The organism is Chryseobacterium sp. (assembly GCF_019236175.1).
Taxonomy (GTDB): Bacteria; Bacteroidota; Bacteroidia; order Flavobacteriales; family Weeksellaceae; genus Chryseobacterium.
In genome coordinates this window covers 173,014-230,684 of the sequence record NZ_JAFAJM010000009.1, presented here as the reverse complement: position 1 = coordinate 230,684, position 57,671 = coordinate 173,014, and the positions used below count along the sequence as shown (strand labels likewise).

The 57,671-nt window shown below is 36.5% G+C and carries 55 protein-coding genes and 1 pseudogene (2 of these 56 only partly in view); 35 read left to right on the top strand and 21 right to left on the bottom strand.

Annotated elements, in window-relative coordinates:
* Positions 1-894 carry the 3' portion of a DUF6493 family protein gene (locus JO178_RS08565; protein WP_291934286.1) on the top strand. It extends 1,806 nt beyond the left edge of the window, so the window shows 894 of its 2,700 coding nt (coding positions 1,807-2,700); the start codon falls outside the window, past its left edge; the stop codon is at positions 892-894.
* Positions 895-897: 3 nt separating this feature from the next.
* Positions 898-2,241, top strand: a complete 1,344-nt coding sequence (locus tag JO178_RS08560; protein WP_291934283.1) for an SWIM zinc finger family protein — start codon at positions 898-900, stop codon at positions 2,239-2,241.
* Positions 2,242-2,287: 46 nt separating this feature from the next.
* Here the strand turns inward: JO178_RS08560 and JO178_RS08555 are convergent, their stop codons facing one another.
* The 3 genes from JO178_RS08555 to JO178_RS08545 form a co-directional block, all read right to left on the bottom strand.
* Positions 2,288-2,734: a VOC family protein gene (locus tag JO178_RS08555; RefSeq protein WP_291934281.1), complete on the bottom strand. Its 447-nt coding sequence runs from the start codon at positions 2,732-2,734 to the stop codon at positions 2,288-2,290.
* 799 nt (positions 2,735-3,533) lie between these two features.
* Positions 3,534-3,872 carry a helix-turn-helix domain-containing protein gene (locus tag JO178_RS08550; RefSeq protein ID WP_291934279.1) on the bottom strand — a complete coding sequence of 113 codons (339 nt, stop codon included), beginning with the start codon at positions 3,870-3,872 and terminating at the stop codon, positions 3,534-3,536.
* 11 nt (positions 3,873-3,883) lie between these two features.
* Entirely contained in the window at positions 3,884-4,312 is a 429-nt protein-coding gene (locus JO178_RS08545; protein WP_291934277.1) for a transposase, read from the bottom strand.
* A gap of 597 nt (positions 4,313-4,909) precedes the next feature.
* Here JO178_RS08545 and JO178_RS08540 point away from each other — a divergent pair.
* The 10 genes from JO178_RS08540 (at position 4,910) to JO178_RS08495 (ending at position 13,892) form a co-directional block, all read left to right on the top strand.
* Positions 4,910-6,448, top strand: a complete 1,539-nt coding sequence (locus JO178_RS08540) for a SulP family inorganic anion transporter (protein ID WP_291934275.1) — start codon at positions 4,910-4,912, stop codon at positions 6,446-6,448.
* Between the two features lie 292 nt (positions 6,449-6,740).
* Positions 6,741-7,409: an HAD family hydrolase gene (locus JO178_RS08535; protein ID WP_291934274.1), complete on the top strand. Its 669-nt coding sequence runs from the start codon at positions 6,741-6,743 to the stop codon at positions 7,407-7,409.
* Between the two features lie 7 nt (positions 7,410-7,416).
* Positions 7,417-8,241, top strand: a complete 825-nt coding sequence (locus tag JO178_RS08530) for a phosphoribosyltransferase family protein (protein WP_291934272.1) — start codon at positions 7,417-7,419, stop codon at positions 8,239-8,241.
* On the top strand, positions 8,231-8,788 hold the full coding sequence (locus JO178_RS08525; protein WP_291934270.1) for a TerD family protein: 558 nt from the start codon (positions 8,231-8,233) through the stop codon (positions 8,786-8,788). Before JO178_RS08530 ends, JO178_RS08525 begins: the two co-directional genes overlap by 11 nt.
* Before the next feature lie 2 nt (positions 8,789-8,790).
* The gene (locus JO178_RS08520) at positions 8,791-9,960 is read left to right on the top strand and encodes a toxic anion resistance protein (protein ID WP_291934269.1); all 1,170 of its coding nucleotides are present in this window, start codon (positions 8,791-8,793) and stop codon (positions 9,958-9,960) included.
* 15 nt (positions 9,961-9,975) lie between these two features.
* Positions 9,976-10,923, top strand: coding sequence for a hypothetical protein (locus tag JO178_RS08515; protein ID WP_291934266.1), 948 nt, complete (start codon positions 9,976-9,978; stop codon positions 10,921-10,923).
* 129 nt (positions 10,924-11,052) lie between these two features.
* Positions 11,053-11,661: a TerD family protein gene (locus JO178_RS08510; protein WP_291934263.1), complete on the top strand. Its 609-nt coding sequence runs from the start codon at positions 11,053-11,055 to the stop codon at positions 11,659-11,661.
* A 112-nt stretch (positions 11,662-11,773) separates the two neighbouring features.
* Positions 11,774-12,793 (top strand): TerC/Alx family metal homeostasis membrane protein, encoded by a 1,020-nt coding sequence (locus JO178_RS08505; RefSeq protein ID WP_291934611.1) that lies wholly within the window; start codon positions 11,774-11,776, stop codon positions 12,791-12,793.
* Positions 12,794-12,947: 154 nt separating this feature from the next.
* The gene (locus tag JO178_RS08500) at positions 12,948-13,475 is read left to right on the top strand and encodes a TetR/AcrR family transcriptional regulator (protein ID WP_291934261.1); all 528 of its coding nucleotides are present in this window, start codon (positions 12,948-12,950) and stop codon (positions 13,473-13,475) included.
* Positions 13,476-13,478: 3 nt separating this feature from the next.
* Positions 13,479-13,892, top strand: coding sequence for a nuclear transport factor 2 family protein (locus JO178_RS08495; protein ID WP_291934257.1), 414 nt, complete (start codon positions 13,479-13,481; stop codon positions 13,890-13,892).
* Positions 13,893-13,970: 78 nt separating this feature from the next.
* On the opposite strand, the gene JO178_RS08490 is transcribed toward JO178_RS08495, so the two are convergent.
* The gene (locus JO178_RS08490; RefSeq protein ID WP_291934255.1) at positions 13,971-14,978 is read right to left on the bottom strand and encodes a catalase; all 1,008 of its coding nucleotides are present in this window, start codon (positions 14,976-14,978) and stop codon (positions 13,971-13,973) included.
* Between the two features lie 263 nt (positions 14,979-15,241).
* Here JO178_RS08490 and JO178_RS08485 point away from each other — a divergent pair, with 263 nt between their 5' ends.
* From JO178_RS08485 to JO178_RS08465, 5 genes are all read left to right on the top strand, one after another.
* Positions 15,242-15,676: an FKBP-type peptidyl-prolyl cis-trans isomerase gene (locus JO178_RS08485; protein ID WP_291934252.1), complete on the top strand. Its 435-nt coding sequence runs from the start codon at positions 15,242-15,244 to the stop codon at positions 15,674-15,676.
* Between the two features lie 150 nt (positions 15,677-15,826).
* Positions 15,827-16,777, top strand: coding sequence for a hypothetical protein (locus JO178_RS08480; RefSeq protein WP_291934249.1), 951 nt, complete (start codon positions 15,827-15,829; stop codon positions 16,775-16,777).
* Positions 16,778-16,843: 66 nt separating this feature from the next.
* A complete protein-coding gene (locus tag JO178_RS08475; protein WP_291934248.1) occupies positions 16,844-17,254 on the top strand; it encodes an Rrf2 family transcriptional regulator in 411 nt (136 codons plus the stop codon).
* Between the two features lie 61 nt (positions 17,255-17,315).
* Positions 17,316-17,969, top strand: coding sequence for an NAD(P)H-binding protein (locus JO178_RS08470; RefSeq protein WP_291934244.1), 654 nt, complete (start codon positions 17,316-17,318; stop codon positions 17,967-17,969).
* Between the two features lie 15 nt (positions 17,970-17,984).
* Complete coding sequence (locus JO178_RS08465; RefSeq protein WP_291934242.1) at positions 17,985-19,160, top strand: MBL fold metallo-hydrolase; 1,176 nt, start codon at positions 17,985-17,987, stop codon at positions 19,158-19,160.
* 170 nt (positions 19,161-19,330) lie between these two features.
* Here the strand turns inward: JO178_RS08465 and JO178_RS08460 are convergent, their stop codons facing one another.
* On the bottom strand, positions 19,331-20,365 hold the full coding sequence (locus JO178_RS08460; protein WP_291934240.1) for a M23 family metallopeptidase: 1,035 nt from the start codon (positions 20,363-20,365) through the stop codon (positions 19,331-19,333).
* 225 nt (positions 20,366-20,590) lie between these two features.
* Here JO178_RS08460 and JO178_RS08455 point away from each other — a divergent pair, with 225 nt between their 5' ends.
* Positions 20,591-21,631, top strand: coding sequence for an NAD(P)H-dependent glycerol-3-phosphate dehydrogenase (locus JO178_RS08455; RefSeq protein WP_291934238.1), 1,041 nt, complete (start codon positions 20,591-20,593; stop codon positions 21,629-21,631).
* Between the two features lie 61 nt (positions 21,632-21,692).
* Here the strand turns inward: JO178_RS08455 and JO178_RS08450 are convergent, their stop codons facing one another.
* The 3 genes from JO178_RS08450 to JO178_RS08440 are packed head-to-tail and all read right to left on the bottom strand — an operon-like array spanning position 21,693 to position 24,419.
* A complete protein-coding gene (locus JO178_RS08450; protein ID WP_291934236.1) occupies positions 21,693-22,469 on the bottom strand; it encodes a hypothetical protein in 777 nt (258 codons plus the stop codon).
* Positions 22,470-22,480: 11 nt separating this feature from the next.
* Complete coding sequence (locus JO178_RS08445; protein WP_291934234.1) at positions 22,481-23,302, bottom strand: hypothetical protein; 822 nt, start codon at positions 23,300-23,302, stop codon at positions 22,481-22,483.
* Positions 23,303-23,312: 10 nt separating this feature from the next.
* Positions 23,313-24,419, bottom strand: coding sequence for a hypothetical protein (locus JO178_RS08440; RefSeq protein WP_291934229.1), 1,107 nt, complete (start codon positions 24,417-24,419; stop codon positions 23,313-23,315).
* 524 nt (positions 24,420-24,943) lie between these two features.
* On the opposite strand from JO178_RS08440, the gene mqo reads away from it, so the two are divergent.
* From mqo to JO178_RS08425, 3 genes are all read left to right on the top strand, one after another.
* Positions 24,944-26,449 carry a malate dehydrogenase (quinone) gene (mqo, locus tag JO178_RS08435; protein WP_291934227.1) on the top strand — a complete coding sequence of 502 codons (1,506 nt, stop codon included), beginning with the start codon at positions 24,944-24,946 and terminating at the stop codon, positions 26,447-26,449.
* Positions 26,450-26,526: 77 nt separating this feature from the next.
* The gene (locus JO178_RS08430; protein WP_291934224.1) at positions 26,527-26,928 is read left to right on the top strand and encodes a hypothetical protein; all 402 of its coding nucleotides are present in this window, start codon (positions 26,527-26,529) and stop codon (positions 26,926-26,928) included.
* Positions 26,929-26,936: 8 nt separating this feature from the next.
* Positions 26,937-27,803, top strand: coding sequence for an AadS family aminoglycoside 6-adenylyltransferase (locus tag JO178_RS08425; RefSeq protein ID WP_291934222.1), 867 nt, complete (start codon positions 26,937-26,939; stop codon positions 27,801-27,803).
* On the opposite strand, the gene JO178_RS08420 is transcribed toward JO178_RS08425, so the two are convergent.
* On the bottom strand, positions 27,800-29,380 hold the full coding sequence (locus tag JO178_RS08420) for a GMC family oxidoreductase N-terminal domain-containing protein (RefSeq protein ID WP_291934220.1): 1,581 nt from the start codon (positions 29,378-29,380) through the stop codon (positions 27,800-27,802). The genes JO178_RS08425 and JO178_RS08420 overlap by 4 nt on opposite strands.
* 133 nt (positions 29,381-29,513) lie before the next feature.
* On the opposite strand from JO178_RS08420, the gene JO178_RS08415 reads away from it, so the two are divergent.
* The 4 genes from JO178_RS08415 to JO178_RS08400 all read left to right on the top strand — a co-directional run bounded on the left by JO178_RS08415 (position 29,514) and on the right by JO178_RS08400 (position 34,244).
* On the top strand, positions 29,514-30,128 hold the full coding sequence (locus JO178_RS08415) for a DUF1684 domain-containing protein (protein WP_291934218.1): 615 nt from the start codon (positions 29,514-29,516) through the stop codon (positions 30,126-30,128).
* A gap of 5 nt (positions 30,129-30,133) precedes the next feature.
* Entirely contained in the window at positions 30,134-30,607 is a 474-nt protein-coding gene (locus JO178_RS08410; RefSeq protein WP_291934215.1) for a GNAT family N-acetyltransferase, read from the top strand.
* Positions 30,608-30,680: 73 nt separating this feature from the next.
* Positions 30,681-31,490, top strand: a complete 810-nt coding sequence (locus JO178_RS08405) for a glucose 1-dehydrogenase (RefSeq protein ID WP_291934212.1) — start codon at positions 30,681-30,683, stop codon at positions 31,488-31,490.
* Between the two features lie 96 nt (positions 31,491-31,586).
* Positions 31,587-34,244, top strand: a complete 2,658-nt coding sequence (locus JO178_RS08400; protein ID WP_291934210.1) for a glucosidase — start codon at positions 31,587-31,589, stop codon at positions 34,242-34,244.
* A 71-nt stretch (positions 34,245-34,315) separates the two neighbouring features.
* Here the strand turns inward: JO178_RS08400 and recO are convergent, their stop codons facing one another.
* Genes recO through JO178_RS08380 form a run of 4 tightly spaced genes read right to left on the bottom strand, consistent with a single transcriptional unit; the run spans position 34,316 to position 38,967 of the window.
* Positions 34,316-35,002 carry a DNA repair protein RecO gene (gene recO / locus JO178_RS08395; RefSeq protein WP_291934209.1) on the bottom strand — a complete coding sequence of 229 codons (687 nt, stop codon included), beginning with the start codon at positions 35,000-35,002 and terminating at the stop codon, positions 34,316-34,318.
* Positions 35,002-37,257, bottom strand: coding sequence for a hypothetical protein (locus JO178_RS08390; RefSeq protein WP_291934206.1), 2,256 nt, complete (start codon positions 37,255-37,257; stop codon positions 35,002-35,004). The genes recO and JO178_RS08390 overlap by 1 nt, the downstream gene beginning before the upstream one ends.
* Position 37,258: 1 nt before the next feature.
* The gene (locus JO178_RS08385) at positions 37,259-38,209 is read right to left on the bottom strand and encodes a metallophosphatase (RefSeq protein ID WP_291934204.1); all 951 of its coding nucleotides are present in this window, start codon (positions 38,207-38,209) and stop codon (positions 37,259-37,261) included.
* Positions 38,209-38,967 (bottom strand): 5'-nucleotidase, encoded by a 759-nt coding sequence (locus tag JO178_RS08380; protein ID WP_291934202.1) that lies wholly within the window; start codon positions 38,965-38,967, stop codon positions 38,209-38,211. The genes JO178_RS08385 and JO178_RS08380 overlap by 1 nt, the downstream gene beginning before the upstream one ends.
* Positions 38,968-39,074: 107 nt before the next feature.
* Between JO178_RS08380 and dapA the strand changes: the two genes are divergently transcribed.
* From dapA to JO178_RS08360, 4 genes are all read left to right on the top strand, one after another.
* Positions 39,075-39,947, top strand: coding sequence for a 4-hydroxy-tetrahydrodipicolinate synthase (gene dapA / locus JO178_RS08375; protein WP_291934200.1), 873 nt, complete (start codon positions 39,075-39,077; stop codon positions 39,945-39,947).
* A gap of 93 nt (positions 39,948-40,040) precedes the next feature.
* A complete protein-coding gene (locus JO178_RS08370) occupies positions 40,041-40,544 on the top strand; it encodes a GNAT family N-acetyltransferase (RefSeq protein WP_291934198.1) in 504 nt (167 codons plus the stop codon).
* Positions 40,545-40,838: 294 nt separating this feature from the next.
* Positions 40,839-41,420, top strand: coding sequence for an AraC family transcriptional regulator (locus JO178_RS08365; protein WP_291934195.1), 582 nt, complete (start codon positions 40,839-40,841; stop codon positions 41,418-41,420).
* Positions 41,413-41,859, top strand: coding sequence for a response regulator (locus JO178_RS08360; RefSeq protein ID WP_291934193.1), 447 nt, complete (start codon positions 41,413-41,415; stop codon positions 41,857-41,859). Before JO178_RS08365 ends, JO178_RS08360 begins: the two co-directional genes overlap by 8 nt.
* Before the next feature lie 596 nt (positions 41,860-42,455).
* Here JO178_RS08360 and recG read toward each other — a convergent pair.
* The 6 genes from recG to JO178_RS08330 all read right to left on the bottom strand — a co-directional run bounded on the left by recG (position 42,456) and on the right by JO178_RS08330 (position 50,594).
* On the bottom strand, positions 42,456-44,540 hold the full coding sequence (gene recG, locus JO178_RS08355) for an ATP-dependent DNA helicase RecG (RefSeq protein WP_291934191.1): 2,085 nt from the start codon (positions 44,538-44,540) through the stop codon (positions 42,456-42,458).
* Positions 44,541-44,655: 115 nt separating this feature from the next.
* Positions 44,656-45,189, bottom strand: coding sequence for a thioredoxin fold domain-containing protein (locus JO178_RS08350; RefSeq protein WP_291934189.1), 534 nt, complete (start codon positions 45,187-45,189; stop codon positions 44,656-44,658).
* A 41-nt stretch (positions 45,190-45,230) separates the two neighbouring features.
* Positions 45,231-46,742 carry a peptide MFS transporter gene (locus JO178_RS08345; RefSeq protein ID WP_291934187.1) on the bottom strand — a complete coding sequence of 504 codons (1,512 nt, stop codon included), beginning with the start codon at positions 46,740-46,742 and terminating at the stop codon, positions 45,231-45,233.
* A gap of 23 nt (positions 46,743-46,765) precedes the next feature.
* Positions 46,766-46,900: a hypothetical protein gene (locus JO178_RS08340; protein WP_291934184.1), complete on the bottom strand. Its 135-nt coding sequence runs from the start codon at positions 46,898-46,900 to the stop codon at positions 46,766-46,768.
* A gap of 194 nt (positions 46,901-47,094) precedes the next feature.
* Entirely contained in the window at positions 47,095-48,807 is a 1,713-nt protein-coding gene (locus JO178_RS08335) for a peptide MFS transporter (RefSeq protein WP_291934181.1), read from the bottom strand.
* A gap of 131 nt (positions 48,808-48,938) precedes the next feature.
* Complete coding sequence (locus JO178_RS08330; protein WP_291934178.1) at positions 48,939-50,594, bottom strand: peptide MFS transporter; 1,656 nt, start codon at positions 50,592-50,594, stop codon at positions 48,939-48,941.
* A 185-nt stretch (positions 50,595-50,779) separates the two neighbouring features.
* Between JO178_RS08330 and JO178_RS08325 the strand changes: the two genes are divergently transcribed.
* Together JO178_RS08325 and JO178_RS08320 are read left to right on the top strand one after the other, a co-directional pair.
* Positions 50,780-51,028 (top strand): hypothetical protein, encoded by a 249-nt coding sequence (locus JO178_RS08325; protein ID WP_291934175.1) that lies wholly within the window; start codon positions 50,780-50,782, stop codon positions 51,026-51,028.
* Between the two features lie 10 nt (positions 51,029-51,038).
* A pseudogene (locus tag JO178_RS08320) lies at positions 51,039-51,533 on the top strand (GLPGLI family protein); the annotation flags it as partial.
* A 43-nt stretch (positions 51,534-51,576) separates the two neighbouring features.
* On the opposite strand, the gene JO178_RS08315 reads toward JO178_RS08320, so the two are convergent.
* Entirely contained in the window at positions 51,577-53,706 is a 2,130-nt protein-coding gene (locus JO178_RS08315; RefSeq protein ID WP_291934173.1) for a S9 family peptidase, read from the bottom strand.
* Between the two features lie 121 nt (positions 53,707-53,827).
* Between JO178_RS08315 and JO178_RS08310 the strand changes: the two genes are divergently transcribed.
* On the top strand, positions 53,828-54,301 hold the full coding sequence (locus JO178_RS08310; protein ID WP_291934170.1) for a hypothetical protein: 474 nt from the start codon (positions 53,828-53,830) through the stop codon (positions 54,299-54,301).
* A gap of 10 nt (positions 54,302-54,311) precedes the next feature.
* Positions 54,312-54,497, top strand: coding sequence for a DUF6496 domain-containing protein (locus JO178_RS08305; RefSeq protein ID WP_291934168.1), 186 nt, complete (start codon positions 54,312-54,314; stop codon positions 54,495-54,497).
* 61 nt (positions 54,498-54,558) lie between these two features.
* Here the strand turns inward: JO178_RS08305 and glgP are convergent, their stop codons facing one another.
* On the bottom strand, positions 54,559-56,226 hold the full coding sequence (gene glgP / locus JO178_RS08300; RefSeq protein ID WP_291934166.1) for an alpha-glucan family phosphorylase: 1,668 nt from the start codon (positions 56,224-56,226) through the stop codon (positions 54,559-54,561).
* 203 nt (positions 56,227-56,429) lie between these two features.
* Here glgP and JO178_RS08295 point away from each other — a divergent pair, with 203 nt between their 5' ends.
* The gene (locus JO178_RS08295) at positions 56,430-57,227 is read left to right on the top strand and encodes a hypothetical protein (protein ID WP_291934164.1); all 798 of its coding nucleotides are present in this window, start codon (positions 56,430-56,432) and stop codon (positions 57,225-57,227) included.
* A gap of 160 nt (positions 57,228-57,387) precedes the next feature.
* Positions 57,388-57,671 carry the beginning of a T9SS type B sorting domain-containing protein gene (locus JO178_RS08290; protein ID WP_291934162.1) on the top strand. The gene runs 1,822 nt beyond the window's last position, so the window shows 284 of its 2,106 coding nt (coding positions 1-284); it begins with the start codon at positions 57,388-57,390; its stop codon lies beyond the right edge, outside the window.

Below are 57,671 nucleotides of genomic sequence, written 5' to 3'. Positions count from 1 at the left end.
AAAGACTTAATCTTGTTTTTCTTTGGAAGAAATATTTTGCCCGAAGGGAAATTTGATCATCCTTCATGGTGGATGACCGCAGGTATTACCCGATCTCCGGGAACTGTTTTTAAAGAATTTCAGGATTTTGGATATGAAAATATTCCTAAAGAAGCTTTGTCCGGAATTTATGACTGGAAAACAATTGACAGTAAAAAGAATTCATATTATCCTACTGAACTCAATATTAGCATTCCGAAATATCACCTTGAAAAAGCAAAAAATCCGCTGTTACTGGCTTATTTTATTGCAGAGCAAAAGGACTTCTCTGAAACTCCCGCTTTTATGTGGAGCTTCCCGAATACTCCGGCCCATATTTTGGCCAGGGTAATTAAAAAGTGTCTGTATTATTCCGGTCTTGCTGAGGTGTATGAGAGAAATATGGTTCTGAATACAGCTCAGGCCCTTTATCAGCTGAAAAAACCTTTGGATGAAACGGGGTATCTGTTTTTGGGGACTATTTTCCTTGATAGTGATAAAACAATCAGAGGGATAGCTGCTGAAATATGGCTGGAACATGTTTCTTATCAGATGATTGATAATTCAAAACTGGGAAGAGTGACCGGTTTGCATGAAAAACTGGAATGGGCGCCTATTAAAAGACTCACTGATCTTATCCAGCATCAAATGATTAACGTAAGCAAAAATCATAATCAGGCACTGGAAGAGTTTGTTTCCAGTAGCTTGCTTCAAATGAATACTCCTGTGACAAATCTGAAAAAGCTTCTGGAGGTTTATCATGAAGTATTGGCTTTAAACCAGTCGGAGGCCGATGAAAAAGTAAAAGAAAAACTCAACGACTGGAAAGAAAACTCGAGCCTGAAAAAAATCTGCAATCTTCTTCTAAAAAAATAATTTATGGAAGATACGCTTATTTACAACTATTCCAGATCGTCTTCTTTGGAAAAGAAGGGTGCGCTGGAGGAACTGTTTCTTGCAAAATATAGTGAGATACAGAAAAATACCGATGTTCCCTGTTTTTTCTGGGGGAATGTAGGACAGCCGTTTATCTTGGCCCGATGCCTGATCACACTTTCCAATATTGTAAAGTCCAGCTTTAGTATGTCACCATTTCAAATGGCATTGCTTAAAGATCCCATTGTAACGGCAGGAAATGAAAGGTTGCGTTTTGAAGGTTTTTCACATTGCGCAGGCGTGTATGCGCGTGTAGATGTTTTACCGGAAGGCTTAGACGGAGAGTTTCTGGAAAACGGTACAACCAATGTGGATTTTAATCAGCCGATGATTACTGCTTTGGGAAGTATCCGGCCTAATGAAAATATTATGCTTTCTGTAGGAGAAAAAGAGGTAGGGCTGTATAGGGAAGATAAAAAAATAGTGGAGCGGAAAGTTCCGTTACCGGTAAAATGGATCAAAGGTCTCGGAACGGTTCAGATTTATTTATCCGAATCAGAAAGGCTGCACTGTTTCAATAAAATTCAGACACAACAGTTGTTCAGAGGAATGCCGAAGGGAGTCATAAAGTCAGACTATTATCTCATGGTGAGAGGGAATAAACCGATGTTTTCTCCTGTAAAATCAGCAGAAGCAATTTGTATAGGAGGTATTCACAGACTGAGGTTACTGGAACCCCTTCTGCCGTATATTGATCATATGAAGATTTTTGCTCATCCGAATATGCAGTCTACGACATGGCAGTTGTATATGGGGAATATAAGATTTAGTTTTTCCTTATCAAGAGAAAGCTGGAGAGGTTTTTCCGGAGAAGGTGCTGTATTGGATAGCTTAGTGACTGATATTTCTGATGAATGGATTGATGCACTGGATAAATATGCCTATGCTAATCAGTCTTTCAATGCGACAGTTTTGGCTCTGGAAGAAAAGTTAAGCCTGAATAAAGTTTCCAATCTTACGGGAAGACTTGCTGCGATGGGAATGTTGGGATATGATCTGGATGATAACGGATTTTTTTATCGGAGACTGCCATTTAAGCTGAACCGTATCTTAGGTTTAAATCCCAGAATGAAAAACGCAGAAAAGCTGATTGAAGAAGGGAAAGTAGAAATTCTAAATACCACGAAAGAAAGAACAGAAGCCAGAGTAGCCGGAACCGGAGTACATCATACTGTAATTATTGAAGGTGAGAAAGAACGCTGTACCTGTGAATGGTTCAGTAAATATCAGGGAGAACGGGGCCCCTGCAAACACGTTCTCGCGGTAAAAAAAATAATTAGTAAGTAAAAATATACAAGGACAGCCTGCTAAAGAAGCTGTCCTTGTATATGTATTACGGCTGCTTCAGCCATTCCTCATACGAAAGAACTCCTAATTCGGGTTTTCCTTCTCCTTCCAGAATAGAAATGAATTCCAGCTGGTTTCCATCCGGATCATTAAAATAGATGGCCAGAGCAGGCATCCATGCAAATACCATCGGTTCAACGGTTCCGTTTTTTAAAAAGTTATAAGGCTTTAAGTTTTTCTTTTCTAAAAAGCCTACTGAATAGTTTAAAATATCCTCTTTACTGCTTGTAAAAGCAAAATGTCTGGTCTGAAGGTTTTCTTTCTGTTCCCATAATCCCAGCATAAATTCTTTCCCTTCACCTACCCATAAAAAGGCGATCGGTCTTGTCTCATCTCTATGAGCTAATTTTAATCCCAAAACTTCCGTATAAAAATGTATGGCATTTTCCAGATGGCTTACCTGAATATGAGTTTCATATAATCCTTTAATCATAGCTTTAATTGTAATGATACAAAACTAAATAATGCATATTCAGGAAAAGGGATTTTATGATTTCTTTAGTTAAAACGAATGATAGACGGATTTTATAATGATACGGTATATTCACTTATCTATTGCTGTGAATTCACGAATATCATATTGTTTTCCTTATTCAGCGGTGTATTTTTTTGAAGTTGCAATAGAACAGAACCGGAGAATATAATAAGCCATTTCCGGATTTCCTTTGTCCCGTACATACCATAAATAAAATCAAAGAAAAAAAACTACGCAAAAAGACTGCGTATCAGAGTGTTTACTTTGCATTCAGAAATCAGGGATGGACAAAAAACAAATAATTATAAAAAACAAATAGCAATGAATACTCATCCGCCAGATCACAAAAACCCCGTCTGTTTAAATAAATATCAGATGGAAGACAAAGAAAGCAGGGGGCATAAAATAGTGCTATTTCATTCATCATGACGGGGCATCGTGGGTTCAAATCCCGCCTCTTCCACTAAAAAAACACAACTATCTATAGGAAGAGTAGCCCCGCAGTTTACAGCACAATTACACCTTTTGTCTGTCACCTTGTTTTATAAAAACAGGAACCGAATGCGGGAACAAGGAAGATCTTTGTATCATAATTTTCTATAAAGTCCAATTGATCATTCATTCAGACTTTGCTATTTTCCTTTTCCCGTTTTCGGTTCCTTACCTGTGAAGTCTGGAAAGGAATAGCGAAGCCGGTACTTCCGGCAGACATTGTCCTGTTTTTTCCTTCCTGTACCTTTACAAAAAATACCGGTAATTACTTGCCGGCATTTTTTATTGTTTCTTCAAGCTCTCCCTCAAACATCGTTTTCCATTTGGCGAGCGTAGTTCTGCTTATTTTATATTTTCTGGACATATAACTGGTAGAGTGGCCGTGTTTCTTCTGATATTGAAGAAGTTTAAGCATCGTCTTTTTGTCGTAAGTCTTAAGTTTTTGGTTTTCCTTGGATTGTTTGAAAAGCCTTTCATTAAACTTCAGCACATCGTCACTGGTGTTAAGCTTTCCAAGAAGCTCTTTGATTTTCGGATCCTTTAATTTTTCGGGATGTTCCAGCTTGAGCATATCCTGATAAATTTTCTTGTAATTGGGACGCATGTAATATCTCTTTATCCGTTCGTATTATCACTCTTTTGAAGCCACCTGTGAAGGGTGCTTTTAGGAATAGAATATTCTTTAATGACCTCACTTTGTGTCATCTCTCCGGAAAGAATCCTTTTCATAATGAATTCTTTAATTTCCTGAGTATAAATATTTTTTCTGAAGTAAGGAATCTTATCAGATTTCTGTTGATTTTTATTGACAGCCGATGGAGGTGCATATAATATTAAATGCGAGCTGTACAGTCTGAAAAAATCATATTCCAATAATTTGCTCCATCTTAGAAGTATATCCGTGTCTACTGATTTGCTGTTGTACATTTTTTCAACAGACTCTTCATCCTTATTCAGGAATTTACATATCCTTTCTATCGTTATTTCACTTTCATCAACCCTCTCCTTGATAAACTTTCCAATATGGATTTCTTTATATAACATTTTTATTGAATATTGTCTCTTATTAAACTCATACATTAAAAAGAATAAATAGGTCATATCAACTTTTAAAGCTCAGTGGAAGATATATTAATGAGTAAGGATAATAATGTCCTGCAAAGTCATAATCCTGATTCAGATTATTTGAAAAATTAAAAAGACTGCATTGTTTGCTACTTTAATTTAACTACCGGATATATTCCTTATTTTTTCATCTGGTTCATTAATTCTCCATCCGCTTCAAACTTCTTTTCTCTACCATTTGTGCAAATAATATATAACCTATTAAAGCTTTTTTATGCAATATTATTGTTCTAAGCTATTATTTATTTTTTGGCTGCATTTTTTATTATAGCAGCCGGATTTTTTTATATGCTGAGATTCCAAATCATGATAAATAATCAGCGTAATGAGTTTCAAATTTAAACAAAAATTAGAAGTAAGCAGGGTGAGTGGTATAAAAAAGTGTATTTGTATATAAAATTTAATGAAAATTAACATATTATCTGTACGATTGTGTGAGTTATTCTGAATGATAAAATTTCAGGAACAGCATAAAAAATTGTATGGCATTGGCCAAGTACATACCTTTGCATTGCAATGAAAAATACCATACGCTTATTCAACTTTTCGAAGAAAATAAATTATAAAAATGAATTACTTGCCGGTTTTACCGTAGCGATGACCATGATTCCTGAATCGCTTTCATTTGCCATCCTTGCAGGTCTTTCTCCACTTACAGGTCTTTATGCGGCTTGTATTATGGGATTAGTGACCGCAATTCTGGGAGGTCGTCCGGGAATGGTTTCCGGAGGAGCAGGAGCGACTATAGTAGTATTGATCGCACTGATAAAATCCCACGGAACGGAATATCTTTTTGCTACCGTTGCACTTGCCGGGATATTACAGATGCTTGTCGGAATATTTAAACTTGGCAAATTTGTAAGGCTTATCCCCCAGCCGGTTATGTATGGCTTTTTAAATGGCCTGGCTATTATTATTTTTATGGCTCAGGTTGAACAGTTTAAAATGACAGACAGCCAGGGAACCGTAAGCTGGCTTCAGGGAATCCCGTTGTATATAATGGGAGGTTTAACAGCACTTACGATTGCTGTAGTTTATTTTTTTCCTAAAATTACAAAAGCGATTCCTGCGTCACTGGCGGCAATCATTGTTGTATTTGCTGTAGTTCTCGGGTTTAATATTCAAACAAAAACCGTAGCGGATATTGCTCATATCAGCGGAAGTCTGCCGGCTTTTCATATTCCGCAGATTCCTTTTTCAGCGGAAACCTTACAGATAATTTTTCCCTATGCCCTGATTATGGCTGGTGTAGGATTAATTGAATCTCTTTTAACCTTATCGATGGTGGATGAGATTACCAATTCAAAAGGAGATGCCAACAGAGAATCTGTAGCTCAGGGAATAGCCAATATCAGCAACGGCTTTTTCGGTGGAATGGGAGGTTGTGCCATGGTAGCCCAGACGTTGGTTAACCTTAATGCCGGTTCTAGAGCAAGATTGTCGGGTATTATTGCTTCTGTAATGATTTTGATGATCATTTTGTTTGGGGCGCCTGTTATTGAAAAAATTCCGATGGCGGCATTGGTAGGAGTGATGATGATGGTGGCTATCAGTACTTTCCAGTGGGTATCTGTCAGAATTGTGAATAAAATGCCGAAGTCAGATATATTTGTAGGGATTACAGTTGCAGTGATTACAGTGATCCTGCATAATCTTGCACTCGCTGTTTTAGTGGGAGTCATTATTTCAGCATTGGTTTTTGCGTGGGATAATGCGAAAAGAATCCGGGCAAAAAAATATACAGATGAAAACGGGCTCAAGCATTATGAAATATATGGTCCCCTGTTTTTTGGCTCCGTCACAGCTTTTACAGACAAGTTTGATCCGATGAATGATCCGGCCGAAGTAATGGTAGATTTCAAGGAAAGCCGTATTGTAGATATGAGTGCTATTGATGCGTTGGATAAGTTATCGAAACGATACAGGCAGCAAGGGAAAACAATATACCTTCGTCATCTGAGTGAAGACTGCAGAAAAATACTGAAAAATGCGGAGGCTGTTATAGAGGTTAATATTCAGGAAGATCCTACATATAAGGTAATGCCGGAAAATTAAAATAACAGACTTCAGACCATAAGCGGGAAATCAGTTTAAAACCCTGCATAGGTGTAAAAATACGGAAATTAATAAATCTCCTATAGACTCATAAAGACTGTACAGTAAAAATGCGGTCCATTCTATCCCGCTATTTTCAAATTCATAAAAATATCTTAAAACAGAGAAGTATAGTCATGCATTTATGATAAATATTTTATCTTTGGGAAGAATAGACAACGAAACACTTTTGATGGTCAAAAAAATTAAATCTTTTTCAAGAAAGCTGAATAAAACTTTTAACTAAAACATATTGAAAACAGATATCGACATTCACAACCACTGTCATTTTTCCTTTGATCTGTGGCTTACCTTAATCAAATCTCATCCTGAATTTAAAGCAAAAAGAGTTGAGCTGTTCTCCTCGTTTTTTGCTATCAGTAAACCGATAGATGAAGTTGCAAAAACGGTAAAGTATTATGATGATCTTTGCAACAGCATCAATGAAGTAACAGGCGGAAATATAGATACTTTTGAAATTTATTTATTGATCTTAGGTTCTTTGAATGTTGATATCAAGCTTTTACACAAAGAAAAGCTCAATGAATTTTACGCGCAGAGTGAGGCATTATTCCTGGAATATAAGCCGATTGTCATTTTTGAAAATATCCGTGAACTTTTTGATGATATCAAAAATCAGGGGAAGACCATTAATATCCTCAGTAATACCGGATTTATCAAAGGAGAAACCATGAGAAAGTTTCTGATTCACGAAAACCTGGATCAGTATATTGATTTCCATATTTATTCTGATGAGATCAATTGTTCCAAACCGAATCCGCTTATTTTTCAGGAAGTGAAGAATAAGATCAAAAATCAGGATTTGCCGTTGCATCAGATTTTGCATATCGGAGATAATCCGTTTGCAGATTATCAGGGAGCAAAAAGCTTCGGTTTCAGTGCCCATTTACTTAAATACTAATATAAACATGAATAAACGATACAGCTTACACCACATTCATTCGGCGGATGAGTTTAGTTTCTCACCTGCAGAATACAGCTTTTTCAAGTATGGCGATAAGTCGTATGCTGAGAAATTTGCAAAAGAATTATTCAACGGATTTATTTCCGAAAATGAAGACATTTTACTTACAGATAAAGAAATTGTAGTTCTTCCGAGCCCTTATATGGCGATTCCTACGGCTTCCAATTTTTTATGTTTTTTCTTTAAAAAATACCTGGATTTCTATTTGTTTCAGAAAGGCAGAAAATCAAGTGTTTTATCCAAAATCAACCGAAATCATACCTATATTACAGATTACGGAAATCTTAATTTTGAAGACCGGAAAAATTTGATCGCCAATGATACTTATTATATCGATAAAGATTTTTTAAGAGGAAAACTTTGTATTTTTATAGATGATATAAAAATTACGGGCAGTCATGAATATACGGTCAACAGAATTCTTAATGAATATAACGTTGAGGCCGATTTTATGTTCATGTATTATGCAGAGCTGATGAATTTTGATCTTGATCCCAAGATTGAAAACTTCTTCAACTATTATGCGGTAAATAACGTAAGACATATTGCCGAAGTCATGCAAAAACCAAGCTTTGAGTTCAATACAAGAATTGTAAAATATATTTTAGGCCTGGATTCAGGTAATTTTGATTATCTTACGTCTAAAGTAAAAAAAGAGCAGATGGATCTTCTTTTGGAACTTGCCATCAGTAACAATTATCATTTAATAAAAGAATACGAAAATAACATCAATACTTTAACACAAACGGAATTATATTATGGCTATTAACTTACAAAAAGGACAAAGAGAAAACATCAACGCCCCTAAATTTACAGTAGGCTTAGGATGGGATCTCAATAACACTTCCACAGGAACTGCATTCGATCTTGATGCCTCTTTATTCCTGCTTGGAGACGATAAAAAATTAGTTTCAGATAATCACTTTATTTTTTATAATAACCTTGAATCTCCGGATAAAGCAGTGATCCATACAGGTGACAACCTTACAGGAGAAGGAGCAGGAGATGATGAACAAATCAAAATCGATCTTACAAAAATTGATGCTGCTGTAAAGGAAATCACAGTAGTGGTAACGATTCATGAAGCCGATTCACGAAGACAAAACTTTGGACAGGTGAGAAATTCTTTTATCAGAATTTTCAATACAGATACGAATGAGGAGATCTTAAAATATGAACTGGATGAAGACTTCTCAATTGAAACAGCAGTAGAATTCGGAAGAATCTACAACAGAAACGGAGAATGGAAATTTGAGGCAGTAGGAGCAGGACAAAGAGAAGGCCTTGAGAAATTTGTATCAATTTATCAGAAATAATCATGGATAATCAGGAAAATCAACCGATAGATCCACTTGGATCAATTGAACCTCTTAGAACATTTGAACCTACCCCGATGGCGCCACCAAGCCAGCCTGCGCAGAATGCAGCACCGGCGGTTCTTGTAGACAGAGAAGGAAATGTAAATCTGACACAGATGCAGTCGGAAGAACGCCAAAAATACGAAGTTCTTGCCAATTCTATTGATGAAGCCAATCCCGGATCTATCGTCAATTTTGGAGCAGAACTTCAAAAAACACTGGCCAACCAGAGTGACAGCTTCCTGGGAAATGTAAGAAGATCAAACTCAGGAGAGGTAGGTGCACTTATCAACGACCTTTTGGTAGAACTAAACTATGTAGACGTAGAGGAGCTAAACGGAAATAAAGTGAAAAGCTTCCTGAGTAAAATACCATTCATGAAAAAAATCGTGACTCAGGTAGAAAACTTGTTTACAAAATATGATAAGATCATCAACAATATTGAACAGATCTCTTATAAAGTAAATGCAGGAATTATAACCTCAACAAAAGATAATGCTGTTTTACAGACTATTTTTGAGAGTAATGTCAATTCCATCAAGCAGATTGAAGATCTGGTTATTGCAGGGAATGTAAGAATGGAAAGAGCAGCAGTGGAGCTTACCCAGATGGAAGCCAACCCACAAAACTTCCAGGATTATCAGATTGCTGATAAAAGAGATTTTATTGCAAGATTAGACCGTAGAATGGCGGATCTTAAAGTAGTACGTGTTATTATGATGCAGTCTCTTCCACAGATCAGGCTGGTACAGAATAACAACGTTTCTATTGCTGAAAAAGCACAGACGATTCTTACCACAACTCTTCCGGTATGGAAAAATCAGCTTTCTCTTGCCGTTGCTATGTACAGACAACAGCAGAATATTGAAATTCAACAGAAAGTATCTTCTACCACTGAAGAGATTTTAAGAAAGAATGCCGAACGTTTAGGTCAAAATTCAGTTAATGTAGCAAGAGCTAATGAACAGACAATCGTATCTGTAGAAACATTAAGAGAAACAACTTCAATGTTGATTAATACCCTGAATGAAGTGAAACAAATTCAGAAACAGGGTGCTGATAACAGAAGAAAACTGGACCAGGATCTTCAGACTTTGGAGAGCGAATTAAAAGCAAATGTCAGAGGTTAATTTATAGAGATCAAGGTGGGAGATGATGCAGCAACCATATTATCACAAAGCAGAAGAAGATTAACGAGGCTTAAGCTTCTGGCTAATTTTTTTGAACATATTGACATAATATCTATTTATATTAAAACGGATATTATCCACAATCTGTTTCAGGAAAATACGGCTTTAGATTATAATAAACTGGAACTTTTTCACCTTCAGTATACCGATAGTCTCATAGAATTGCTGACCAAAATAAAGCGTCAGAAAGAAAATGATATGCTGGCTGTCATTAATGAAATTGATATTAATAATAAATATATATCAGGTTTTCAGGAAAGACAGATCGATAGCTTTGAGACGGACCGGAAAATGTACAGCGGTGTGTTTTCCCAACATCTTAAAACACTCTATAAAGATCTTACAGAAGATATTTTTACCGCCAGTTGGGATAATGTATTATATTTTTATAAAAAATATGCCCAGGAATATTACAGGACAGAAGCAGATGAATCTCTGCTGACCCCCGGTTCTTTTCCCGCCTATCAGTATAAAGATTATTCCATTGAAAGGAAATTACTGGGACGGTTGAATATACAAGGGTTTAAAGTTCGTTTTGTCTGTGGCTACCTGATCGGAATTCACGAATACGAATTGTTCAGGATCTTTCAGTCTGATGATTATTTTATCTTCAGTATAGAAGACAAAAAGCTTTACCTTTTTGATCGTGATCTTGCTCAGCTTGATATTTCTGAAAACCAGTCGAACCAAAGCGGCATCATTGATCAGCTGAAAAGAAAAAATGAACTGCTGGAAAACGGGATGAATGAAAGAAAACGTACTTTGCCGGCAGAGGTGGAAGGTGTGCTGAAAGATTATCTGAGAAACCTTGAGAATATAGATATTATGAGCAAAATATTTGATTTTGATGAAGAGACAAATATTCTGCGGGCAATGCTTAATTTGAATTTGAATAATAACTAAAATGAAATTTGAATGCAAAAAAACGCCAAACGGAAAATGGGATATGAATAGGAAATCTTTACCCTGTACCACATCCCTTTCTTATTGTTTTTTTGTCCTAAAAAATAAATAACAACTAAACATAAAAAGATGGCTATCAACTTACAAAAAGGTCAGAGAATTAACCTTAAAAAAGAAAACGGAGCTGAACTTTCCCAGGCATGTGTTGGAATCAACTGGGGAGCAATTGAAAAAAAAGGATTTTTCGGAACTAAAAAAGAAGCAGTAGACTTAGACGGAAGCTGCATTTTATACGATTCAAATAAAAATGTGACTGAAGTTATCTATTTCGGAAATCTGAAATCAAAAAACGGATCGGTAAGACACAGCGGAGATGACCTTACCGGTGATATCGATGGTGATGACGGATTAGACAATGAAGTTATCACAGTAGATTTCAGTAAACTGGAACCTAATGTAGAGCATGTCGCGATGGTATTGAATAGCTACAGAGGTCAGGATTTCGGAACGATTCCTTTTGCTTCTATCCGTATCTATGAAGGTACGCCTACTAATGTGAGAGAGGTTTTTGCTAAATATGACATTGCAAACACTGCTTCTTTCAGTGGCCATGTGGCCATGGTAATGGGGGTTTTTTACAAGAGAAACGGAGAATGGAAATTCAATGCTATCGGAGATCCCACTGCAGACAGAAAACTTGAGCAGACGATTCAGACCGTGCAGATGAATTATTTATAATCAACAATCAGTCAATAGATAAATAAAATAGCAATATTTGTACTTTGTGCACTTATTGCTTTTATCGTATAAAATAATATATAACTCAGTGGAAAAACATAGTATTTTAGATATGCACCCCGGCTTGGTGTGGGGATTTGCGATAACGGTTGTTATCATGCTGCTTCTGGATTTAGGAGTATTCAACAAAAAAAGCCATGAAGTTTCATCCAAAGAAGCTACTATCTGGACCGTGGTCTGGATTTCATTATCCATGATCTTTTCAGGAGTAGTATATTGGGTATTCAATACAGACGGAACTCCGGAAAGTCATGCACTGGCAGTAGAAAAGTTTACCCAATATCAGGCAGCCTACTGGATTGAAAAAGCCCTTTCTGTGGATAATTTATTTGTATTTATCCTTGTTTTTGGATTTTTCAAAGTACCCAAATTCCTGCATCATAAAGTTCTGTTCTGGGGAATCATCGGAGCATTGATTTTCAGAGCCATATTTATCTTTGCCGGAGTAGGGCTAATCAACCTGACTTACCTTCCTGAGATGGATATTTTTGGAACCCCGGTGAAAATTAATATTGTAATGACTCTGTTTGGGTTATTCCTTGTGTATGCCGGAATCAAATCATGGGGTGACGGAGATGATGACGATGATGAAGATTACAGTAATACAGCAGGAGCCAAGCTCATTAAAAGCTTCTGGAAAGTTTCCGATAATTATGATGGTGATAAGTTTTTCACTATTCAAAACGGAATTAAAATGGCAACACCATTATTGGTGGTGGTAGGAGTAATTGAATTTACAGACGTCCTTTTTGCAGTGGATTCCATCCCGGCAATTTTCGCGATTTCTGATGATCCGTTCATCCTTTATACCTCCAATATCTTTGCCATTTTAGGACTTAGATCACTGTATTTCCTATTGGCAAACTTTATTCATATGTTCAGCAAGCTTCCGTACGGACTGGCTATTATCCTTTCGTTTATCGGAGTTAAAATGCTGATTGCACCATGGTATCATATTTCATCCCCTGTTTCTCTTGGAATTGTAGGTGGAGTACTGGTTATTTCTGTTATTCTGTCTATCATTTTCCCTGACAAAGAGGAAGAGAAAAAAGAAGAACCGAAAGAAAAATAAGTGTATTAAAATAGATAATAAACCTCCTGGAAGTAATTCCCGGAGGTTTTTTTGTCTTTAAAACTTAGACTTAAACATAATTTAAATTAACAGACAGACAGGTTTGTCTGTTTTGCTCTTTTATCTTATATTTGTTTTATAAAATAACAGTAAAATGAAGTCTCCGAGAGAAAGAATTGTAGAAACAACCTTCGAATTATTTACAAAACAGGGATATAATTCCACAGGAATTAATCAGATCATTGCAGAAGCGGAGGTCGCAAAAGCAAGTTTCTACCAATACTTTAAATCCAAAGAAGACCTTTGTGTCGAATTTCTGAATGTAAGACATCAGTACTGGTTTAATGAGCTGCTTACTTTTTCAAAGCAGGCTCCTGATCCCAAATCTAAGATAATGTATGCTTTTGATTTCCTGATCTATATGAACAAAAAAGAGAGTTTCAGAGGATGTAGTTTTTTGAATATTTTATCTGAAATTCCTACGGATAATATTAAAATTTTAGATGTAATCCGGTCGCATAAAACAGATCTTAGAAATTACTTTTTAGAACTGCTGAGAGATGATGTGCTTTCGGATCATGTGTATATGCTTTTTGAGAGCAGTATTGTTGAGAGCCAGCTTTTCAGATCCAATGAACTGATAGAAAAGACAAAGAAAATACTAATCAATTTAATACCCTAACCAATGGAACAGAAACATCCGCTGCCGCCTTTCACTCTGGAAACGGCAAAACAAAAAATTCAAATAGCAGAAGATGCCTGGAACAGTCAGGATCCTGAAAAGGTCTCGAAAGCCTATACCCTTGACAGTGAATGGAGAAACAGAGGTACATTTGTCAACGGAAGAGAGGATATTGTAGAATTTCTTAAAAATAAATGGGAAAAAGAACTCCATTACCGGCTTAAAAAAGAATATTGGGCCCATACTGATAACCGGATTGCGGTTCGTTTTGAATATGAATATCAGACACAAGACGGGCAGTGGTTCAGAGCTTATGGAAATGAAAACTGGGAATTTGATGAAAACGGACTGATGGCCAAAAGATATGCAAGTATCAATGATCTGCCTATACAGGAAGAAGACCGGAAATTAAAATAAAGTAAAAAAAGACTGTTGATGCGACAGTCTTTTTTTTTTAGTAAATATTCGTGGGTAAAACTGAAAATAACCCTGTTTTCAAATTCCTTTACCATGTAGCAGCTTATTGATTTTTCTCCTTGTCTGTACGGATATTTTATAGGCTTCATCGCGCAGTTTTTGTATTTTTCCTACCGGTTGGAAAAATATCTTACTTTCAAAAGGGTTAAATGAAAGAAGTTCATTGGTGCAATTTCTGGAATCCAGCAGAGAATCTTTATTTATTTTGACTTCGCCAATTTTAATGAAAGGAGAGTTCTTCCATTCAATATTCAGCTTATTGATGGGCTGATCTTTGAGATCATAGCAAATCTGTATTAAGACATTCGCCGTAAAATCATGGGTTTGAAAGTAAGCCTTTAAAGTTTCTTTTATATTTTCTTTTCTGCCTGTATTTTTATCTACGGATACGGGACTTAGTTTTATTTTGATCATGTAGTCTCCGAGACGGTAAGCCCCTACCGAATAATAATCAAAAGATAAAATGAAATCATTTTTCTTACGAAATAATTTTACAGCATTCTTTAGGAAAGACCCGGTTAAGACAGAAGGAATCGTTTTAAGAAGCTGAGCGGCGATAGAAAATAACCCACTCCCTTTTTTTAGATAAGAACGGTTAATAGCCGTAAATAGTTTTAAAAAGGTGGAAACAGAATTGATAGGAAACAGGGGGAAATTAGCCAACGGATAATTGGCCAGTAATCCGCCATTTTCATCTCTGATCTGCACTGCAAATCCATAAGCAGGAACATCCTTTTCGGAATTTTTAATGGTAAACCGGGCATTAGATAATCGGATGATAAGATCAAATTTTTCTTTATCAAAAAAAGGCTGTAATGCTTCAGGAATATGGGGATCAATCAAAAACTCTCCCTTGGCTATGACATAGGTTTTTGCATGGGCATTTCTGGTGGCATAATTAACATCGCTTATCAATGAAGATTGCTCAACAAAATCAGCAATTGTTTTTTTATTGATTTCCAGAAGTTTTTTCTCCTCTTCATTAAGTTCATCGAACTTTTTATTATATTTTAATGGATTTGGCATTTAGTTTTTAAATTCAATTATAACGCCAAGTTTTGGAATCTGTGTTAACGGTGTATTACAATTATTTGAATTTTCATGATAATAAAGAATAAATCGTTTATTTTCTTTATAAATATTTGAATATCAATGTTTTTTTTATTTATGAAAAAGATCTGGTTATACAAAATTATTTTTTTAGCTTTAATCTGAAAGAAGAAAATCAGTCTTGGCTTTTACATGATCTGCTCATTTCAAAAAGCATTATCTTTGTAAAAAATTATAATATGGGAGTAGCAGATTTGTTATTTAAACGTAAAAAGGAATTGGCAGAAAAGAACCTGAAAGACGGTAAGGAATATATGGAAGAGTATGGTAAGAGAGAAAGTGTGGTACAATTACCAAGCGGCTTACAATACGAAATTATTACGGAAGGAGACGGTGCAAAACCAGGCCCTAAGTCCACCGTAAAATGCCATTACCACGGAACAACAATTGCCGGAAAAATTTTCGACAGCTCTGTAAAAAGAGGAACACCAGCTTCTTTTCCTCTAAACAGGGTAATTTCCGGATGGACTGAAGCTCTTCAGCTAATGCCTGTCGGAAGTAAATGGAGACTGATTATTCCGCCGCATTTAGCGTATGGAGATCAGGAAATCAGTAAAGAAATAGGACCAAACAGTACACTTGTTTTTGAAGTTGAATTATTGGGAATTAAATAATCCGGCTTAAAAATAGATTAAAAATTTACCTGAATCCAGGTAAATTTTTTTATTTGTTTTATATTCGTATGGATGAATTGTTATGAAATGATATATAGAGTTTACAATTTAGTTTTATAATAATTCAATGAATACACAAAATAGAACTGAATGAAAAAACTCTTTTACTTTATTGCTGTTGTAAGCGTTTTGGCATCTTGTGTTTCCAAAAAAAATCAGGTAATTCAGCAGAATATCCTTACTCTTAAGGATAGTTATTGTAAAGCCCCGTTTAAATATAACTACAGCAATAAACTTCCTTCTTATCATTCAGACTCTATTTTAGCTGCTAATAAAGACCTTAAAGAAATATTTACGGATCAGAGTATCCTCATCCTGAATGCACTAGATAATCTGAGCGATGTGCATAAGATCATTGAACTTAAAAAAGATTCATCACTTACTTCACAGGTGAAAATTTTACAGCTTAAAACTAAAATCAACAGCAGGATTACCATTGCTTTAACTGAGCTGGATGCCGTTGCCGCTGAATTTGACTGTGAGGGTGAAAGAGTAGCCCAAATCGGAAATTATGTAGATAACCTTAACTCATCCCGAAATAATAAACTGATTTTATACTCCATTATTGCCGGAGCAGCTACTTCTATTGCCGGAGGAATTGTAAAAGCAGATGGCTGGGATAATGCGATAAGTATTGGCGGTGGGGTTTTAGGGGCCGGATTTGGATTGGCAACCCTCAATCCGAAAGGTAAAAAAGTTGAATTTATTCATCAGAGAAATCTCCTTAGAGATGTATGGAGAGAAAAACTGGAGTCGCCCAATTTTCCGCCATTCATCTGGTATATGTATACAGAGAAGAAATTTTCAAACAGAGAAGAACGTTCTATTATCGGAAATATGAAAATGAGATGGCTGCATTATCAGTTTAATGATAATAAAATAACAGCAGATCAATCAGTAATTTTTAGTGACGGTGGATATTACAGGGCAGATGACCTGCATAACAGAGCAGCAATGCTTAATCAGATGCAGTCTGCTACAAGAACGATCAATCAGAATATTAATTATCTGTTACTGGATCTGGACAAATTGGTTCTTTAAGAAAAAATTAACTGTAATAATATTTGTTACATTTAAAAAAATGTCTATCTTTGCCATGTAATTACAATGAATAATACAAGATTTGCTACGGCAGTACATATAATGACGTTATTGGCGAAAAGTCCTCAGGAGTGGCTTACTTCTGAATGGATTGCCGGTAGTATCAATGTTAATCCTGTGATTGTCCGAAAAGAAATCAGCGTGTTGAGAGAAGCAGGTCTGATTGTCAGCAGACAAGGAAAAGAAGGTGGAAGCCAGCTTGCAAAAGATGCCGGAATAATTGCAATTTCTGATATCTACAAAGCGGTAAAGAATACAGAAGTATTAGGAAAGAAAAACCAGAATCCCAATCCGGCATGCAGTGTCGGGAAGGAAATTAATATTCATTTAAATACGCTATTTGAAGAGACAGATCAATTAGTCGTTCGTTTTTTAGGAGTTAAGTCTTTGGAAGAATTCGCTGATCAGTTCGGGTAAAATTTTTTTACCCATAAATGTAACAATATTTATTACAGTTTAATTTTAAAAATAAAACATTATGAAAAAAGTAGCAGTAATTGGTGCCACAGGATTTGTAGGAGCACACATCGTAACAGAATTAGCACACAGAGGATATGCCGTAGAGGCGTTAGTCAGAGATGCATCGAAGGTAAAAACACAAGAGAATGTAACCGCAAAAAGTATTGATGTAAACAATGTAGATGAACTGGCAGGAGCTTTAAAAGGAAGTGATGCTGTTATCAGTGCTTTTAATGCGGGCTGGACAAACCCTAATCTTTATAATGACTTCTTCAACGGTTCTGTGAATATTGAAAAAGCAGTGGAACAGGCCGGAGTAAAAAGACTTATTGTAGTAGGAGGAGCCGGAAGTTTATATACTCCTGACCATGTACAGATTGTAGATACCCCTGATTTTCCGGATGCTTACAAACCCGGAGCTACTGCAGCGAGAGATTACTTAAACAAAATCAAAGAAAATAATACACTGGACTGGACGTTCTTTAGCCCTGCCGTAGAAATGAACCAGGCTAACGTAGGAGAAAGAACCGGACAATACAGAACATCTCTGGAAACTCCTGTGTTTGACGAAAACGGAAGAAGCCGTCTTTCAGTTGAAGACGTAGCAGTGGTTTTGGTAGATGAACTTGAACAGAATAACCACATTCGTGAACGTTTTACTGCAGCTTACTAATTAAAAAAGAACAAAATGCTAAAAAAGAAATTATTATCACTGGCTGCCCTGCTTGGCTTTATGGGAATACTCTTCGCAGGTAACCTGAAAGTGAAAGTATATAACCCGGGGTCAAAAGCTATCTTTGCAGTGACTTCAACCCTTATTTACGGAGATAAAGATGCTATGCTTATTGATGCACAGTTTCAGAAACAATACGCAGAACAACTGGTTAAAGAAATAAAAGCAACCGGTAAAAACCTGAAAACCGTTTTTATCTCTCACAGTGATCCCGATTTTTATTTTGGACTGGATGTCATCAAAAGAGCATTCCCTACTGTGAAAATTATTTCAACTGCCCAGACCGCTTATCTGATTTCAGCTTCCATGGATGATAAAATGGCCGTATGGAAACCTCAGCTGAAAACAGATGCTCCTTCAGAAATTATTGTTCCTCAGGCTGTAACTGCGATTCCTGATCTTGAAGGAAATAAAATAGAAATAAAGCAAAATTCTGAAGATCCTGCTCACAGCTTTCTTTGGATTCCATCCCTAAAAACAATTGCAGGCGGAATTTCTGTGTCTACAGGTTCTCATCTTTGGATGGCAGATACTCAAAACGTAAAAGCAATTGACCAGTGGATCGGGCAAATTAATGCCATGAAAGCGTTACAACCTGAACAGGTAGTTCCTTCACATTTTTCAAAGCAGTCTTTGTCTCCGCAATCTCTCGATTTTATCAGAGAATATCTGGAAAATTATAAAAAAGCAGTAACGGAAAATACAACAACTCCTGCTATTGTGGATTTTATGGTGAAGAAATACCCTGACCTTCCAGGAAAAAATGAGCTTGAAATGGGTGTGAAAGTATTTCGTGGTGAAATGAACTGGGATTTAAAGTCTCCTTATCCGGCCATAGGCAGAAAGGTTGAAGTAGATTTCGGAACAGTGAAATTCATCCTTGATTTTAAAGACAATAAAACAATGACCTTCACAGGAACAGCCGGAAGCTCAAAAAACAGTACCGATACTGTAGAGTATACAGCCGTGGAAGTAGCGAAAAATATTTTTATGGTGTACTGGCATGAGCCTCATCTGGGGTTCAATGTTACTCATATTCAGGATTACAATAAAAATATGGTATATTCAAATATCGCGGGTCCGGATGGAATATTTACCCACCCCAAAGGAAGTCTTAAGATTTTAAAATAAATCATTAAAAATTTCACAGGGAATATCGGAAACTTCATCCGGTTATAATAAAAACGACTGTCAAAGGACAGTCGTTTTTGTAGTTTGATGATTCATCCGCTTCACCGGATCAGCTTGCTGATTCTTTTACCTTCAAAAAAAGCTGGCTCAAAATGAGGCAGCTTTCTGTTCTATAGATTCATAAACAATTTCGGATTCACCGGTGTATTGTTCTTGTGTACTTCATAATGAAGATGAGGTCCTGTTGAACGGCCTGTATTTCCTGATTTGGCAATTACCTGACCTACTTTTACCTTATCATTGGTCTTTGAAATGAGCTGTGATAAATGTCCGTAAAGAGTAGCCAGCCCGTTACCGTGAGAAACGATGACGCAATTTCCGTACCCTCCTTTCTGTCCGGAGAAAATAACGGTTCCAGCAGCGGCAGCCCTTACATCGGAACCATAAGCAACAGCAATATCCAGTCCTTTATGAAACTGCATCTGATCCGCTTCAGCAGGCGGATTGTTTTTTTCTGCAGGTACAGCTTTGGATGAGCCAGAAGTATTTGCCACAGCTTTATTGGACGCCGGAGCCGGTTCAGGAGCGGCCGGGGCTGCTTTAGGAGTCACCATTACTTTAATTTCTCTTTTGATTCCATAGCTGTCTGTTACTTCAATAATCTTTTCTACAGGTTCTGCTTTAACTTCAGGCTTTGGAGCTGCAGTAGCAGCAAGTGCTTTTGCCTGTGGTGCCGTGTTGTTCTTTACAGAAGCAAAAACAGTTTTAAATGGAATCGGATTTTTTCTAATTCCAAAATTAGAAGAAATATACCCGTCTGTAGGCATTCCCAGTGGAACCTGCATTAGCTTTTTCTGCAGATCCATCAGGTACTGGCTGTATCGGTTAGCCTGTTTAGCAAGATAAATGGAATTGGAAATACTATCCTGGCTGAGAACCATTAGCTTCTGATTCGGGATATCTTTGGATTTCAGGAAAGAATTAAGTTGGGCAACCGTCTGATCTACAAGATTAAGATCAGTTTTCATTTTTAAATAATCTACACTGTCTCTTTCAGTGTTTATTTTGACAAGGTTTACTTCATAAGTTTTGTCATCTCTTTCAGAGAATAACTTGGCAATACATACTCCTTGTGCAAAAACTACTAGTAAAAGTCCTCCGAGGAGAATGTTTACGTTCTTCTTGCTGTTTAGAAATTTTTTCATATTTCTTCTCTTAGTAAGTTTAAAACGGTTTTGAAGTTGCAAATTTAATTAAAAATAATCTTTGTGAATTATTTTTAACTAAAATTCAGTTTTTTCTGTATTTAACGTTTAATTAACTGTTTAATTGTATTGAAGTGTTAATTTTTTCAAAAAATGGCTTTTATCATAGTCTCAAGACCGATGTTACGCCTATGTTTTAATATCTTTGCAGTTCACATTCCAATTATGGCTAAAAAGAAAACAATTTCAGAATCTTCTCATCCAAAAAAGAATAAAAAAGAGGTTTCTGTAGGGGTAGTGGGGAGCGGAAGTTTTGCAACTGCTATCGTAAAAATGCTTGTTGAAAATTGTAAAGTAGTACACTGGTGCGTAAGAAGTGAGTTTGTAAAAGGAGCAATAGAGCTTCGCGGACATAACCCGACTTATCTTACAGCAGCTCATTTTAATCTTAAAACCTTAAAGCTGACCACAGATATCAATGAGCTGGTTTCTGCCTGTGATGTAATTGTATTAGCAACACCTTCTATATACCTGTCTGATACGCTGGATAGAATGACCTGTGATTACTCGGATAAAATCTTTATCTCTGCAATTAAAGGAATTATTCCGAAAGTGAATGATGTGGTAGCTCATTATCTTCGTGACGAATTTAAAATTGGTTTCAGGAATCAGGCTGTTATTGCCGGACCTTGCCATGCAGAGGAAGTTGCTATGGAAAGACTTTCTTATCTTACTATTGCTGCTGTAGAAGATGAAACCGCTGAAAAGCTGGAAGGAATTTTCAGTTCAGACTTTATTAAAGTACATACCAGTAAAGATATTTTAGGAAATGAATACAGTGCCATTCTTAAAAATATTTTTGCCATTGGAGCAGGAATAGCAAGTGGATTAGGATATGGAGATAACTTTACTGCCGTTTTTGTGTCCAATGCCATCCGTGAAATGGAGACTTTCCTTGAAGCCATTTACGAAGCTCCGAGAGATGTCAATGAAAGTGCCTATTTAGGAGATCTTCTGGTAACCGCTTATTCTCTTTTCTCAAGAAACAGAAATTTAGGAAATCTGATCGGGAAAGGGTATACGGTAAAATCTGCAATTCAGTCGATGAACATGGTGGCAGAAGGTTATTATGCTGCAGATTCCATTTATAAAACTGCAAAACAAAAAAATCTGAAATTACCGATTATTGATACCGTTTACGCTATTCTTTATGAGGGTAAAAATGCCGAGAAACAATTTAAGAAACTGACGGCGAAGCTGAATTAATAAAAACAGAGCTGACGATTGATAAAAAGAGGCTGTATCACTATTGATACAGCCTCTTTTTTTATTGGCTCATTTTGGTGATCACCAGAGCCAGTGAAGATCTTACATTAAGATTGCTGGCTGTAAATCCGTTTCCGGTATCAAATTCAAATTTTTGTTTAATAGCAGTAGGTGCGGTTAATTTTAAAAAATAAGTTCCCTGATAAAAGGTAAAAGAACTGGATAACTGGCACATCTGATTGGTTTCCGAAAGATTTCCTGAAGTTGCAGCATTGATCAGATACGACCTGGTACAGGTAAAATTCTGGGAAAGATACTGAGTATTAGCCGTCCCGTTATTATTGTTGGCATTACTGGAGTCTACCGAATAGCGTACGATATAAGTTCCTGCCGGTAATGTTATGGTAGAAGTATCCGCTCCCAGTGAAGCTCCGGTAATTTTATTGGAGGCCATAGTGAAATTCGTCAGCGTATTATTGGTGCTGCCGGTAGGAATTAAAATCCCCGGATTGATGATCAGAGACATGGTTTGTGGTTCCGATCCTGAAAGGATAGCACGTTGCCATTGATTTCTGATCCATACATAATATCCTTTTGGAAATGGGGAAGCTCCTCCCTTGTTATAAATAATAAGCCCGTCTGCCGGATTGGCTACCGGTGTCGAAGTACTGTTGAGTACAATAAGATCATATTGCGGGAAAAGAGCACCTTTGTTTGAGGAATTGATATCCAGTACACTACTTGCGTTGGGAGTGCTTGTGTTGATACCAACCTGTGCCTTTACCGGTATGCCAAAAAATAAGATTGACATTGAGATGATATAGATATATGTTTTCATTGTATTACTGATTATTGGTTAAGTGCTGATCTTTGAATATCAACTTTTGCATTGGTGATGATGATCTCTCCGTTATTAGGCGCTGTACCTCCGGCTCCCAGCTGATAAGTGCCTCCTGCATCATGAGCAATAGAAGGGACTAAAGAAATGGGAGTAGTGGAAGTCGTCACAAAAGAAAAGCTTAGATTAAGAGTATGGGTCTTATTGCTGGCAATGGATTGTGCATTGATACTGATGGTTTTGCCATATTGTGTTCCGCTTACAGGATCTATAAGTCTTACCAGATATTGGTGTAAATGTACAGGAGTACCTCCGATTCCCGCGGTAGAGCTTTCAAGCGTTGTCTTTATGTTCAGGCATAAGTTGACCAGATATCCGCTGTCTCCAGGCAGGCTAATAGCTCCGGTGCCACTATTATAGGATGCACCTATATCATTGGATATGACACTAAAGTTGGCATCCGTAAAATTTTTATACGTACCATTGGCAAAATTTCCCAATATAGTGTAGTCTGTTGTTCTCTGAAGAATCATATAACTTACCAGATTGTAAGTGTCGGCAAGCTGCGTCCATCTGTTATTTTTCCAGATATAAAGTCCGGGGCTGATTGAGTTTCCTTTATTGTATACCACAAGACCGGCAGCCGGATTATTAACAGGGGAAGTATTGTTTAATATATCTACAATATCCACTCTTGGAAGAAGAACTCCTTTATTGGTAGCCGGAGATACATCCAGCACCGCAGAGCTGGTAATTGTTGTTTTACCTATGCCAACTTGGGCATATATTGTTTGTACTATCAAAAATAATAGTATGAAATAACTTTTTTTCATGTGCTGGTTTTTAAAGTTGAGATATTTTAATATAAGATCCGGTAGGCATTACATTTACAAGATCGTAAAATGTACTGTTCTGCATTCTTCCCAATCGTAATCGAAGTCCACCGATAATATTGGCATTGGCATTAGCCGGTACACTATAATAGTAAGACCATGTCGCCAAATGATTGGTATTGACTTTCGAAACAATAGGAACCTCTTTTCTCGTACTGGCTCCGGCTGTAAATGCATTGGTAGAATTATTATACGTATCGTTGGCAAAGTCTATAAAATATCCCATCAGATAATAAGTACTTCCTGTAAGAGGAGCTGTTCCTCCTTGTCCGGGAGGACTTTCCTGAGGGGAATTGAGATTGAGATTGACTTCGACCAGGTAATTTCCCTGCGGTAATATTAATGAATAACCACCCGAAACCGCGTTTTGAACAATTTTAAATCCGTTGATATTGGATACTCCGGAAATGGCAGGCGGGTTTACTATTAATAAATTGCTGACACCTGCAGCTGCATTATCCAGCGCAGATAAGGATCCTGTAAAATCCAGATATGCTACTTTAGGTGTATTCTCAGCATCAATGGTACTTTGCCATTGATTGACCGTCGTGCTGAAGAAATGCAACGCTTTGTTATTGGTGTTGCTTCCGCCGTTATATCCGATAAGGCCATCTGCAGGAGAAGCAACAGGAGTGGTTGTACTGCTGAGATTGGCAAGGTTTAAATTGGGAAATAAAATACCCTTATTACCTCCGGAGAGAATGATAGCTGGTGAGGAAGTATAGCCGCTTCCTCCATTATTGATGGTGATGCCGGTTACAACGCCATTGGTTAAAGTCGCTGTAGCACGGGCTTTTGAGCCACCGTTGATGACGGATCCTCCTCCGTAAAAATTAACTGTGGGGGCAGTAGTGTAGCCATTTCCTCCATTGGTGATGGTTACACCTGTCACAGCTCCTCCTGAAACAGAAGCGGTAGCAGTGGCGGGAGTTCCATTGAAATTCTCAATATGCAGTATCGCACTAGGGTCCGGTGTGGACGTGTTGATTCCTACACTTCCGCTTTGGGCCAATGCCACTGTTGCGAAAAGTGTACTAACGAAGTTAATAATTTTCATCTTTAGTATGTTTGTTGAATAATTTTAATTAAATAATCATTAAATGTTGTGTTTGTTTAATTGAAAGTTACGTAAAAAATAAACTAATTATATGGTTTTTTTGTCGATTTTTATCTATAAAATTGATTATTTGTCAATCAAATGTGATTTTTGTTTAATGGTTTGTAATGTTTTGTCACTTTATGTTGATAAAAGACAATAGTGTAAATGTTTATGTTTGCAGTGTTTTATATAGCGAACTTAAGTGAACTTAAATTTTTATAAAATGTGGAGCTCTGTATTTTATTGTAATTATTTACTATTCAGTGAATTAAAAATTATGAAAATGTGGTATATTTTGTTTGAATTTTCAATCAGATTTAGGGAGTTATTAATCATTTCAATGAAACTTTATTGAAATTTTCGATGGCTTTTTGTTGGATTCTGACGAAGTCCTTTTTTACAAAAAAATAACGTGTTAAAATCGTTAAACGCGTTTCTCTTTTTAAAACTTTTCCCGAAATTTGAAGTAAAATTTTAAAATTATGTCACAATCGCTTACAAGCAGAACACCGAAACCTAAATACGACGTTGTACTGATAGGCGGCGGAATCATGAGCGCCACTCTGGCAACGCTGCTTCATGAATTTGATCCGAATCTTGAAATCGCTATTTTTGAAAGACTGGGAAGGTTCGCCAAAGAAAGTACAGCAGCATGGAACAATGCCGGAACAGGACACTCCGCTTTTTGTGAGCTAAATTATACCCCTGAAAAACCAGACGGAACTATTGATATTACAAAAGCTGAAAGCATTGCTGAACAGTTTGAAATTTCAAAACAGTTTTGGGCTTATCTGGTTACCAAAGGATATATTCATGAACCTAAAGATTTTATCAACTCATGCCCGCATATGAGCCTGGTATTTGGTGAAAAAGATGCCGAATATCTTAAGAAACGCCATGATAAAATGGCAGAGTCTGTTCTTTTTTCAGGCATGGAGTTTTCTACAGATCATGAACAACTGAGAGAATGGCTTCCTCTGGTAATGAGTAAAAGAAATAAATCCGAAGTAATGGCTGCTACTAAAATGGACATGGGAACAGATGTTAATTTCGGAACTTTAACGAGAAAAATGGGAAGACACCTTCTTGAAGATTCTAATGTTGAAGTTTTCTTATACCATGAAGTAAAAGATATCAATCCGAGAGAAGACGGGAAATGGGAAATGAAGATTAAGGACAGGATCCATAATCATAAACAGGAAGTACTTGCTGATTTTGTATTTATCGGAGCAGGAGGATACGCACTTCCGCTGCTGGACAGCTCAGATATCAAAGAAAGTGAAGGGTACGGAGGATTTCCGGTTTCAGGACAGTGGCTTGTGAGCCATAATCAGGAACTGGTAGAAAGACACCAGGCAAAAGTATATACACAGGCTACTGTAGATGCACCGCCAATGTCTGTTCCTCACCTTGATCTTAGAATTATTGACGGGGAAAAAGCTCTCCTTTTCGGACCTTTTGCAGGGTTTTCAACAAAATTCCTGAAAGAAGGAAGCTACCTTGATTTACCGGAAAGTGTGAATACTAAAAATTTAAAATCATTATTCGGTGCATGGTGGCACAATCTTCCGTTGACCAAGTATCTTATCCAGCAGGTTGCTATGACTAAGGCACAGAGAATGCAGCATTTAAGAGAGTTTGTGAAGGATGCTAAAGAAGAAGACTGGGAGCTGAAGGTAGCCGGCCAGAGAGTTCAGATCATCAAAAAAGATGAAAAAGAAGGAGGTAAGCTGGAATTCGGAACTGAAGTGGTCGTGAACAAAAAAGGAACGATAGCTTCTTTATTGGGAGCCTCACCGGGAGCTTCCACGGCAGTATATGCAATGTTGAACGTTCTTGAAAAATGTTTTCCTGAAAAAATAAATGGAGAATGGAATGCCAAATTGCTTGAAATGGTGCCTTCTTATGGTAAAAAACTGGCAGAACATCCGGAACTTACCAAAGAACTGAGACATTATACCAAAGAAAAATTAGAATTAGAATACTAACATTAGTAATGGGCAATGAATAATATTGTTATACCACATATTATTCATTGCTCATCATTTATTACTCATAGAAAAGCGTGGAAGAAGTAGTTGTAAAACCAATTATTGCCAAGGAGCTCCTGGAGTCTTTTCAGACAAAAATTGAAGAGGAGAAGCAGGTTATTGTACACTGTTGTTTTCCGGCATCACCGTTTTTAGGAAATCTGATCAGAATCTGGCATTCTACTTATCTTTTTGATAACCAGTCTGAGCATAGAAGTAAGCTGATTCATGCTGAAAATATTTCAATTTCTCCTTCTTGGACGCCGGTTCCTTTTATGAAAGACTTTTGGTTTACTCTCATATTTTCAGGACTACCGAAAGATTGTAAAAGTTTTGATCTTAAAGAAGTAATTCCGGAAGAAGGAGGGTTCTTTGTAGAGTCTATTAAAAGAAACTCTTTAGATGTATATCGTGTGAAAATTTCAGAATCCTATTAAATGATTGAATGAAACTAAGGGAAGAAAAGCTGGAAAAAATTATCCGATGGGCTGAAGCAAATCCGGATATCCGTGCTGTGCTCCTGACCAGCTCACTGGTCAATCCTTATGCTCCTGTAGATGATTTAAGCGACCTTGATGTGGAACTGGTCTTTAATCAGAGGCTGCCTTATGAAACCGAGAATGAATGGGTCCGGTTCTTTGGTGATCCTATTTCCATGATTGAGGAAGATGATACGGTCTTTGAAGGAAAACATGCGATGAAAATGGTTCTTTACAGGGATCATGTAAAGGTGGATTTTAAACTCTATCAGGTATCAGAATTTATTGAAGAAATAAAGAACGAAAGTCTCCCGGATGATTGGGATGTAGGCTATAAAGTTTTAATTGATAAAGATAACCTTACAAAAAATCTGAAGCCTCCGACGTATCAGTCTGTGATGATTCATAAACCTACAGAAAAGGAATTCAGGCAGTTGATCAATGATTTTTGGTGGGATACTACTTACGTTGCCAAATGCTTAAAACGTGGAGATATTTTCTATGCAAAATTTATGGCTGAAAATATTCTCAGAACCGATTATCTTGTTCCTTTGATCGAATGGTGCATTGCCGATGCCCATGACTGGGATCAGATAACGACCAACAAACATGGAAGACTTTTCAGGAAATATTTGTCAGCGGATCAGTGGGAAGCTGTAGAGGCAACCTTTTCAGGAAGTAATACTCAGGAAAACTGGGCTGCTTTATTTGCCTTCGCCAACCTGGTACATGAATGGGGAACTGATCTGGCACAGAAGCTGGGTTTTACTTATCCGGTTACACTGGAAAAGGACATCAGAGCCTATCTTCTTGAAGTAAAGTCTTTGTCTTAATCAAATTCGTTCTCTGTAATAAGATTTTCAATACAGTATTCGGCTATGGCGGTTATGGTAACAAACGGATTAACTCCAATGGTTCCGGGAATTAATGATCCGTCTAAAACATAGAGATGGTCGTGCCCCTTCAATTTACCAAATTTATCAGTAGCTTCATTCAGGACACAACCTCCGAGCGGGTGATAGCATATATCCGGACCGAATCCGTTATTAAATAAAAAATGACTTCTGGTCCCACCATTAGCTTTATTCATTTTTCTGATGAAATATTTAGCATTTTCCTTCATTTTTAAAGTATTGCTTTCATTCCATTCTAATTTCAGGGCTTGTTTGATGGGGTCATAAGTAACTTCTCCCTTTTTATCCACTCTGTTGATTAATAAATACAGAGCTGTGGCCACATCCATTCCCATAGGTAACGGAGCTATTTCGGTGAAAAAAGAATGGTCTTTGTCTTCCCAATTGTCAATACCTGCAACCGGAATGGTGGATTGTTTTGTCCCTGTTCCGCCGGATAAAGGCTGAACCCAGTTTCTTCCGGTCATAAAATTGCCGTTGTTTCCCCAGTTTTTGCCTACATTTTCATGAAGAGATAAATTATGAACAGCCTTGGAGTGCAGTAAAAGTTTCAGCGTGCCCATGGTTCCTGCTGCAAGAATCAGCTTTTTACAATTAAAAATTTTGTCTGCAATGGGGTTTCCCGAGGTATCGGTTTGCTGAGCGGTAACCGTATAGCTTTTGTCATCATTAAGTTTAATATCGTCAACACGGTGAAGGTCAAGGATTTCAAGATTTCCGGTGTCCAGTGCCTTTTTGAGATACGTCTTATCCAAACTGTTTTTACCGTAATTATTTCCATAGATTACTTCTGTATTCAGAGCGGATCTTGGAACTTCATTCCTGTATTCTTTCTCCATATATTTAAAATCATAAACATTGGGAACCCTTATTGTTTTAAATCCGGCTTTGTGAGCTTCTGCTTCTCCCACTCTTGTAAACTTGTAATAAGGACAGTCTTTCAGGAATTGCTCATCAATAACATTGACTTTGAGTTCTTCTCGTACCATAGGGAAATAATAACCGTAAAATTTTTCAGCATCGAGATCAGGAAATACTTCTCTGAAATATTCCTTTTTCGGAGTAACGGCCATTCCTCCGTTAACCAATGAACCTCCACCAACACCTCTTCCCATCCAGATTTTAATATGATCAAAATCCAGCCGGTCCAGAGTTCCTGTAAACGGAGTTAAAGAGAAAATATTCATAAATGGAGCTATACTTTTCTTTTTTAACCACGCAGAACTTTTACCCGGTTTCAGTAAATTGGAAAACGGGATTCCAGACTTTTCCCAGTTCAGACCCATCTCCAGCATAACCACTTTTTTACCTGCCTCACAAAGACGAAGCGCAGATACAGCACCTCCGTAACCGCTGCCAATAATGAGTATCGGAACGTCCAGGTTTTCCTTCCCGTATTTGTTTTTTCTTTCTGCTGCCCGAAACAAATCCGACTGAAGAAAATAAAAACCGCTTATTGCCAGAGCGCTTGTTGTAATGAATGTCTTCCTGTCCATAAATCTGCTTTTTCAAAAAGTATGCTAGAGGAGCATAAACTGGTTTTTATTTAAAACAGATTATACTTTTTATCACAATTTTAACTCTTTGTCCCATGAAAAATTCATAGTTTTACTTATAATTTAAGCATTCATGAAAAAATATATTCTGCTCTTTCTAGTCTTACCATTATTGGCTTTTTCTCAGAAAACCTCAAAAGAGATATTAGCGGTTAAGAAATTCCAAAAAGAGCTCAATGCTGAATATCTTAATCCTAAAGAAACACCTTTAAGAGGAGATCACTTTAAAAATTTTAAAAAGCACCCTTTTTTCCCGATTAACATGAAATACAGGGTATCGGCCACTTTTTTGAAGTCTGAAAATACTCAGCCTTTTGAGCTGCCTACTTCTTCCGGAAAAACAAAGTCTTATCAGGAGTTTGGAAAGGCAACCTTTGAACTTGACGGAAAACCCTATACCGTGACCTTATATCAAAGTCTTGATCTGATTAAAAAATCTGAATATAAAGATTATCTTTTTCTGCCGTTCCGTGATGCTACCAATGGAAAAGAGACTTATGGCGGCGGAAAATACATGGACTTAAGAATTCCTGAAGGAAATACCATTGTACTGGATTTTAATCAATCCTATCAGCCGTATTGTGCATATAATGCTTATGATTACAACTGTCCCATCGTTCCGGAAGAAAATAAACTTCCTGTTGAAATACGTGCCGGGGTTATGTATGAAGATATTTACCACTATTAATAGTTATGATATATCTGAAACTTTTTAATCCCGAAGACCTTCCTGCCATCAGCTATGATTTGGATGAAAATCAATCGCGTTTTACAGCATCGGTAGCAAAGGCATTGAAGATGATTCGCGAAAGAGATGATCATTTTGCATTTCCGGTAACTATTTTTGATGGTCAACAGGCTGCAGGTTTTTTTATCCTTGATTTTGGTGATGATAAGCTGGAGCTTACTGATAATAAAAATGCAGTATTGATAAGGTCTTTATCCGTAAATCCTGAAATGCAGGGTAAAGGAATCGGAAAAGCAGCGATGATGAAAGTGGACGATTTTGTGAGAGAACATTTTAAAGATTGTAATGAAATTGTTCTGGCTGTGAATCAAAAAAATGAAGCAGCCTATCATATTTACCGTGAAGCAGGGTATTCTTATGAAGGTAAAACCAGAATAGGAAGGAGTGGCCTTCAGTATCTTATGGATAAAAAACTTTAATAAAATTTTAAATTTAAAATTTTTATCCTGCTGATTTCTTTCCATAACTTTGAGTAACATCAAATTATAAAATATGGAAATATCACTTCATAATCAGGTCGCTGTAGTCACAGGAGCTTCCAGTGGAATAGGTTCGGGAATCGCAAAATCTCTGGCAGAAGCAGGGGCAACAGTAGTTGTCAATCATTCCTCGGAAAGATCTTTAGAAGAAGCAAAAGCTGTTTTAAAAGAAATTACAGATGCCGGAGGAAAAGGAATTACTTATGCCTGTGATGTCTCTAAAGAAGATCAGGTGATTAAAATGTTTCAGGATACTGTTTCACAGTTTGGGACAGTAGATATTCTGATTAATAATGCGGGTATTCAAAAAGACTCCGGATTTACAGAGATGACAATAGACCAGTGGAATGCAGTCATTGGTGTTAATCTTACGGGGCAGTTTCTTTGTGCGAGGGAAGCAATTAAGGAGTTTCTTCGCAGGGGAATAGATCCGTCTCGTTCCATCGCCTGTGGAAAAATTATTCATATCAGTTCTGTCCATGAGGTTATCCCCTGGGCGGGACATGCCAATTATGCTTCGAGTAAAGGTGCTATCAGAATGTTAATGCAAACTTTGGCTCAGGAATACGGAGCACATAAAATCAGGGTTAATTCTATTTGTCCCGGTGCTATCCAGACACCTATTAATAAAAATGCGTGGGATACCCCTGAAGCCCTTAATTCTCTTCTCACACTTATTCCGTATAACAGAATAGGACAACCTCGGGATATCGGAAATTTAGCAGTATTCCTTGCCAGTGATTTGGCAGATTATATCACCGGAACCAGTATTTTCGTTGACGGAGGGATGACTACGTTTGAGAGCTTTTCTACAGGCGGATAGAAGTTGATTGTTTAAGACCTGTGTTTACAATTTAAAACAATACACGCATCTTTTGCGACCGGGCAATGCATTATTCATTATTCATAATAAAAGCTTATGTCAGAAAAACAGAGAATTTCAGATATTTCATGGAAAAAATGGGGACCTTATGTAAGTAACCGTGAATGGGGACTTGTACGTGAGGACTACAGTGAAAATGGTGATGCCTGGAATTATACCAGCCATGATACCGCAGAAGCTAAAACATACAGATGGGGAGAAGAAGGTATAGGTGGAATTTGTGATGATCTTCAGAGGCTTGTTTTTTCCGTCGGGTTCTGGAATAAAAAAGATAGGATGGTAAAAGAACGATTCTTTGGGCTTACCAACGGCCAGGGAAATCATGGAGAAGATGTAAAGGAATATTTTTATTACCTGGATTCTACCCCTACTCATTCTTATATGAAGATGCTGTATAAATACCCTCAGAATACTTTTCCCTATGAAGATCTTTTGAAGACCAATTCGGAAAGAAATAAAGCTGAGCCGGAGTACGAATTGATAGATACAGGGATTTTTGATCACAATGAGTATTTTGATATTTTTATTGAATACGCTAAAGAAAGCCAGAATGATATTCTGGTCAGGCTTACTGTAATCAATAAGTCCGAAAATGAAGCTCCACTTGTTATTCTTCCTACACTATGGTTCAGAAATACCTGGAACTGGGGATATGACGATTATAAGCCCCAGTTGTTGACTGCTCAAAAAAAAGATCAGATCCAAGTCAATCACAAAGATCTTGAGATCAGAAACATATATGCAAAACAATCTTCAGAGATCCTTTTTTGTGATAATGAGACGAATAATAAAAAACTTTATCAGTCTCCTGATAAATCGGAATATTGTAAAGACGGAATCAATGATTTTATAGTGAATGGAAATCAGGAAGCGGTTAACCCTGATAAGAAAGGAACAAAAGCGTCATTTCTAATCGATGAAAACTTTAAGGCCAAAGAAACCAAAATTTTTGAGTTCAGAATTTCTGATAAAGAGCTGAAAGAGCCTTTTAATGATTTTGACACTATTTTGGATCAAAGACTTCAGGAAGCTGATGCATTCTATGCAGATATTCAGAAAGGTATTCAGTCAGAAGATGAAAAACTGATACAAAGACAGGCTTTTGCAGGAATGCTCTGGAATAAAATGTTTTATCATTATAATGTTGAAAAGTGGCTGAAAGGGGATCCGGCAGAGCTGCGGCCTCCAAAATACCGTGAGAAAATAAGGAATTATGACTGGAAGCATCTCAATAATGAGCATATTATTTCTATGCCCGACAAATGGGAATATCCGTGGTACGCAACATGGGATCTGGCATTCCATACCATCAGCTTTTCAATGATAGATCCGGATTTTGCAAAACACCAACTGAAACTTTTCTTGTTTGAATGGTATATGCATCCTAACGGGCAGCTTCCCGCTTATGAATGGAACTTTAGTGATGTGAACCCTCCCGTACACGCATGGGCTGTTTTCAGAGTATTCAAAATTGATGAATATCTGAGAGAAAAACCTGATCTCGAGTTTCTGGAAAGCGCTTTCCAGAAATTACTGATGAATTTTACATGGTGGGTTAATAAAAAAGACAGCAACGGCAATAATATTTTTGAAGGTGGATTTCTCGGGCTTGATAATATTGGTGTTTTTGACAGGAATTCTGTTTTACCCAATGGGGAGCAACTGGAACAGTCTGACGGGACAAGCTGGATGGCCATGTTTGCACTGAATATGATGAGAATTGCTCTGGAGCTGGCATTGTACAATAATGTCTATGAAGAAATGGCCATGAAGTTTTTTGAACACTTTCTGTCTATTGCGAATTCACTGGATAATATGGGAGATGAAAATTTTAGCCTTTGGGATGAAGAAGATGAATTCTTTTATGATGCCATTGCTTCCAGTGACGGTACTCATATGTATCTGAGGTTAAGAACCATTGTAGGTCTCATCCCAATGTTTGCCGTAGAGGTTATAGATGATGAAATGATTGAAAACCTTCCCAATTTTAAGAAAAGAATGAAATGGGTCTTAGATAACAAACCGGAATTAGCCTCATTGGTTTCAAGATGGGAGGTGAAAGGACAGGACTCCAAACATTTATTGTCTCTGCTTCGGGGGCACCGCTTAAAAAGATTATTGAACAGAATGTTGAATCCTGACGAGTTTTTAAGTGATTACGGGATCAGAGCTTTGTCTAAAGAATATGAACAGAATCCCTATACATTGAATCTTAATGAAACAGATTATTGTGTGAAATATACACCTGCAGAAAGTGACAGCGGGCTTTTCGGAGGAAACAGCAACTGGCGCGGCCCTGTATGGTTTCCTATTAATTTTCTTATCATTGAAAGTCTTCAAAGGTTTTTCTTTTATTACAGTCCGGATTTTTTAGTGGAATATCCTACCGGAAGCGGAAATTATTCCAACCTTGATCAGATTGCTGATGCTCTGAGTAAGAGACTCTCTAAAATTTTTTTAAAGGATGAAAACGGAAAACGTCCGGTGCATGGTCAGTATGAAAGGTTTCAGACAGATCCTGATTTTAAAGACTATATTTTATTTTACGAATATTTCCATGGGGATAATGGGCGTGGAGTAGGAGCTTCGCATCAGACAGGCTGGACAGGGCTTATTGCAAAAATTCTTCAGCCAAGGTATTCTAAAAAAGAAATTGCAGAATCGGAAACTGAAATGCCGGAGGATGCAAAATAACCGAAAGAAACCTATACAAATAAGAGGAAGAATAAGAGAAAGACTGCTTTTACAGGAATTTTTTAATCTTTTTATTCAAAAATCTGCTGAATGATTTCTAAGGATGCCGGGATTTTAAAATCTGTGATGTGATAATGATAGTAGACTAAAAGGCTGTCAAGGAAATCTTTTCTGATCGATGAATGAATTTTTGTAGCATAGAGATTTTCAGCCATAAGTGCATTTCTCCATATTGCTGAAATTTCTTCACCGAAAAGCTGGTGCGCAGGCCCGGTTGAAAAAGTTCCGGTTTCCGGATCCAGGTATTTTCCTTCGCTTAGCAATGGCGCAACTCCCTGGATTTTTAAAACAGAAAGCAAGAACAGAAGATGAGACTGATAATTCGGAGCAGTCAACTCATCGATAAATTGATCAATGCTTCCAAATATGCTAAGGTTTTTATTTTCATGCTTAAGAATCTGATTCAGAAAATCTGAAATAAAAAAAACAACAGCGCTTGCTTTGATATCGGTATCAATATCATGATGTTTGATCAATTCAAATTTTGAAACAGAGGGTATGCCGTTGCCTCTTACCGGATTGACTGAGAAGTTCAGCTTATTCAACGGCTGTAACAGGGCTTTCTTTTTATTCTTTTTGGAATAGATTCCTTTTAGAAAGTAAGTCTGAAAACCCTCTTCTTCTGTAAAGCAATGCAATACAGCATCATTTTCTCCATATTTTATAAAGGAAAGTAAAAAACCGTTTTGTGAATTCATTAATTGACTACTCCAATTTTCGCCGTCGCTTTATCAGAACCATCTTCATTGGTCATCAATACAAAATAAATACCCGAAGCAACTCTGGTTCCTTTCTGATTGTTAAGATTCCATTCATAATATCCTCCCCTTGCTACCGCTGAGTGGACTACATTTCCGGCCGCGTCTACAATTCTTATATTGGTCTTTTCAGCAAGACCTTTAAAGGTAACATTTCCTTTGAAGTTAGCATAAACAACAGGGTTGGGGTAAACCACCACATTTCCGAAATTAGAATTGACATCCGCAACGTCACTTTGGTAGGTTACAATACCATTATAAGTTACAAAATACACTTTACCTGTCTTTTTGTCTACTTTAATATCTGTAACAGTATTGGTAGGAAGCGGTGAATTTTCTTTTGTAAAATGTTTAATGGTTTTCTGACCGTCAGCAGAAAGATAATATACACCTCCGCCATCTACGGATACCCATTTATAATCCCCTCCGTCTACTTCAATCTGAAGAATTGGAGAATTTCTGAAAAGTTCTTCACCAAGACCATTCTGCTCAATGACAATAGGTTCAAGTTTAGGATCCGGTTTCCTGATCTCAGCTGCTGCATTGGGAAGAACCCTTAATCCATTGTCTGAGCCTATCCAGGCATCTCCGGACTTATCAAATGCCACAGAGATTGTTCCTGTCCCTACAAGGTTGTTGGATTCTTTCAAAAGATAATCCGTATCATCGGAAAGATTCGTGGCATTCTTATAATCATATACCCAAAAGTTATTGGTTCTGGGAAGAGGTATCCACAACATATTTTCATAAAAAACAGGTTTTTGTACCCCTGAACTGGAGAATGCGTATTTCTTTATGATAAAATCATCCGTAGCCTTATCATAAATACCTACTGAAGGGTATCCTCCATCATCCACATATCCTATAGAAACAAAAAGATTATTTTGGCTGTCACTTGCAAATCCGGCCGGCCGGCGATAATAAGGGGTTGATCCCAGATTATAGTATTTTACAAATTCGAAATCTTTGTTTGCTGAATTATATTTCATCTTATATACTCCGTTATCATACATGGTATAATTTGTAAAGTATACTTCATTATTATTGGCAGGATTTATTACTGCATCTAATACATTGATTGATTTTGGATTATTGATGAAATAAGAAGAATAAATCCATTCTGAGCCATTATAAAAGTAGAATCCGGGCTTTTTAGGATTGTCTACCGGAAAATTATAATTCCCAGCTCGGGCACCACTTGATACCATCAGCTGGTTGTTGTCATATAAGTTTATTTTATAGGCAAAATTGAAATAAGGACCCGAAGGTTTATAAGTATTATTACCTTCATCTTTTATTCCGGATAAAACAGTTCCTCCAAATACTTTTCCTCCTGTAGTGATCGCTGTATTACATTCTTCCCCAAGACTTACTGCCCCTAAGGAAATTCCGTTTATTCCAAATGTGTATACTCTGTTATCTGTAACGACGATATTGTTTGATGTTACCACAACGTCCCTGATGTTCGCAAAACTGGCAGGAAGTGCTACCGGAGAACCATTATTATACATGAATGCAGAAGTAGCAGATGAATAGACCAGTTCAGATTCTGCATCAATATTGGTGAACGCCCCTGTAGCTTCCGTTGTCCATGAAGAATATATGGGAAAAGTACCATTTATTTCATGGCTTTTCAATCCTGAATTGGTAACAGTAAATATTTTATTTCCAAACATGGTTGCTTCATTACTGGCTTCATATACCCCCGTATTATTGAAGAATGCAGAATCTCCGAATTCTTTCTTTTTCAGATTAAATATAGAAACTCCGTATCCGACAGAAATTACCGCCTGATCTCCGGTGATAGAAATATGATTGATTTTTTTGTTACCATTATAACCGGTAGCGATAGGAATATCAACAATATATTTAATTTCCTGCGGAGTGATCATATCCATTGACCCATCCGAATATCCTACAAGACCTGTTTTGGTTTGCGGATTATAATCAAAAGCGGTTATTCCTATATTGTGGAGGCCGTTAGCTTTAGATAGTTTGGTAATCTCTCCGCTTCCTATGGTATAATAAAATATGCCGTTTTCTGTTGCGGCTATTATTTTCCCGTTGTCCTCCTTCATGGTTAAGACATTATTGTAGGAAAAAAGATCTGCCCATTTTTTTGATGCAATGTTCTGTGCTTTTGCCAGTTGCAGAGAGGCTAAAATACCAAGAGAAATTAAAGAGAGTTTTTTCATATTATGCTGTTATGCTGCTGTCTATTACCTGATTGTTCCAGGAAATGTGCTGTACGTTTTTATTGATATCAAAATGAAAGTCTATTCTGCCCAGAAGGAGCCCTGCCCATCCAACCTGGTTGACCAGGACTTTCCTTCCCTGTCTGTTGGTGAAAGTCTGTGGTTCCGGAAGAAATGTATGCGTATGACCTCCCAGAATAATGTCAATATTTTCTGTGCGGGCTGCCAAGATCTTATCACTTACTTTATTGGGCTCATCCCTATAGTCGTAACCAATATGAGAAAGACATATGACAAGATCACACTTCTGATCATTTTTTAAAAAGTTTGAATAATGTTGTGCCACCTCTATCGGATCAGAATATACGGTTTCTCCATATTGTTTTTTACCTACAAGGCCATCCAGCTGGATTCCGACTCCGAAAATACCCACTTTAATCCCGTTTTTGTCAAAGATTTTATAAGGAGAAGTCTTTCCGTCAAGGATGGTGTTTTTAAAATCATAATTTGAACAGATAAAAGGAAACTTTGCATTAGGAAGTACTTTTAAAAAGCCATCTAAGCCATTGTCAAAATCATGATTTCCCATGGTAGAAGCATCATACTTCATCATGGACATTAGTTTAAATTCCAGTTCTCCTCCAAAAAAATTAAAATACGGAGTTCCCTGGAAAATATCTCCTGAATCAAGAAGCAGTACATTGCTTTCCTGATTTCTGATCTGCTGAATTAAGCTTGCCCTTCTTGCAAAACCTCCCTGATTAGGATTTTTAGTATAACTTGCGTCAAAAGGTTCAATTCTGCTGTGTTGATCATTGGTATGAAGAAGAGTCAGTTTCGTTGTGGATTTTAAACCTGGAATTGCCAATCCTTCTGCCTTCATCATATTGGGAGCTAAAGCCATTGCTAAAGTTCCGCCACCTATTGCTTTTAAAAAACTTTTTCTATCCATTACTTTTTACCGATAAAATTTAAACGAACATCTGTATTGGGAATGATCTCAGGGTTTTTCTTGAAACATTCTATATATAAATCTCTAAGTTTTACCCCGGTTGGGATAGATTCTCCTTTTGCAAAGAATTTCATATTATCTCCTCCCAGAGCAAGATAATCTGAAGTTGCAATATAATAGTCTTTACTTGGATCTACCGGTTTCCCGTTAATTAAAGATTTCGTTAACTGTCCGTTTTTTGTTTCAATATAGAGATGAGAGACCGGATTGTTTACCTGTGTTTTTGCGTAATATTCAAAAAGTCCGGGTAAATCTGCTCCTTTCATTTTTACAATGATCAATTCATTTTCAAAAGGCATTACTTCAAAAAGATTTTTCAGCATAATATCACCTTTCCCTATTGTAGTACGGATTCCTCCGATATTGATCAGGGCAGCATCTACATTTTGCTTGATATGAGCTTTTGTCCATTGATCTCCTCCTTCCAGGGTATAATCAGCTAAAAGATTACCCAGATTACTGTTGTCTCCCTGTTTGGTCAGATCTACATTCGTATGGGAGATCTTCTGGTTCATTTCTTTGTCCAGTTTTTGTTTGTAAGGCTCAATTACTTTTACAAACTCCTCATCATTCTTTAGCTCATTATTAATAGAAATATTTTTCTGGGTCTGTACATTGGCAATTTGTAGCGAAGAAGCCGTTTTACATGCCGTAAGAGAAGCCAGAGCAATTCCTAATAACAAGAATTTATTTTTCATAATATCTTTTAGTATATGCAAATATAATTATATGTATAATAAAACATTATTATTTATTATAAATTCTTATTGTAAATTATTAAATTTGACAAAAATAATTCGAACAGATGAGCATTTTAAAAGGAGTAGGTGTTGCATTGGTAACACCCTTTAATGAAGATTTATCCGTTGACTTCGACAGTTTAACAAAACTCGTTGAATACAATATTGAAAACGGAACCAATTATTTGGTGGTATTGGGAACTACGGCTGAGGCCGCTACGCTTTCTGAAGATGAGAAGAAACAGGTAATTGAGCATATCATTAAGGTGAATAATAAACGTCTTCCTTTGGTATTAGGAATTGGCGGGAACAATACTCTTGAAGTCAAGAAACAGATAGAAGAAGCGGATCTATCTGCATTTGAAGCTGTACTTTCTGTGTCTCCGTATTATAATAAACCTAATCAGGAAGGCCTTTATCAGCATTATAAAGCGTTGGCTTCCACAGGGAAAAATATTATTATTTATAATGTTCCGTCAAGAACAGGACAAAATATTGAAGCGGATACAACTATTCGTATTGCAAAAGAGTTTCCCAACTTATTTATGATCAAGGAAGCTGCACCAAACATTCTTCAGTATTTTGACATTTTAAGAAAAAAACCTGAAGGGTTTTCATTGGTTTCAGGAGACGATGAGTTTACACTTCCTGTAACACTAGCAGGTGGAGACGGTGTTATTTCTGTAATTGGGCAGGGATATCCTAAAGAATTCTCTACCATGGTACAGCTTGCTTTGGAAGGTAAGGTAAAAGAAGCTTATGAAATTCACAATAAGCTGGTTGAAATTACAAGATTGATCTTTGCTGAAGGAAATCCTTGCGGAATCAAAGTAATTCTGGCTGAAAAGGGAATCATTAAAAATTATTTAAGGCTGCCTTTAGTTCAGGCTTCAGAAGGTCTGTATGCGAAAATTAAGGCTGAAATGACAAAGATTTAATTGGTAAACAGTCTATTAACTGGCGATAACAAATGAAAATAAAAAGTGAAAAGTTCCGGCTTTTCACTTTTTTTAATCTTTAAATAAAAAATTATGAAATTAATACAGGCAACAGACAAAGACATTCCCCTTATCCAGGAGCTGGCAAGAAGATCATGGAAAAACGCATATGCAGATATACTTTCTGACGAGCAGATGGAGTATATGCTTTCAGAGATGTATTCCGAAAAGGAAATAACGGGCCACCTCCAAAATTCCAATTACCATTATTACTTAATTCAGGATGAAAATAACAGTTCTTTTGAAGGGTTTATAGGGTATGAACACAATTATGAAAACAGGACAACAAAATTACATCGTATTTATTTAGTTCCGGAGAGTAAAGGAAAAGGATTTGGCAAAGAAGCGCTTGTGTTTCTGAATCGGAAAGTCTCAGAAAATAATAATGACAGAATTATTTTAAATGTTAATAAATACAATTCTGCGAGAAGTTTCTACGAATCTCAAGGGTATACAGTCTATGGTGAAGGTATTTTTGATATAGGAAACGGTTTCGTCATGGATGATTTTTTAATGGAATTCCTAATTCACAAGTAATTGACTTAAAATTTTGTAACTTTATCTTGTAATTCTATAACAGGTGATTTCTTTTTTTGATTCATCTTTGCTTCAGAACCAAATCACTTACAAATAATACATTCATATGCTTGGTTTTGAGCTTATTTAGCTTTTTATCAGTATATTTTTTTCATCCTTAGTGTTTAAATTCCTGTATTCTCGGATACAGGGGTTTTTTTTATTTCATATTATGTTAAAAAAAATAGTTTCTATTTCACTTTTAATTGAAATAAATCATTATATTTACTAAAAATTTGACTTACTTATACTAGGATGAAAATGTATGTAAAATTTGATTTCAATGCTCTCTGTAAGAAAGTGTTGGATGACAAGCTTAAAGAGCACGGACTGAAGTACAGGTTGCTGAACTTTGGGGAGGTAGAGTTTTACGAACCTTTCACTCAGGAGCAACATAATCTTTTTAAGAAGAATCTTGGAGATTACGGTATTGAAATTATAGAAAGCCAGAAAACGGCTTTAGTACAGAAAATAAAAGATGCCATTGTAGAACTTGTTTTTTCTGAAGAAATCATTCCTGTAAAAGCATCTATTTACATTTCTGAAAAACTGAATCACAGCTACGGATATCTTTCCAATCTGTTTTCAGAAGTCGCTTATACCTCTATTGAAAACTTTATTATTCTGCAAAAGATAGAGCATGCAAAAGTTTTAATCATAAGAAATAAACAGAGTCTTACAGAAATTGCACACAAATTAAATTATTCCAGCGTCGCTCATCTGAGTACCCAGTTTAAAAATACAACCGGTATTACTCCCTCCCAGTTTCAAAAGATAATAGGAAAAAGAAGAAGAGCCCAAAGTGCCGCAATAAACCCTAAAATGCAGTATGAATAAAGAATTTCTGAACGTTATTGTAGCTGATAGCGATGAAAATACTTTAATTTTTTTTAAAAATATATGTAAGGAGCTTAAAATCTCTATAAAAGTTCAGTGCTTTCACAACGGAATAGATGTCATGGAGTATTTGAATAATGATGAGGCTCTTATTCCTGAAATTATATTTCTGAAATATGACCTTCCCCAAAAACACAGTCTGGACTGTATTGATGAAATCAAAGGGAATGTCAAATTCAGTAATATGGTGACGGCAGTATATTCTGAACCCATCACAGAAAATGAAATTGAGGATATTTTTGTAAAAGGAGGAAACATTTTCATTAAAAAACCCGATGCTTTTGAAAGCCTGAAAAAGGTGCTTTCAGAAGTGATCACCATCAACTGGCAGTACCATACTTCGGGATTGAATAAAGAAAATTTTATCTTGAAAGTATGATTAATAAAAGCTTTTCTGTCAATTCCACCCAAAGGAATTGAGAGGTATTTATTGCATACTATTCACACAAAAGTGAAAATTTTATAACTAATGATTGAAATAATATAAAAATATTCTCAATTAAAATTCGGATTTTTGTCAGTATAAAATCAGTGACACAAATTTGATATAAATAGAAAGATGCGGATGAATGAAAAGTAATTGTTTCTTAAAACAAGTTTATATAAATCACAATGTTAGTAACAAAATGAATTATATTAATTTCCAATTTTAAAGCATAGAAGATCTTTAAACAAAACGGTACAATCATGAAAACTCAAAAGTAGTTGGAGATATTTTTATTCGTTTCATTCCCTCATCTCCACCTCAATTCAGTTAGTTTTTATAATAAGCAAGTTGGAAAAATAATTCATTTTGTTTTTTATAATTTATTTTAATAGTGGCGGCTTTTCAGTAAGTATAGATATTTTCACACCACATCACAAAATATTAAGCCTAAACTATTAAAATAAATTTTTTAAGCAGACCAAAAGTAATTTCTTCTAAATAACAGTTTTATAAGGGGACCGCAGGAAATTTTTTTTTCTGCGGTTTTTTTATGAAATTTTACTCCATTTGTTTTTCCCTTTGTAATACTTGATGTAATAATTTTTAATAATCAGATTATCCGGCCTTGTCAGCATAGGATCTGCTTCAAGAATTCTCTCTACCGTATTCTTTGTTGTCTTGATGATGGCAGAGTCATTAATGAGATCCAGTCTTTTAAAATCCACAACCCCGCTTTGCTGCGTTCCTAAAATATCTCCCGGACCACGAAGCTGCATATCTACTTCAGAAATTTTGAAACCGTCATTAGTTTCCGTCATCGTTTTGATACGGGTTCTGCTTTCTTTAGACATCTTATCGGAGGTCATCAGAATACAATAGCTTTGTTCCGCACCTCTTCCGACACGGCCTCTGAGCTGATGAAGCTGAGAAAGACCGAATCTTTCCGAACTTTCAATAACCATTACAGAAGCATTCGGAACATTCACTCCCACTTCGATCACAGTTGTAGCCACCATAATTTCAGACTTTCCCGAAGCAAAATAATTCATAGCTGCGTCTTTTTCATCAGCTTTCATTTTTCCGTGAAGCATCGTAACATTATAATCCGAAAAAAATTCCATGACATGTTCAAGACCTTCCATCAGATTTTTATAATCTAAAGTTTCAGATTCCTCAATAAGAGGATATACAAAATACACCTGCCTTCCTTTTTTAATCTCATCCTTACAGAAATTATAGACATAAAGTCTGTCCTTTTCGCGTCTGTGGGCTGTAATAATCGGCTTTCTTCCAACAGGCATTTCATCGATCACCGATACATCGAGATCGGAATAAAAACTCATAGCCAGCGTTCTTGGAATAGGCGTGGCTGTCATAACAAGAATATGAGGCGGAATTGTATTCTTAGCCCATAATTTTGCCCTTTGTGCTACCCCAAATCTGTGTTGCTCATCAATAATAGCCAGTCCGAGGTTTTTAAATTTAACCTTATCTTCCAGAACCGCATGGGTACCCACCAGTATGGAAAGACTTCCGTTTTCCAGCTCTTCATGAATGATTCTTCTTTCCGAAGCTTTGGTAGAGCCAGTTAACAGACGAACATTAATACCGGTTGCCAGTAATAATTCTTTGATTCCGTTGTAATGTTGCTGGGCAAGAATTTCCGTAGGAGCCATCATACAGCTTTGAAAGCCGTTATCCATAGCAATCAGCATCGTGAGTAGTCCGACCATGGTTTTTCCGGAACCTACATCTCCCTGTAAAAGCCTGTTCATTTGGATAGGCCTCTTCATATCCATCCGGATTTCCTTTAAAACCCTTTTTTGCGCATTGGTAAGATCAAAGGGTAGGTGGTGTTCATAAAAATCATTGAAATGATCCCCGATAATAGGGAAGGGATTTCCGTAAGACTGAGTTTTATGATGAAGTTTTTTTAAACCATACCCCAATTGAAAAAAGAATGATTCTTCAAACTTAAGTCTGTAATCCGCTTTGTCAAAAAGCTCCATATCTTTTGGAAAATGAACATTGAGAAAAGCGTGTTGTCTCGAGATAAACTTAAACGTTTTCATCATATACTCCGGAAAGTTTTCCTCAATGAGAGAAGGAATTTCTTTACAGATATTTTTCAGAACATTTTGAAAAAATCTTTGTCCTAAGCCTCTTTTCGTAAGTTTTTCAGAACTTGGATAAATAGGCTTTAGCCGCGTGTCGTTTTCTTTGCTTTCTTCCGCTTCTATTTCCGGATGTGGCATGGAAAACTGACGGTTGAAAACATTTATTTTTCCGAAAATATAAACCTCCTTATTAATCGGCAGCTGTTCCTTCAGCCATTTTGAATACTGAAACCAAACCAGATCCATACTGCCGGTATGATCATTAAATTTAGCGGTGAGCCTCTTGGTCTTCCCGGTCTGGATTTCCTGTACCTGAGTGATTTTTCCCTTGAGTTGTACATCCAGGTTAGTTTCCTGGAGCTGAGAGATGGTGTAGATTTTACTTTTATCCAGATAGCGGATAGGGTAGAAGTTCAGAAGATCTTCTACCGTGGAGAGACCCAGCACACTTTTGATGAGTTTGGCTCTTTCCGGACCTATTCCTTTTACATATTCTATGGGGGTATCTAAATTCATTTGAAAAACGAGCCCTAATTTCGGTAAAATAGCTGGAATTTAAAATTTTTAATCCCAAAATATTGAATCACGGACATAAAAAAGGCTTCCAGATTCTGAAAGCCTTTGATTTATATCAGTCTTTAATTTTAGATTTGAATTTTTTCTGATAATCTTCCCACTGTTCTCTGGTTTTAATTTTTTTAAATAAATCCTTTGAAATCAGTTCAAGGTAAGGTTCCAGCTCTTTTGCAGATAATTCGCCTTGCAAAATGGTAATAGGATCACCGTGTTCATCAAGGAATACAGTACTCGGTACAGCACCTACATTCATATATTGAGTGAACTCATGCAGTGAATTTTTTCCCTTTTTATGTTCCGTACCAGCATTGGAAAATGTTCTTCCAAAGATTTCAATACTGTTTTTTTCTTCGGCATTAAATTTTACAGGATAATAATTTTCATTTAATATCTGTGAAATCACCTGATGACCATATGTTTTTTTATCCATGATTTTACACGGGCCACACCAGTCTGCATAAAAATCAATAAGAATCTTTTTGGGATTTTCTTTCTGAGCTTTTAAAGCCTCTTCAATAGTCATCCATTTTATCTGTGCAAAACTGAAATTTAATAATAATAAGAGAACTATGCTTAAAATTTTCTTCATAATGTGATATTTATGTAAAAATAAGCATAATTACTTATTTTTTATTTTACATCCTGCATTAATTTTTTTACATACGGGGATATCAAAATTAATACCACTCCGGCAATGAGTGCATACAATCCCAATTGTTTATATCCATCAGTATAAGTGATTAAAGCATTATAATTGGTAGAGCCTTCTTTTGCTGTTGCAAGGCCTGCTCCTATGATTCCAGCTACATACTGACCATATGCCGATGCCAGAAACCACATTCCCATCATCATACCCTGTAGATTTTTTGTAGAAAGCTTAGTCATAATGGATAATCCGATTGGTGATAGGCAGAGTTCCCCCAGTGTAATAATCAGTAAAGCAAGGGTAAAGAAATTGAGTGAGGTAATTCCCTGAAGATCGGCAAAAAGTCTTGTTGCAAATAAAACATAGTATCCTAATCCTAGGAAAATAAATCCTAATCCGAATTTAATGATCGTATTCGGTTCAATTTTTCTTTTATTCAGCCAGATCCAGAGGAGCCCGATAAGAGGAGCAAGGAAAATGATGAAAAAAGCACCTCCGGAATTATTTACTCCATTAGGGTCTAACCCCAAAAGATCTTTATTTAGATTTTTAGCCGCAAAAATACTCAAAGAACCTCCACTTTGTTCATAAATTCCCCAGAATAAGATAGAGAAGATAATGAAGACCAAAGCAGCCCAAAGTTTTTTACGTTCAGAAGGAGTTACTTTTGTCATTTCATAGAATAAGTAAACCAGCGTCAAGGGCCCGATAGTCCACATGAAATAATCTGTATACTCAGTTTTGGCAACCATGGTCATGATAATGGGAACAAAAATCAAAGACAGGCCATATACACCGTATTCTTTCCATTTCGGAATAGGAGCGGTCTTGGCCTCTGCTAACGGATGTCCTGGTTGTAAACCTATAGTGCCAAGTGTTCTTTGGGTGAAAATAAAGTTAATTAAACTGATCACCATTACGATTGCAGCAAGTCCGAAGGCAATATGCCATCTCATTTCTTCTGCAATAATATTGCTTAAAAATTCACCTTTACCAATAGCAATACACAGATAACCTCCTAGTAGGGCACCAAGATTAATTCCTGCATAGAAAAGTGAAAATCCGGCATCTGCTCTTGAATCATTAGGTTTATAAAGCTGTCCTACCATGGATGAAATATTAGGTTTAAAGAAACCGGTTCCTACTACGGTAAATGCAATTCCAAGAAAAAAGAATTTGTGCGGATCTGTTGCGAGAATTAAACTTCCTACAATCATGAGAAGTCCGCCCCAAAAAAGTGATTTTCGGAATCCCAGTATTTTATCGGCAAAAAGTCCGCCAACGAAAGTAAAGGCATACACAAAAGCCTGTGTAGCTCCGTATTGAAGATTGGCTTCTCTTTCATGGAAGTTAAGCTGTGATATCATAAAGAAAACCAGCATTCCGCGCATTCCGTAGAAACAGAAACGTTCCCACATTTCAGAGAAAAAAAGACTCCAGATTTGTCTAGGATATTTTCCTTTGAAATTTTGTATTTCATCTAAAGTTAAGCTCATAATGATATATGATTAATTTTTAATTAGGGGTTTTTATTTTCCAGATCCACTTCAAAAGAGATTCTGTCCTGGTTGATAATTCGTTTTAATTTTTCTTCTTTTGGGAGGTACAGCAGATATTTGCCGGCAAATAAATTGTTCTTTTTCCTGGTGTTCATCTTTAATCATCAACTTTCCAATTTGCCAATAGACAAGCAGTAGGGGAGAATTCGCAATCCGAAAAACTTTTCGCGCGACTGTCTAATGATTTCCTTTACGGATTGAAATAAAGAATCTTCGGAAAATTTCATCGTACGAAAATAAAAAAAACCTCTGACTTAGCAGAGGTTTTATTCATATTTTGTTAATGCGGTTAATTTACACCGTGCATCATTTTCTTTAGAATTGGAGAAATTAATGCTAAAATTACTGAAGCAATCCCACAAAGTACAACGAATACCATGAAGAATTCGAATAAGTTGTGGATTTCAAATCCTGCAAAAGTAGGGTTGTGTAATGGTAACTGAGCTTTTTCAAATGCAGCTACCTGATCAGCCGTTAATGTTACTTTTTTATCTAGTACATCCTGAAGGCTAACGCCTATTTTTTGAGCCGCCTCAAATTTATCACCCGTAGCAGGTAAGATAGAACCTAATGTTCCTGCTAATGCATATCCTGCAGCATTGGCGATAAAGAATACCCCATATAATAAAGAGGCGAATCTTTTTGGAGCCAGTTTGCCTACAAGAGAAAGACCGATAGGTGATAAACAAAGTTCACCACAAGTCTGAATGAAATAGAGTAAGATTAACCATTTAACAGCTAAAAGCCCGTGGCTTCCAAGATCTTTTACATTGTGTGCAATGATGAAGTAAGAAAGAGCGATTAAAGCCAGCCCCATTGCCTGTTTGAAAGGAGATACGGGTTCTTTTCCTCTGTTTCTTAATTTATCCCAAAGGATACTGAACGGAACTGCCAGTGCTACAACGAAGATTCCGTTGAAGATCTGAACCATTGAAGGAGGCATATTCCATCCGAAGAAGTGTCTGTCTGTCTGGTTATCTGCAATGAATGTTAGCGATGAACCCGCCTGTTCGAATGCTGCCCAGAAGAAAATAACAAAGAATGATACGATATAGATTACCCAGATTCTGTCTCTTTCTATTTTGGTAAGAGAAGAATCAGACATAATTAAGAAAGCTAAGGCAATACCACTTGCATAAACAAGAGAATAGATGATGTTCTGGCCTGCAGCAAAGTGAAAAAGAGCTCCTAATACAACAAATAAAACAACAGAAATTCCGATTGATTTTCCTGAGAATTTTGCAGATTGAGCTTCTCCTTCTTCAAAGTCTTCGGCAGTATTATTCTTTGGAAGCCCTCCGATAGGTCTGCCTGTAGGGGTAACTACATATTTGTTTTTAAGGAATAAAAAGGTAAGCGTTCCTACCATCATAGCAATAGAAGCGGCTAAGAATCCCCATTTAAAAGCATGGATATCTCGGATTCCGTCAGCAGATTTTACGTCTCCGATAATCGGGCAGATCAATTGACCTAAGAAAGCTCCAAGATTGATCCCCATATAAAAAATCGTAAATGCAGAGTCTAATTTTGACTTTTCCTGTTTTGGATAAAGACTTCCCACCATTGATGAAATGTTCGGTTTGAAGAAACCGTTACCAAAGATGATAATCCCAAGTGCAGTCCACATAATCATGGTAGCACTTCCTATACTTGCCCCAAACGTACTTGCACTGATGAAAAGTAAAAACTGGCCGATTGCCATTAAAGTACCACCAACAAGGATACAATATCTGTTTCCTAAGAATCTGTCGGCGATAAAACCACCCAACATCGGGGTAAGATAACAAAGAGCTAAGAAACCACCATAAATAATTGATGCATCAGCCTCCTTCATTAAGAGCGAGTTTACCATAAATAGGGTAAGTAATGCTCTCATCCCATAAAAGTTGAAACGTTCCCACATTTCAGTTCCGAAAAGAACCCATAATCCTTTTGGATGTCTGGAACCCTTATTCTCTACAAATTCATCCGGTTTCGGACTTAATGCTTCAATATTATCCATTCTATTGTTAATTTTTGTTAAGACTGACAAATATAGTTTATTTTGAGTTTTTGGCAAGGTTTTAATTTTATTTTTAAATAAAAAAGCTGCGGACCCATTCCGCAGCTTTCTATTCTTTATAATATCAGTGATTAGTGTCCTTTTTCCTTCATAATTTTATTTAATCTTTTTAACATAGAAAGACCTAATAATGTAGCAAATATTAACAAACCGAAATTAACAAGGAAATAATTAGTTTTGTTTTCATAACTGTACCAGGTACTTGCCAGAATTCCGGAAAGCTTATTTCCGACAGAGTTCGCCAGGAAGAATCCACCCATCATTAAGGCTGTAATTCTTGCCGGAGAAAGTTTGGAAACGAAGGAAAGTCCCATGGGAGAAAGACATAATTCTCCGATAGTAATTACTCCGTAACTCGCTACCAGCCATAAAGGCGAAACTTTCACAGCTCCGTTATCTCCTGCTGCTACAGCTAAAACCATTACTAAACATGAAAGCCCGGAAATAAAAAGTCCCAATACAATTTTAGTAGGAGTTAAAGGCTCTTTTCCTTTTCTTCTCAGCATAGCCCAGAATCCTACCACAACAGGTGTTAATGCGATTACCCAGAACGGATTAATCGACTGGAATAGTTCTGTATTGTACAGATATACTTTATTTTCCGGATTTTTCTCTAAAGCAGCACGCTGTTCAGAGGAGATGTTTTTAAAATAAACATCTTTACCCATTTCTTTTTTAGTGTTTCCTTTATCGTCCTTTTGAGAACGGAATTGGTTATCATATACAGGAGCTTCCTTGTCTTCATAGCTTTTTCCATCCACCATATAAATTCCCTCCAGCGGTTTTTCCAAAGAGGCAGGTACACTTCTGTCTGTATAATAATTAGCCCATCTTGTTAAGGCAGTACCGTTTTGCTTGAAAACAGCCCAGAAAAACATACTGATTAAAAATACAGATAGTAATGCTCCAATGGAAGATTTTTCATCCGGTTTCGCTTTAAAATAAAGGGAAGCATAAAAATAAATAACAGGAACGCATGCAAAAATGAACGCATCTGTGCTGTCACTTCCAAAAATATCGTTAGGAATAAACCAGCCTAAAGCACCGAAGGCAATGGCAGGAACAAATACTTTGATAAGAATTTCCGAAAGCTTTGTATCACCTTCCTGTACCGGTTTCATCTGTGCTGCATGAATGTAGTGTTTTCTACCGATAGTAAAAATAACCATTCCGATCAGCATTCCGACTCCGGCTGTGATAAATGCTTCACCCCATCCGAATTTATTACGCATGAAAGCTGCAATAATATTACAAATAAAGGCTCCGATATTGATTCCCATATAGAAAATATTATATCCGGAATCTTTGTTGGCTTTATAAGGCTCTTCGGAATACAGATTCCCTAAAAGAGTAGAAATCGTAGGTTTAAAGAAACCGTTTCCGATAATTATTAAAGCTAAAGAAGAGTAGAATAAAGGCAGGTCCTTGAAAACACCCATTCCAATATACCCTGCAGCCATTAAAAACCCGCCAAGATAAATGGATTTGATATACCCTAAAACCCTGTCTGCCAAAAATCCACCAATAAAAGGGGTCAGATAAGTCAGAGCAATATAAGTTCCGAAAATGTCGTCAGCAGTTTTGTCCGGAAGTCCGAGACCTCCTTTCATACCGGTAGGTTCAATAACATACAGAACAAAGATTCCAAGAATCAGGTAGTACCCGAAACGCTCCCACATCTCTGTGAAAAAGAGGAAGGGGAGCCCTTTAGGATGTTTAGTCTTCATATAATCAATTTTCAAATTTCCCAAAAATAGGCTTTTAATTTTAATTGATAAAATAAATAATACATAGCCTAAATGATTAATGAAATAAATAAGAAACATGAATGTGGATGTGCGTTTTCTTTATTTAAAAGTCTGTACATATCCTACAATTTAAAGAAAAATCAAAACACACAAAATATACATACGTGTTTCCGAGTAATGTTTTCTTTGAAGTAGACGTTAGCAGAGAGAATCTTGATAACAGAAGGGTTTATTATTTGGAGGTTACAAAAGAGGATATAGCCTATTATAACAGACTGAATTATATTAATGATTCAATATTTAGTGCTACCGGGCAATATACACCTGGTAGGCTGACTTCATTTCTTATCAAAAAGAGCAATAGTAATGTTTATCAGAATTATGAATATATCAGAGATGTGAAATTTTTATAAAACGTCTGAGGAAGCTAAGCAACAATGGACTATCACAGACAGCATAAAAATATCTAATAATCTTTCGTTTCAAAAGGCGACTACCAAATTTGGAGGAAGAGGGTTCTCCAAAGATATCCCGATTCCTTACGGACCTTATAAATTTAATGGACTGCCTGGATTGATCATGGAACTATATGATATAAAAAAAGATTATTACTTCAAAGTGATCAAAAATGAAAAGATTGCTGATGATTATCAACGTAATTCATTAAAAGCCTCTGTGTCCAGGGCAATTCCTGCTACTCAGAAAGAACTGAATACATTAAAATTAGATCTTTACTCTAATCCTTTTAAATATGTTTTGAATGGAAATTTGACATTACCTGAAGGAAAGAAGTTGCTTTTGGATGACGGAACCGTTCTATCTAAAGAACAGTTGAAGCCCGCTGAAGCCAACGAAAGAAAAAAGATAAAGTCTTTCAATAATCCAATAGAGCTGGATAAAGCTGTAAAATATCCTTAATAAAAAACCCTTTCAGACTTTGAAAGGGTTTTTGCTATGTTAATTATAAATTATTCAAAATGAAGTCAGTCATTTTCTGGTACAACTGAGGTCTTGTCTGTCCGCCGTAAATTCCGTGATTTTTGTCCGGATAAGCCATAAAGTCAAATTGTTTTTTGTTTTGAATTAAAGCTTCAGAAAACTCCATGGAATTTTGGAAATGTACATTGTCATCAGCTGTTCCATGAATTAATAAAAACTTACCTTTCAATAAATTTGCGTATTCTGTAGGAGAGTTTTTATCGTATCCGTCAGGGTTTTCCTGAGGTGTTCTCATGAATCTTTCAGTATATACAGAATCATAATACCTCCAGTTGGTTACCGGTGCTACTGCGATCCCTACTTTGAAAACATCTGCTCCTTTAGTCATAGCCAGACTGGTCATATACCCGCCAAAGCTCCAGCCAAACATTCCGATTCTGGTTTTATCAACATAAGACTGGTTTCCGAACCATTTTGCTGCGGTAATCTGATCCTCAATCTCAAATTTCCCAAGGTTCATATATGTTACTTTCTTGTATTGAGCTCCTTTATAACCGGTTCCGCGCCCGTCTACACAGGCAACAATATATCCTTTTTGAACCAGATGATTGAACCAGATGGCATTTCCGTTATCCCATGAATTGGCCACCTGCTGAGATCCCGGTCCGGAATACTGGAACATGAATAAAGGGTATTTTTTATTAGGGTCAAAGTTTTTAGGCTTCATGACCCATGCATTCATTTGGTCACCAACTGCATTAGGAATCGTGATGAATTCTTTTTCAACAAAATTATCAGCTTTTAATTTTTGCAGCTGATCATTGTTATTCTGAAGTTCTTTAACCATTTTACCATTTCCGTCCTTTAAAATATAGACTGTAGGTTTTACCGCAGTAGAAGATGTTTCAATGAAGTAATTATAGTTTTTACTGAAATTGGCAGAATTGTTTCCTTCCGCATTAGAAATCAGCTGGGATTTTCCTGTTTCAATATTTACTTTGGAAACCACTTTATTAATACTTCCTTTTTCAGTGGTCTGAACATAAATTTCTTTTGATTTCGGATTGTAACCGTAATAATCAGTTACTTCCCAGTTGCCTTTTGTGACTTGTTTTTTTAGTTTTCCATCCTTGTCATACCAGTATAAATGACGGTTGCCGTCTCTTTCTGAAGACCAAAGGAATGAGTCATCATCCAGAAACTCTATGGTAGGGCTGTCTGTATCAATCCACTTGTCATCCGTTTCAGTGAATAATTTCTGGACAGTTCCCGTTTTTGTATTAACTTTTAAGATATCCGAAGCATTCTGAATTCTCTCAGAAGTAATCAGGACAATCTCATCTGCTTTTGCGGTCTGGAACACGTTCGGGATATAATAATTTTTGAAAGAGCCAAGGTTTAACGGCATTGTTTTCCCCGTGTCAATACGGTATAGCTGAGCAGAAACTACAGAATTTTTTTCTCCTGCTTTAGGATACTTGTAACGCATTTCAACCGGATAAAGATTTTTTCCGTAAATCGGAATATAAATTTCCGGAACCTGACTCTCATCAGATTTTACAAATACAATAGCATCCGAGTTTTTGGTCCACTCATATTGTCTTGCATGCCCGAATTCCTCTTCATATACCCAATCAGCAAGGCCGTTCAGGATTGAGTTCTTTTTACCGTCACTGGTAATTTGGGTGATTTTTCCAGAAGGTAAATCCTGATAGAATAAATTGTTGTCCGAAATGAAGGCTACTTTTGTGGCGTCAGGTGAGAATGTAGGTTCCTGAACAGGTTTTCCGTCATTCAGACTGATAACTTTTCCCGATTTTAAATCTTTAACATCAAACTTTCCAAGGAAAGAATGTCTGTAAATAGGCTGGCTGCCTACCTGTAAAAGAATTTTAGACTCGTCATCGGAAAAAATATAACTTTCAAATTTTCCGTCAACAATATTCCCTTCTTTTTGAGAAGTTTTATAAGAATATTTTGCAATTCCCGACGGCTCAATAACAAGATAATTTTCACCGTTTTTCATGGATGTAATCCCGGCAATGCCTTTGCCACGGTAATATCCTGAATAAATTTTATCTAAAGTGATTTCCTGTGCCGATACATTTTGAAATGCTGCAGCAATAGTAAGTGTTAAAAGAAGTTTCTTCATTTCTAGCATTAATGGATTTCAAAGATAATAATTTTATTAAAATGTATAAAAAAAGCTTTTAAATAAGACTTTTGGCAAAAAAATTGAATATGTTTAGATATAATCAAATCCAATAACAATTATGGAAACGAATGCATACCATCAGAAACTGAACCGTTATGTATTAAACAATCAGATTGTTTATACAGGCTTTTCCAGCTTTAAAGATGCTGAAGATTGTGCCCACAAAAAAGGGGGAACTTTAGTGGAAGTTGGATTTAAAGACGGAAATGATAATCCCGAAATTACAGAGGAGGCAGGTTTGATAGAAAAAAAACTTCATTACTACGTGTATGCAGGCGATGAGTATAAATTTATCCATTCATCTGATCCCGGATTCAGAAAATATGCAAGTGAATTGCAGAAAATAAAAGCAAAAAATGATAAAACAAGTCCGGATGAAAGATACTTTGCCAATTTTGAAATTGAAAATATTGAAGACCCGATTATTGTGATCAAAAACGACCACTTTGAATCAGTTACTTCAAGAGAGCGTTCCAAGTATTTGAAACATGCCAGAGTTTATGAATTGGGGGTAGCCCTGCCAAAATCTTAAAAATTTTACCATGAGCAAGACAAAATATTCAGATAAAGCTCAGGACAAAGTAGGAAAAGTAATGCACGAATTTAAGGAAGGGAAGCTGAAATCTTCTTCCGGAAAGAAAGTGACAAGCAGAAAGCAGGCCGTAGCCATTGGTATTTCTGAAGCGAGAGAAAAAGGCCTTAAAGTGCCTTCGAAAAAAGAAAAGTAAATCATTGAACATAAAAAATGCCCGGAATTTTCCAGGCATTTTTTATATATTATTTTACGGGTTATCCATTCTTTTCCTGATATAAAATTCTATAATATTCATCCGCCATTCTGTCGCTGTTGAACTGGTCTTTAACATCGTCCATAGCATTATGCTGAATTTTTCTCCATTGATCGGGATGATCGTAGTACATCGGAAGAATTTCGTTTTCAAGAAGTTCATATAACTTGTTCAGATCATAATTATCCTGTTCATAAATACTCATGTTCAGATAATCTGCTTTAGGGACGACAAAAGAATTGATACCATGTTTGGCAAACTCGGGAATCCATCCGTCATCAGTAGATAAATTGACAGATCCGTTCATAGCAGCAGTCATTCCTGAAGTTCCTGACGCTTCTCTCGGAACTCTCGGATTGTTCAGCCATAAATCGGAGCCCTGTTTCAGGGATTTACTTAAAGAAAGCTCATAGCCCGTAAGAACAGCCATGTTTTTATGATTTTTGCTTTCCTCAACCAGCGTGTTGAATGTAGAAATCGCAGAATAATCCATAGGGTAAGGTTTCCCTGCCCAAATGATCTGTACGGGATATCGGGGATTGTTTAAAAGTCTGTAAAATTTGTCTTTATCATGCAAAAGAAGCTCTGCACGCTTGTAACCGGCAAATCTTCTGGCCCATACAATGGTGAAAATATTGGGGTTAAATAAATTTCCGGTCTGATCTGCAACAATATTAAATAATTTTTTCTTTAAATGCTTTTTTCTGTAATCGAAGACGGTTTCATCATTTTCATCCTTCGCATTATAAAGAGGTTTATCTGCCCAATATTTAAATTCCTGTGCATTGGTAATAGAAGTAATCCCGCAAATTCCCGGATATTTATTCCACATGGCTCTGGAAACAACACCGTGAAGCTGAGAAACCCCATTTGCTATTCTTGCCATTTTCAACGCGCAGAGAGAATGATTGAAACGATCGTCACCGGAACCTTCAATACCTTTTACTTCTTCTATATTATAGCCTGAAAAATAGGACATATCATAGCATAACTTCATATTGTGCTTTTCATTTCCTGCTTCTTCAGGAGTATGAGTCGTGAAAACGAGTTTCTCTCTGACTTTATTCAGGTCTCCATGGTATTTTTTCAGAAGATAAAAAGCAGCAGGAAGTCCGTGGGCTTCATTCAGATGGTAAACCTCTCTTTCAATGTTCATCTCATCCAGTAATTTAGCACCTCCTTTTCCCAATAAAATATACTGAGCCAGTTTTGTAGATTCATTGGCATCATACAATTTGTGACAGATTGTTTTGGAAACATGATCATTTTCCGGCACATCTGTGGAAAGAAAAAACATGGGAGCTGTGTTGAAAATCTCAGGATCAAGATACCAGACTTTTACCCAGACCGGCGCACTGTGAATTTCAATCTGGAATTTAATTCCTGTGTCTTCCAGAAAACTATACATTTTCCTTGTCCATACCGGTTGCAGGGTCTGATCGTGATTTCTGGCCTGATCATAATAACCGAATTTCCAGAGAATACCGATTCCGATAAGATCCTGTTTCAGATTGTAAGCGCTTCTCATGTGAGATCCGGCCAAAAAGCCAAGTCCTCCCGAGTATATTTTCAGTACCTGCTCAAGGGCAAATTCCATTGAGAAATAGACAGTTTTTTTAGAATATTGGGGATTGATGTGGTAGGGTATTTTGAAATTCCTAAAATCCATAAATGCGGGTTTGTGTTAGAAAAAGCAAAGGTATTAATTATGAAAATAAACTTTACATTAATTATTTGATAAATTAATTGGAAAACACCCTGTTGAATTATTTTTTTACTTATCTTTAAATGTGTAAATTTTTGATTATCAAAAACTTTTAATAATGAAAGCCAATGGCTGCATGTGTTCTTTAATTATTAAAAAAATCACACATGAAAAAGACATTTTCTGATGAAGATTTAATTAAGAATCTAAGTTTATATTACCTGAACAGGCATTTGAAGAAAAAGCCTATAGAAAAATACCATCGTACCATAGATGAATCTCCGCTTCATGACCGTGAAAAATACAGAAAGAAGTCTGAGATATTACTTCTTAACTCTTTTATGCATCATTTTCCCGAAGTGAAATTTGAAAACTTTACCTGTGAAAGTCCGGACTTTATCGCCAAACTAAACGATAAAAAAATAGGAATTGAATTGACTGAAGTGATCAATCATCTGGAAATGAAGAAGGTGGAGAGTACTTTGAACAAAATGTTCCGTCAGGCAGAAATATTATTAGAACAGGAAGACACTACGAAATATCGTGGTGTTTATTTTTTAGAATTCTATCCTGATATACAATTCGATAAGCTGGAACAACAGGAAGAAAATATCATCAGTATTTATAAAAGCATTAAAAAGAATAAGCCTGTAGGATGTGTAAAAAGAATCAGAAAATCTTTTCACCGCAGAAATGTTTTTATTACCCATGAATACAGTATGAATCTTTTTGATGAGCTCTGTTCTGATAAAATCCTTGAGCTTATCGAGAAGAAAAATGAGAAGTTTCCTTATTATGATACTTCTGTAGATGAATGCTGGCTGGTGATTGTTTCTGATATGAATTCTATTGCTTCAAGATATACCTTTATTCAGGATAAAGAACATCTTAAAGAAGTGAAAAGTCCTTTCCATAAAATCTTTCACCTTGAAAATCTTTGCGGGAATATTACAAGTATAAAGTAAGTTTCGATAAATGGTTTATTTCGTAACGATTTGTTATTTTAATTTAAAATATTTCAAAATTATTTAGTTTTTGTTAATTGTTGTTAAATTATAGGTATATTTGGTTTAAGATGTTATCAATCTGATTTTGAAACTAGTCGAACCATAAAACCATGTATCTATGAGAAAACTTTTACTATTTATTCTCTTTTGCATTTCCCCAATTTTTTATGCTCAGGCAGACTGTGAGACTGCATTGGCTGTTTGTGGAAACTCAGATATTACATACAGTCCTTCAGGGTATGGTAATGTCAAAGAATTGGTGAATTCAGGAAGCTGTATAGATGCTACCGGAGAACATAATTCAATCTGGTATAAAATTACAATAGCTACAGGCGGAACCCTTACTTTTGATCTCGTTCCTACGAATCCGAATGCGGATTATGACTGGGCTATCTTCGGACC

Bases quoted from the DNA above. Each gene is read 5' to 3' on its own strand.
- JO178_RS08370 (WP_291934198.1), top strand. From the start codon at position 40,041: ATGAAATTAATACAGGCAACAGACAAAGACATTCCCCTTATCCAGGAG.
- JO178_RS08385 (WP_291934204.1), bottom strand. From the start codon at position 38,209: ATGGATAGAAAAAGTTTTTTAAAAGCAATAGGTGGCGGAACTTTAGCA.
- JO178_RS08480 (WP_291934249.1), top strand. From the start codon at position 15,827: ATGAAAAAACTCTTTTACTTTATTGCTGTTGTAAGCGTTTTGGCATCT.
- JO178_RS08405 (WP_291934212.1), top strand. From the start codon at position 30,681: ATGGAAATATCACTTCATAATCAGGTCGCTGTAGTCACAGGAGCTTCC.
- JO178_RS08335 (WP_291934181.1), bottom strand. From the start codon at position 48,807: ATGGATAATATTGAAGCATTAAGTCCGAAACCGGATGAATTTGTAGAG.
- JO178_RS08525 (WP_291934270.1), top strand. From the start codon at position 8,231: ATGGCTATTAACTTACAAAAAGGACAAAGAGAAAACATCAACGCCCCT.
- recO (WP_291934209.1), bottom strand. From the start codon at position 35,002: ATGAATTCACAAAACGGTTTTTTACTTTCCTTTATAAAATATGGAGAA.
- JO178_RS08380 (WP_291934202.1), bottom strand. From the start codon at position 38,967: ATGAAAAATAAATTCTTGTTATTAGGAATTGCTCTGGCTTCTCTTACG.
- JO178_RS08475 (WP_291934248.1), top strand. From the start codon at position 16,844: ATGAATAATACAAGATTTGCTACGGCAGTACATATAATGACGTTATTG.
- JO178_RS08530 (WP_291934272.1), top strand. From the start codon at position 7,417: ATGAATAAACGATACAGCTTACACCACATTCATTCGGCGGATGAGTTT.
- recG (WP_291934191.1), bottom strand. From the start codon at position 44,540: ATGAATTTAGATACCCCCATAGAATATGTAAAAGGAATAGGTCCGGAA.
- JO178_RS08510 (WP_291934263.1), top strand. From the start codon at position 11,053: ATGGCTATCAACTTACAAAAAGGTCAGAGAATTAACCTTAAAAAAGAA.
- JO178_RS08450 (WP_291934236.1), bottom strand. From the start codon at position 22,469: ATGAAAACATATATCTATATCATCTCAATGTCAATCTTATTTTTTGGC.
- JO178_RS08560 (WP_291934283.1), top strand. From the start codon at position 898: ATGGAAGATACGCTTATTTACAACTATTCCAGATCGTCTTCTTTGGAA.
- JO178_RS08445 (WP_291934234.1), bottom strand. From the start codon at position 23,302: ATGAAAAAAAGTTATTTCATACTATTATTTTTGATAGTACAAACAATA.
- JO178_RS08520 (WP_291934269.1), top strand. From the start codon at position 8,791: ATGGATAATCAGGAAAATCAACCGATAGATCCACTTGGATCAATTGAA.
- mqo (WP_291934227.1), top strand. From the start codon at position 24,944: ATGTCACAATCGCTTACAAGCAGAACACCGAAACCTAAATACGACGTT.
- JO178_RS08505 (WP_291934611.1), top strand. From the start codon at position 11,774: ATGCACCCCGGCTTGGTGTGGGGATTTGCGATAACGGTTGTTATCATG.
- JO178_RS08315 (WP_291934173.1), bottom strand. From the start codon at position 53,706: ATGAAGAAACTTCTTTTAACACTTACTATTGCTGCAGCATTTCAAAAT.
- JO178_RS08390 (WP_291934206.1), bottom strand. From the start codon at position 37,257: ATGAAAAAACTCTCTTTAATTTCTCTTGGTATTTTAGCCTCTCTGCAA.
- JO178_RS08440 (WP_291934229.1), bottom strand. From the start codon at position 24,419: ATGAAAATTATTAACTTCGTTAGTACACTTTTCGCAACAGTGGCATTG.
- JO178_RS08460 (WP_291934240.1), bottom strand. From the start codon at position 20,365: ATGAAAAAATTTCTAAACAGCAAGAAGAACGTAAACATTCTCCTCGGA.
- JO178_RS08425 (WP_291934222.1), top strand. From the start codon at position 26,937: ATGAAACTAAGGGAAGAAAAGCTGGAAAAAATTATCCGATGGGCTGAA.
- JO178_RS08400 (WP_291934210.1), top strand. From the start codon at position 31,587: ATGTCAGAAAAACAGAGAATTTCAGATATTTCATGGAAAAAATGGGGA.
- JO178_RS08330 (WP_291934178.1), bottom strand. From the start codon at position 50,594: ATGAAGACTAAACATCCTAAAGGGCTCCCCTTCCTCTTTTTCACAGAG.
- JO178_RS08550 (WP_291934279.1), bottom strand. From the start codon at position 3,872: ATGCGTCCCAATTACAAGAAAATTTATCAGGATATGCTCAAGCTGGAA.
- JO178_RS08540 (WP_291934275.1), top strand. From the start codon at position 4,910: ATGAAAAATACCATACGCTTATTCAACTTTTCGAAGAAAATAAATTAT.
- JO178_RS08420 (WP_291934220.1), bottom strand. From the start codon at position 29,380: ATGGACAGGAAGACATTCATTACAACAAGCGCTCTGGCAATAAGCGGT.
- JO178_RS08495 (WP_291934257.1), top strand. From the start codon at position 13,479: ATGGAACAGAAACATCCGCTGCCGCCTTTCACTCTGGAAACGGCAAAA.
- JO178_RS08360 (WP_291934193.1), top strand. From the start codon at position 41,413: ATGAATAAAGAATTTCTGAACGTTATTGTAGCTGATAGCGATGAAAAT.
- JO178_RS08555 (WP_291934281.1), bottom strand. From the start codon at position 2,734: ATGATTAAAGGATTATATGAAACTCATATTCAGGTAAGCCATCTGGAA.
- dapA (WP_291934200.1), top strand. From the start codon at position 39,075: ATGAGCATTTTAAAAGGAGTAGGTGTTGCATTGGTAACACCCTTTAAT.
- JO178_RS08545 (WP_291934277.1), bottom strand. From the start codon at position 4,312: ATGTTATATAAAGAAATCCATATTGGAAAGTTTATCAAGGAGAGGGTT.
- JO178_RS08470 (WP_291934244.1), top strand. From the start codon at position 17,316: ATGAAAAAAGTAGCAGTAATTGGTGCCACAGGATTTGTAGGAGCACAC.
- JO178_RS08490 (WP_291934255.1), bottom strand. From the start codon at position 14,978: ATGCCAAATCCATTAAAATATAATAAAAAGTTCGATGAACTTAATGAA.
- glgP (WP_291934166.1), bottom strand. From the start codon at position 56,226: ATGGATTTTAGGAATTTCAAAATACCCTACCACATCAATCCCCAATAT.
- JO178_RS08500 (WP_291934261.1), top strand. From the start codon at position 12,948: ATGAAGTCTCCGAGAGAAAGAATTGTAGAAACAACCTTCGAATTATTT.
- JO178_RS08485 (WP_291934252.1), top strand. From the start codon at position 15,242: ATGGGAGTAGCAGATTTGTTATTTAAACGTAAAAAGGAATTGGCAGAA.
- JO178_RS08345 (WP_291934187.1), bottom strand. From the start codon at position 46,742: ATGAGCTTAACTTTAGATGAAATACAAAATTTCAAAGGAAAATATCCT.
- JO178_RS08305 (WP_291934168.1), top strand. From the start codon at position 54,312: ATGAGCAAGACAAAATATTCAGATAAAGCTCAGGACAAAGTAGGAAAA.
- JO178_RS08415 (WP_291934218.1), top strand. From the start codon at position 29,514: ATGAAAAAATATATTCTGCTCTTTCTAGTCTTACCATTATTGGCTTTT.
- JO178_RS08295 (WP_291934164.1), top strand. From the start codon at position 56,430: ATGAAAAAGACATTTTCTGATGAAGATTTAATTAAGAATCTAAGTTTA.
- JO178_RS08350 (WP_291934189.1), bottom strand. From the start codon at position 45,189: ATGAAGAAAATTTTAAGCATAGTTCTCTTATTATTATTAAATTTCAGT.
- JO178_RS08465 (WP_291934242.1), top strand. From the start codon at position 17,985: ATGCTAAAAAAGAAATTATTATCACTGGCTGCCCTGCTTGGCTTTATG.
- JO178_RS08340 (WP_291934184.1), bottom strand. From the start codon at position 46,900: ATGAACACCAGGAAAAAGAACAATTTATTTGCCGGCAAATATCTGCTG.
- JO178_RS08310 (WP_291934170.1), top strand. From the start codon at position 53,828: ATGGAAACGAATGCATACCATCAGAAACTGAACCGTTATGTATTAAAC.
- JO178_RS08410 (WP_291934215.1), top strand. From the start codon at position 30,134: ATGATATATCTGAAACTTTTTAATCCCGAAGACCTTCCTGCCATCAGC.
- JO178_RS08455 (WP_291934238.1), top strand. From the start codon at position 20,591: ATGGCTAAAAAGAAAACAATTTCAGAATCTTCTCATCCAAAAAAGAAT.
- JO178_RS08365 (WP_291934195.1), top strand. From the start codon at position 40,839: ATGAAAATGTATGTAAAATTTGATTTCAATGCTCTCTGTAAGAAAGTG.